This window comes from Candidatus Devosia phytovorans (assembly GCA_029202405.1).
GTDB lineage: Bacteria > Pseudomonadota > Alphaproteobacteria > Rhizobiales > Devosiaceae > Devosia > Devosia phytovorans.
Window position 1 is genome coordinate 1,643,733 of sequence record CP119312.1, and the last position, 57,671, is coordinate 1,701,403.

General features: G+C 63.0%; 51 protein-coding genes, 1 pseudogene and 1 riboswitch (2 of these 53 cut by a window edge). Of the genes and pseudogenes, 25 read left to right on the top strand and 27 right to left on the bottom strand.

Features of this window, described 5'->3' with window-relative positions; genetic code table 11:
* A protein-coding gene (locus P0Y65_08195; protein WEK06213.1) for an adenine deaminase C-terminal domain-containing protein crosses the window boundary here: on the top strand, positions 1 to 1,280 show its 3' portion. The gene continues 520 nt to the left of window position 1, outside the view; 1,280 of the gene's 1,800 nt are visible here — the last part of the coding sequence; its start codon lies off the left edge, out of view; it ends in the stop codon at positions 1,278 to 1,280.
* Positions 1,273 to 2,172: a nucleoside hydrolase gene (locus P0Y65_08200; protein WEK06214.1), complete on the top strand. Its 900-nt coding sequence runs from the start codon at positions 1,273 to 1,275 to the stop codon at positions 2,170 to 2,172. The genes P0Y65_08195 and P0Y65_08200 overlap by 8 nt, the downstream gene beginning before the upstream one ends.
* Here P0Y65_08200 and P0Y65_08205 read toward each other — a convergent pair.
* Complete coding sequence (locus tag P0Y65_08205) at positions 2,156 to 3,331, bottom strand: M20 family metallopeptidase (protein WEK06215.1); 1,176 nt, start codon at positions 3,329 to 3,331, stop codon at positions 2,156 to 2,158. The genes P0Y65_08200 and P0Y65_08205 overlap by 17 nt on opposite strands.
* 75 nt (positions 3,332 to 3,406) lie before the next feature.
* Between P0Y65_08205 and P0Y65_08210 the strand changes: the two genes are divergently transcribed.
* From P0Y65_08210 to mazG, 16 genes are all read left to right on the top strand, one after another.
* A complete protein-coding gene (locus P0Y65_08210) occupies positions 3,407 to 4,096 on the top strand; it encodes a phosphoribosyltransferase (GenBank protein ID WEK06216.1) in 690 nt (229 codons plus the stop codon).
* Between the two features lie 148 nt (positions 4,097 to 4,244).
* Positions 4,245 to 4,352, top strand: a riboswitch (guanidine-I (ykkC/yxkD leader).
* 74 nt (positions 4,353 to 4,426) lie between these two features.
* Entirely contained in the window at positions 4,427 to 5,500 is a 1,074-nt protein-coding gene (locus P0Y65_08215) for a putative urea ABC transporter substrate-binding protein (protein WEK06217.1), read from the top strand.
* A gap of 48 nt (positions 5,501 to 5,548) precedes the next feature.
* A complete protein-coding gene (locus tag P0Y65_08220) occupies positions 5,549 to 6,364 on the top strand; it encodes an ABC transporter permease subunit (GenBank protein ID WEK06218.1) in 816 nt (271 codons plus the stop codon).
* Positions 6,364 to 7,188, top strand: coding sequence for an ABC transporter ATP-binding protein (locus tag P0Y65_08225; protein ID WEK06219.1), 825 nt, complete (start codon positions 6,364 to 6,366; stop codon positions 7,186 to 7,188). The genes P0Y65_08220 and P0Y65_08225 overlap by 1 nt, the downstream gene beginning before the upstream one ends.
* Positions 7,185 to 7,985, top strand: a complete 801-nt coding sequence (locus P0Y65_08230) for a DUF1989 domain-containing protein (protein WEK06220.1) — start codon at positions 7,185 to 7,187, stop codon at positions 7,983 to 7,985. Before P0Y65_08225 ends, P0Y65_08230 begins: the two co-directional genes overlap by 4 nt.
* Positions 7,986 to 7,996: 11 nt before the next feature.
* On the top strand, positions 7,997 to 8,587 hold the full coding sequence (locus P0Y65_08235) for an urea carboxylase-associated family protein (protein WEK06221.1): 591 nt from the start codon (positions 7,997 to 7,999) through the stop codon (positions 8,585 to 8,587).
* A 4-nt stretch (positions 8,588 to 8,591) separates the two neighbouring features.
* A complete protein-coding gene (uca, locus tag P0Y65_08240) occupies positions 8,592 to 12,110 on the top strand; it encodes an urea carboxylase (protein ID WEK06222.1) in 3,519 nt (1,172 codons plus the stop codon).
* A complete protein-coding gene (gene atzF / locus P0Y65_08245; protein WEK06223.1) occupies positions 12,111 to 13,934 on the top strand; it encodes an allophanate hydrolase in 1,824 nt (607 codons plus the stop codon).
* 211 nt (positions 13,935 to 14,145) lie between these two features.
* Positions 14,146 to 15,630 (top strand): ABC transporter substrate-binding protein, encoded by a 1,485-nt coding sequence (locus tag P0Y65_08250; protein WEK06224.1) that lies wholly within the window; start codon positions 14,146 to 14,148, stop codon positions 15,628 to 15,630.
* Between the two features lie 124 nt (positions 15,631 to 15,754).
* Positions 15,755 to 16,702: an ABC transporter permease gene (locus tag P0Y65_08255; protein ID WEK06762.1), complete on the top strand. Its 948-nt coding sequence runs from the start codon at positions 15,755 to 15,757 to the stop codon at positions 16,700 to 16,702.
* On the top strand, positions 16,699 to 17,550 hold the full coding sequence (locus tag P0Y65_08260) for an ABC transporter permease (GenBank protein WEK06225.1): 852 nt from the start codon (positions 16,699 to 16,701) through the stop codon (positions 17,548 to 17,550). The genes P0Y65_08255 and P0Y65_08260 overlap by 4 nt, the downstream gene beginning before the upstream one ends.
* The gene (locus tag P0Y65_08265) at positions 17,547 to 18,356 is read left to right on the top strand and encodes an ABC transporter ATP-binding protein (GenBank protein WEK06226.1); all 810 of its coding nucleotides are present in this window, start codon (positions 17,547 to 17,549) and stop codon (positions 18,354 to 18,356) included. The genes P0Y65_08260 and P0Y65_08265 overlap by 4 nt, the downstream gene beginning before the upstream one ends.
* Entirely contained in the window at positions 18,353 to 19,114 is a 762-nt protein-coding gene (locus P0Y65_08270) for an ATP-binding cassette domain-containing protein (protein WEK06227.1), read from the top strand. Before P0Y65_08265 ends, P0Y65_08270 begins: the two co-directional genes overlap by 4 nt.
* A complete protein-coding gene (locus P0Y65_08275; protein WEK06228.1) occupies positions 19,111 to 19,896 on the top strand; it encodes a DUF1684 domain-containing protein in 786 nt (261 codons plus the stop codon). The genes P0Y65_08270 and P0Y65_08275 overlap by 4 nt, the downstream gene beginning before the upstream one ends.
* 250 nt (positions 19,897 to 20,146) lie before the next feature.
* On the top strand, positions 20,147 to 20,377 hold the full coding sequence (locus P0Y65_08280) for a hypothetical protein (GenBank protein ID WEK06229.1): 231 nt from the start codon (positions 20,147 to 20,149) through the stop codon (positions 20,375 to 20,377).
* 83 nt (positions 20,378 to 20,460) lie between these two features.
* Positions 20,461 to 21,270, top strand: coding sequence for a nucleoside triphosphate pyrophosphohydrolase (mazG, locus tag P0Y65_08285; GenBank protein WEK06230.1), 810 nt, complete (start codon positions 20,461 to 20,463; stop codon positions 21,268 to 21,270).
* On the opposite strand, the gene hflX is transcribed toward mazG, so the two are convergent.
* From hflX to P0Y65_08305, 4 genes are all read right to left on the bottom strand, one after another.
* Positions 21,267 to 22,622 carry a GTPase HflX gene (hflX, locus tag P0Y65_08290; GenBank protein WEK06231.1) on the bottom strand — a complete coding sequence of 452 codons (1,356 nt, stop codon included), beginning with the start codon at positions 22,620 to 22,622 and terminating at the stop codon, positions 21,267 to 21,269. The genes mazG and hflX overlap by 4 nt on opposite strands.
* Positions 22,623 to 22,687: 65 nt before the next feature.
* Positions 22,688 to 22,936 carry an RNA chaperone Hfq gene (gene hfq, locus P0Y65_08295; GenBank protein ID WEK06232.1) on the bottom strand — a complete coding sequence of 83 codons (249 nt, stop codon included), beginning with the start codon at positions 22,934 to 22,936 and terminating at the stop codon, positions 22,688 to 22,690.
* Positions 22,937 to 23,139: 203 nt separating this feature from the next.
* Positions 23,140 to 24,522 (bottom strand): sigma-54 dependent transcriptional regulator, encoded by a 1,383-nt coding sequence (locus tag P0Y65_08300; protein WEK06233.1) that lies wholly within the window; start codon positions 24,520 to 24,522, stop codon positions 23,140 to 23,142.
* A complete protein-coding gene (locus P0Y65_08305; protein WEK06234.1) occupies positions 24,522 to 26,861 on the bottom strand; it encodes a PAS domain-containing sensor histidine kinase in 2,340 nt (779 codons plus the stop codon). Before P0Y65_08305 ends, P0Y65_08300 begins: the two co-directional genes overlap by 1 nt.
* Positions 26,862 to 27,283: 422 nt before the next feature.
* Between P0Y65_08305 and P0Y65_08310 the strand changes: the two genes are divergently transcribed.
* Complete coding sequence (locus P0Y65_08310) at positions 27,284 to 28,066, top strand: DMT family transporter (protein WEK06763.1); 783 nt, start codon at positions 27,284 to 27,286, stop codon at positions 28,064 to 28,066.
* Between the two features lie 17 nt (positions 28,067 to 28,083).
* Here the strand turns inward: P0Y65_08310 and ntrC are convergent, their stop codons facing one another.
* Genes ntrC through dusB form a run of 3 tightly spaced genes read right to left on the bottom strand, consistent with a single transcriptional unit; the run spans position 28,084 to position 31,648 of the window.
* Positions 28,084 to 29,529, bottom strand: coding sequence for a nitrogen regulation protein NR(I) (gene ntrC, locus P0Y65_08315; protein WEK06235.1), 1,446 nt, complete (start codon positions 29,527 to 29,529; stop codon positions 28,084 to 28,086).
* Entirely contained in the window at positions 29,526 to 30,671 is a 1,146-nt protein-coding gene (locus P0Y65_08320) for an ATP-binding protein (protein ID WEK06236.1), read from the bottom strand. Before P0Y65_08320 ends, ntrC begins: the two co-directional genes overlap by 4 nt.
* Positions 30,668 to 31,648, bottom strand: coding sequence for a tRNA dihydrouridine synthase DusB (gene dusB, locus P0Y65_08325; protein ID WEK06237.1), 981 nt, complete (start codon positions 31,646 to 31,648; stop codon positions 30,668 to 30,670). Before dusB ends, P0Y65_08320 begins: the two co-directional genes overlap by 4 nt.
* A 166-nt stretch (positions 31,649 to 31,814) precedes the next feature.
* Here dusB and P0Y65_08330 point away from each other — a divergent pair, with 166 nt between their 5' ends.
* Together P0Y65_08330 and P0Y65_08335 are read left to right on the top strand one after the other, a co-directional pair.
* Positions 31,815 to 33,038: a bifunctional 2-C-methyl-D-erythritol 4-phosphate cytidylyltransferase/2-C-methyl-D-erythritol 2,4-cyclodiphosphate synthase gene (locus P0Y65_08330; protein ID WEK06764.1), complete on the top strand. Its 1,224-nt coding sequence runs from the start codon at positions 31,815 to 31,817 to the stop codon at positions 33,036 to 33,038.
* Positions 33,038 to 33,544 (top strand): CinA family protein, encoded by a 507-nt coding sequence (locus tag P0Y65_08335; protein WEK06238.1) that lies wholly within the window; start codon positions 33,038 to 33,040, stop codon positions 33,542 to 33,544. Before P0Y65_08330 ends, P0Y65_08335 begins: the two co-directional genes overlap by 1 nt.
* Before the next feature lie 2 nt (positions 33,545 to 33,546).
* On the opposite strand, the gene P0Y65_08340 is transcribed toward P0Y65_08335, so the two are convergent.
* The 15 genes from P0Y65_08340 to P0Y65_08410 all read right to left on the bottom strand — a co-directional run bounded on the left by P0Y65_08340 (position 33,547) and on the right by P0Y65_08410 (position 48,945).
* Positions 33,547 to 33,990, bottom strand: coding sequence for a type II toxin-antitoxin system RatA family toxin (locus tag P0Y65_08340; protein WEK06239.1), 444 nt, complete (start codon positions 33,988 to 33,990; stop codon positions 33,547 to 33,549).
* Positions 33,990 to 34,973: a lipoyl synthase gene (gene lipA / locus P0Y65_08345; protein ID WEK06765.1), complete on the bottom strand. Its 984-nt coding sequence runs from the start codon at positions 34,971 to 34,973 to the stop codon at positions 33,990 to 33,992. The genes P0Y65_08340 and lipA overlap by 1 nt, the downstream gene beginning before the upstream one ends.
* A gap of 42 nt (positions 34,974 to 35,015) precedes the next feature.
* On the bottom strand, positions 35,016 to 36,071 hold the full coding sequence (locus P0Y65_08350) for a Gfo/Idh/MocA family oxidoreductase (GenBank protein WEK06240.1): 1,056 nt from the start codon (positions 36,069 to 36,071) through the stop codon (positions 35,016 to 35,018).
* Between the two features lie 246 nt (positions 36,072 to 36,317).
* Entirely contained in the window at positions 36,318 to 37,757 is a 1,440-nt protein-coding gene (gene lpdA / locus P0Y65_08355; protein ID WEK06241.1) for a dihydrolipoyl dehydrogenase, read from the bottom strand.
* Positions 37,758 to 37,787: 30 nt separating this feature from the next.
* Positions 37,788 to 38,435: a GDSL-type esterase/lipase family protein gene (locus P0Y65_08360; GenBank protein ID WEK06242.1), complete on the bottom strand. Its 648-nt coding sequence runs from the start codon at positions 38,433 to 38,435 to the stop codon at positions 37,788 to 37,790.
* A 9-nt stretch (positions 38,436 to 38,444) separates the two neighbouring features.
* Complete coding sequence (locus P0Y65_08365; protein ID WEK06243.1) at positions 38,445 to 39,818, bottom strand: pyruvate dehydrogenase complex dihydrolipoamide acetyltransferase; 1,374 nt, start codon at positions 39,816 to 39,818, stop codon at positions 38,445 to 38,447.
* A gap of 11 nt (positions 39,819 to 39,829) precedes the next feature.
* Complete coding sequence (locus P0Y65_08370) at positions 39,830 to 41,218, bottom strand: pyruvate dehydrogenase complex E1 component subunit beta (protein ID WEK06244.1); 1,389 nt, start codon at positions 41,216 to 41,218, stop codon at positions 39,830 to 39,832.
* Between the two features lies 1 nt (position 41,219).
* Positions 41,220 to 41,603 carry a hypothetical protein gene (locus P0Y65_08375; GenBank protein WEK06245.1) on the bottom strand — a complete coding sequence of 128 codons (384 nt, stop codon included), beginning with the start codon at positions 41,601 to 41,603 and terminating at the stop codon, positions 41,220 to 41,222.
* Between the two features lie 8 nt (positions 41,604 to 41,611).
* On the bottom strand, positions 41,612 to 42,631 hold the full coding sequence (pdhA, locus tag P0Y65_08380; GenBank protein WEK06246.1) for a pyruvate dehydrogenase (acetyl-transferring) E1 component subunit alpha: 1,020 nt from the start codon (positions 42,629 to 42,631) through the stop codon (positions 41,612 to 41,614).
* A 115-nt stretch (positions 42,632 to 42,746) separates the two neighbouring features.
* Positions 42,747 to 43,145: a septum formation initiator family protein gene (locus tag P0Y65_08385; GenBank protein ID WEK06247.1), complete on the bottom strand. Its 399-nt coding sequence runs from the start codon at positions 43,143 to 43,145 to the stop codon at positions 42,747 to 42,749.
* Between the two features lie 59 nt (positions 43,146 to 43,204).
* Complete coding sequence (locus tag P0Y65_08390) at positions 43,205 to 44,176, bottom strand: ribose-phosphate pyrophosphokinase (GenBank protein WEK06248.1); 972 nt, start codon at positions 44,174 to 44,176, stop codon at positions 43,205 to 43,207.
* Between the two features lie 86 nt (positions 44,177 to 44,262).
* Entirely contained in the window at positions 44,263 to 44,412 is a 150-nt protein-coding gene (locus tag P0Y65_08395) for a hypothetical protein (GenBank protein WEK06249.1), read from the bottom strand.
* A 215-nt stretch (positions 44,413 to 44,627) separates the two neighbouring features.
* Positions 44,628 to 44,918, bottom strand: a complete 291-nt coding sequence (locus tag P0Y65_08400; protein ID WEK06250.1) for a Dabb family protein — start codon at positions 44,916 to 44,918, stop codon at positions 44,628 to 44,630.
* Positions 44,915 to 47,200: an NADP-dependent malic enzyme gene (locus tag P0Y65_08405; protein WEK06251.1), complete on the bottom strand. Its 2,286-nt coding sequence runs from the start codon at positions 47,198 to 47,200 to the stop codon at positions 44,915 to 44,917. The genes P0Y65_08400 and P0Y65_08405 overlap by 4 nt, the downstream gene beginning before the upstream one ends.
* A 143-nt stretch (positions 47,201 to 47,343) precedes the next feature.
* Entirely contained in the window at positions 47,344 to 48,945 is a 1,602-nt protein-coding gene (locus P0Y65_08410) for an EAL domain-containing protein (protein ID WEK06252.1), read from the bottom strand.
* Positions 48,946 to 49,177: 232 nt separating this feature from the next.
* Between P0Y65_08410 and P0Y65_08415 the strand changes: the two are divergent.
* Positions 49,178 to 49,405 (top strand): annotated as a pseudogene (locus P0Y65_08415) (helix-turn-helix transcriptional regulator).
* Positions 49,406 to 49,477: 72 nt separating this feature from the next.
* On the opposite strand, the gene aspS reads toward P0Y65_08415, so the two are convergent.
* Entirely contained in the window at positions 49,478 to 51,265 is a 1,788-nt protein-coding gene (aspS, locus tag P0Y65_08420) for an aspartate--tRNA ligase (protein WEK06253.1), read from the bottom strand.
* A 199-nt stretch (positions 51,266 to 51,464) separates the two neighbouring features.
* On the opposite strand from aspS, the gene rnd reads away from it, so the two are divergent.
* The 3 genes from rnd (at position 51,465) to P0Y65_08435 (ending at position 53,348) form a co-directional block, all read left to right on the top strand.
* Positions 51,465 to 52,634, top strand: a complete 1,170-nt coding sequence (rnd, locus tag P0Y65_08425) for a ribonuclease D (protein WEK06254.1) — start codon at positions 51,465 to 51,467, stop codon at positions 52,632 to 52,634.
* Positions 52,635 to 52,704: 70 nt separating this feature from the next.
* Positions 52,705 to 52,986, top strand: a complete 282-nt coding sequence (locus P0Y65_08430; GenBank protein WEK06255.1) for a nucleotidyltransferase domain-containing protein — start codon at positions 52,705 to 52,707, stop codon at positions 52,984 to 52,986.
* The gene (locus tag P0Y65_08435) at positions 52,986 to 53,348 is read left to right on the top strand and encodes a DUF86 domain-containing protein (protein ID WEK06256.1); all 363 of its coding nucleotides are present in this window, start codon (positions 52,986 to 52,988) and stop codon (positions 53,346 to 53,348) included. Before P0Y65_08430 ends, P0Y65_08435 begins: the two co-directional genes overlap by 1 nt.
* On the opposite strand, the gene P0Y65_08440 is transcribed toward P0Y65_08435, so the two are convergent.
* The 3 genes in view from P0Y65_08440 to P0Y65_08450 are tightly spaced (each overlapping or abutting the next) and all read right to left on the bottom strand, a layout consistent with a single transcriptional unit that may run on beyond the window.
* Positions 53,320 to 54,855: a Ppx/GppA phosphatase family protein gene (locus P0Y65_08440; GenBank protein WEK06257.1), complete on the bottom strand. Its 1,536-nt coding sequence runs from the start codon at positions 54,853 to 54,855 to the stop codon at positions 53,320 to 53,322. The two genes, P0Y65_08435 and P0Y65_08440, sit on opposite strands and share 29 nt — an antisense overlap.
* On the bottom strand, positions 54,852 to 57,020 hold the full coding sequence (locus P0Y65_08445; GenBank protein WEK06258.1) for an RNA degradosome polyphosphate kinase: 2,169 nt from the start codon (positions 57,018 to 57,020) through the stop codon (positions 54,852 to 54,854). The genes P0Y65_08440 and P0Y65_08445 overlap by 4 nt, the downstream gene beginning before the upstream one ends.
* Positions 57,013 to 57,671, bottom strand: the 3' portion of a protein-coding gene (locus P0Y65_08450) for a hypothetical protein (GenBank protein ID WEK06259.1). 79 nt of this gene lie beyond the right edge of the window; the window shows 659 of its 738 coding nt (coding positions 80–738); its start codon lies beyond the right edge, outside the window; the stop codon is at positions 57,013 to 57,015. The genes P0Y65_08445 and P0Y65_08450 overlap by 8 nt, the downstream gene beginning before the upstream one ends.

The window sequence follows — 57,671 nt, forward strand, 5'->3', positions numbered from 1 at the left end:
TCGGCGCTCTGTTCGACAAATGGCCGGAGGCCGTGGCGCTGGGCGAGAAGATGGACTTCGTGCCCGTCTCCATGGGCGATCCGCGCAGCCATGCCATCATCGCCGAGGCGCTGAAGCGTAACCGGCCGGTCTCGGGCCATATCTATGGCCGCGAATTTGTCGCGCCCTATGCGGCGGCCGGCGTCACCGACACGCATGAAGCCATTGACCGCGACATTGCCGACGATTTCATCGATGCCGGCATCTGGGTCTTCCTGCGCGGCGGCAATCCGGCGACGCCGTGGAACTCCATAGTCGAAGCCATCAAGCCGATCACCGAGCTGGGCGCCAGTCACAAGCGCTTCTGCGTCTGCACCGACGACCGCGACGCCGATGATCTCCTGAGCTTTGGCCTCGACTGGGTGGTGCGCGAAGCCATCCGCTGCGGCATGAAGCCGGAACAGGCTTGGGCCATGGGCTCGCTGCATGGCGCGACGCGCTTCGGCATGGGTGACGAAATCGGTGGTCTGGGTGGCGGTCGCCGGGCTGACCTCGTGCTGCTCGATGACAGCCTCAAGCCCGTCAGCACCTGGTATGGCGGCGAGCTGGTGGTGGAGGATCGCAAGATCACGCCGGTGCTCGAGGCCACGCTCAACCAGCGCTACCGCTATCCCGAGGCCGCCTATAACACGGTGCACCTGCCAAAATCGGTCAAGCTTGCGCCGGAGCTGCCAACCGGGCCCGTCACCGCCAATGCCATCGGCATTGAAATGCCGGGGATCGTGCTGCCGCATCGTAAGGTTGCGGTGGAACCAGCCAATGACTGGGCGAGCCTTCTCGACAAACACAGCCTGAGCTTTGTCACCGTCATCGAACGCCACGGCAAATCCGACGGCGGCGTGGCGCATGGCCTGCTGCAGGACTTCGGCATCAAGAACGGCGCTGTGGGCTCCAGCGTCGGCCATGACAGCCACAATATCATCCTCGCCGGCAGCAATGAGGCCGACATGGCTTTGGCGCTCAAGACCATCGAAGAGGCCAAGGGTGGCGTCGTCGTGGTGCAGGATGGTGAAGTGAAGGCTTTCGTCGGCCTGCCGATCGCGGGCCTGCTCTCCGACAAGCGCGTGCATGAGGTGGCGGCCGAAAACCAGGCGCTCAAGGCCGCCTGGAGCGCGGTCGGCTGCACCATCCCCTATATGGGCTTTAACCTCATCCCGCTGTCGGTCATTCCGGAAATCCGCATTACCGACAAGGGACTTGTGAAGGTCCCCGAAATGGTGCTGGCTCCACTCTATGAGTAGAAAAGTCATCATCGACACCGACCCCGGGCTCGACGACGCCGTCGCCATTCTCTTCGCACTGGCGTCCGGCAAGTTCGAGGTGCTGGGGCTGACGACCGTTGCCGGCAATATCGGGCTGGCAAAGACCACCACCAATGCCGGCGGCCTCCTGTCGGTGATGCAGCGGTCGGATATTCCCGTCATCTCGGGCGCCGATGTGCCGCTGCTGCGCGACGGGATCGATGCCATCGTCGTGCATGGCGACGACGGGCTGCGTGGGGTCACCCTGCCCAAGCCGGGCCGCTCTGCCAGAACTGGCGCCGTGGACTGGCTGGCCGAGACACTGCTGGCACATCCGAGCGGCACGGTGGATGTGTTGGCGCTGGGGCCGTTGACCAATATTGCGCGCCTCGTGGACGAGCATCCTGCAGCGGCCGGCCGCATTGGCCAGCTGATCGTCATGGGTGGCGCCGTGGACGAGCCGGGCAATGTCGGCCCCAATTCGGAATTCAATTTTGCCTGCGACCCCGAGGCGGCGGCCGTGGTGCTGCATGCCGATATCCGCACCACGATCATTCCGCTCGACGTGACACGCCGCGTGCGGGCCGGCCGTGATTATGTCGAGGCGCTGCGTGGCACGCCGGCTGGCACGGTTTCCGCCGATGTGCTCACCGCCTATCTGATCGACGGCAAGGAAAGCCGGCCGCTGCACGATCCCTGCGTCATGTTACTGGCGCTGGAACCAGACCTGTTCGGGGTGGAACTGCTGCGCCTCGCCGTGGACCTGGGCGATGACGCCGATGCCGGCGCTCTCAAGCGCAGCGCCAGCGGCAGCCCGGTCAATGTCGCGATGACGGTGGATGTCGAGAGGGCTCTGGCGCTCCTGGCGGAAGGACTCAGGCGCCCGGCCTGAGCTGCTGTTCGACCAGCGTGGTCCAAAAGCGCGCGCCGGTCAGGATGGCCTCGTCGTTGAAGTCATAGCGCGAATTGTGGTGCAGCGCGCCATCCACGGCCGGTCCATTGCCGAGCCAGACATAGCAGCCCGGTACGCGGCCACCGAATTCGGCAAAGTCATCGCCTGCCGTCGAAGGCGGAAAATCGGTCACCACCGGCTTACCGGTCACGGCACTTGCCGCCGCCAGCGCGGCCGCGGTTGCCGTAGCGTCATTGACCACGGGCGGGATGCGGCGCTTGAAATCAAAGCTGGCCGAAATGCCGAACATGCTGGCCACGCCCTGAGCCAGCTTGCCGATCTCAGCTTCGAGCTGGTCGCGGACCGCACCCGTATAGGCGCGCGCCGTGCCCCCGATGCGCACATCGTCGGGGATGACATTGAGCGCGCGGAAATCGCCACCGGTAATGGCGCAGGCACTGACCACAGCGGGCTGCAGCGGGTCGACGATCCGGGCCACAATGGTATGGATGGCGGTGAGGAAATGCGCCGCCGCCGTCATGGCATCGCGCCCGAGATGCGGCTTGGCGCCATGGGTGCCGACGCCGTGGAAGGTCACTTCCCAGCTATCCGACGAGGCGAGTTGCGGCCCGGCCACCACGGCCATTTCGTCGGTCGCCAGCCCCGGCATATTGTGCAGGCCATAGACGGCGTGGACCGGGAAGCGCTCGAAGAAGCCATCCTCGATCATCGCTTTGGCGCCGCCGCGGCCCTCTTCGGCCGGCTGGAAGATGAAATGCACCGTCCCGGAAAAGTTTCTTGTCCGGGCCAGATGACGCGCCGCGGCCAGCAGCATCACCGTATGCCCGTCATGGCCGCAGGCATGCATGGTATTTGGGGTTCTGGACCTGTAGGCGACCTCGCCCAGTTCCGGCATGGCCAGCGCGTCCATGTCTGCCCGCAGCGCGATGGCCCCCGTGCCATTGCCGACCCGCAGTGTCCCGACAACGCCGGTCTTGCCCAGCCCGAGATGCACCGCGATCCCGGCCTGCTCCAGCTGCTCGGCGACGATGGCGCTGGTGCGCCGTTCCTCGAAGCCGAGTTCAGGATGGGCGTGAAGGTCGCGGCGCAGGGCGATCATCGCCTCGATGTCATAGGGATCGTTGTCGCCGTGGGTCATGGATGGATAAGCTCTTGAAAAGTCACTCCGGCCATAGCATCCAGCATTTGCCCACGGCCAGCAAGGAAACCGGTTTTGCCCCTTCTCCCCCACCAATTCTGGCAGACGCTCGATCCCGCCGGCACGCATGATGCGCCTCGCGAAGGCTGGTCCGACAGCTATCCCGCCACCCTGCCCAATGGCCGGCAATTGCTGCTGCCGATCCGTGTGCTGCCCGGCGACGGCCAGAGCGCGGTCGCCTCGCTGATCATCAACCAGGCCAGCTTTGCCGTGGAGGATGCGCTGTCCCAGGGGTTGGCGGACCTGCTGGCGCCGCTGGAGCCCGAGGTCATCATCGGCGTGCCAACGCTTGGCCTGCCGCTGGCCAATAATGTCGCGCGCCGGCTCGGCCATGACCGGATGGTAGCGCTCGGGACCTCGCGCAAATTCTGGTATCGCGACGAGCTCTCGGCGCCGATGTCCTCCATCACCAGCCCGAACCAGCAGAAGACCATCTTCCTCGACCCGCGCTCCCTGCCGCTGCTCGAGGGCCGACGCGTCGCCGTGATCGACGATGTCATCAGCTCGGGCACCTCCATGCTGGCGGTTATGACGCTGCTCACCGCCGCCGGGATCACGCCGGTGGCCATCGGCGCTGCCATGCTGCAGGGCACGCGCTGGCAGGACGGCCTTGGCGCATGGCGCGACCGGATCGTAGCGCCGCTGGCCTCGCCGCGGCTGAGCAAGACGCCCTCCGGACACTGGCTGCCCGAAGCCTCGGAGTAGTCGACAAGTCTTCGCTGTCGTGGGCTGCAGCATTGCCCAAATTTAGATCATGCCCGCCCAGATTTTGTTCAGCCACGCCATCGCGGAACTGCCAAGCTATTGACCAGACTGGCTTTTATAGTTGGCACAGCGCTTGCTAGGTAGAAGGCGAGTAAGGAGCTAGGGTTCCGGCGTTGCAAGACGCGACTGGTCCGAGAGCTACCACCGTACGGGAGACATCCGTTCGGACGCACGGCGGGACAAAAGCCCGGGAGACCTCGATAGCCAAGGGATTGGCACGATGGTTTTGCGTCCAATCCCTTTTTGTGACTGACGCAAAGGGGAATTGAGATGACGTTTCTGACCAAATTCGCAACGGTAGCCACACTCGCGGTCGCGATTGCCGCCGGCACATCATCGCTTGCCCTGGCGCAGGCCAAGACCGATTTCAAGGTCGCCTGGTCGATCTATGTCGGCTGGATGCCCTGGGGCTATGCCGCCGATACCGGCATCGTGCAGAAATGGGCCGACCAATACGGCATCACCATCGAGGTCACCCAGTTCAACGACTATGTGGAGTCGATGAACCAATATACTGCGGGCGCCTATGATGCGGTGACGCTGACCAATATGGATGGGCTGTCCATTCCCGCAGCGGGCGGCGTCGACACGACTGCCGTGATCATCGGCGACTTTTCGGCCGGCAATGATGCAGTCATCCTCAAGGGTGTCGCCGATCTGGCGGCCATTGCCGGCCAGCCGGTGAACCTCGTGGAATTTTCCGTGTCGCACTATCTGCTGGCCCGGGCGCTCGAAAGCGTCGGGATGACCGAGCGCGACGTCAATGTGGTCAATACCTCCGATCCCGACATGGTCGGGGCCTTTCAGACAGCCGATGTCACGGCCATGGTCACCTGGAACCCGATGGTCTCGGAAATCCTCGCCCTGCCCGATGCCACGAAGGTCTTCGACAGTGCGCAGATTCCCGGCGAGATCATCGACATGATGGTTGCCAATAGCGAGGTGCTGGAAGCCAATCCCGACTTCGGCAAGGCGCTGGCCGGCATCTGGTATGACACCATGGCCATCATGACCGCCGATACGCCCGAGGGCGCCGCGGCGCGTCAAGCCATGGGCGTGGCCTCGGGTACCGACCAGGCGGGTTTCGAGGCCCAGCTCGCCGCGACGAAACTCTTCCCGACGCCGGCCGAAGCGGTTGCCTTCACCACCTCGCCTGATCTCTCCACCACCATGGACAAGGTGCGCACCTTCCTGTTCGACAAGGGCCTGCTCGGTTCCGGTGCACCTTCGGCCGATATCATCGGCGTGGAACTTCCCGATGGCACGGTGCTGGGCGACGCGGCCAATGTGAAGCTGCGCTTCACCGCCGAATACATGCAGCTCGCCGCCGACGGCGCTCTCTAGGTCAGACAGGCCGGCGGTTCGCCGCCAGCCGCCATGGCGGAGCTTTCCATGCGCTGGATCAATACCAAACCCTCGCCCGGCGTCGCGACGCTGCTGATGCTGGCGCCCTTCGTCCTGCTGGTCGTCGCCTATGGCCTGGGCTCGGCGGCGCGGCTGGCCGAGAACCCGAGCGACAAGCTGCTGCCGGCGCTGCAGACGCTGGTCGACGCGATCAATCGCATGGCCTTCACGCCCGATCCGCGCACCGGGGACTATCTGCTGTGGACCGATACCGCCGCCAGCGCCACACGGCTGTTCTCGGCGCTCGGCATCTCGACACTGATCGCGCTGGTCTTTGGCATGGTGGTGGGCATGCTGCCCTATGTGCGGGCGCTGCTGGCGCCCTTCATCGCCACCGTTTCCATGGTGCCGCCGCTGGCGCTGTTGCCCATTCTCTTCATCGTGCTGGGCCTGGGCGAAACCGCCAAGATCACGCTGATCGTCATCGGCGTGGCTCCCGCGATGATCCGTGACCTGGCGCTGAAAGTCATGGAACTGCCCCGGGAGCAGATCACCAAGGCCGAAACGCTGGGCGGCTCCTCCTGGCAGATCGGCTTGCGGGTCGTGCTGCCGCAGGTCCTGCCGCGGCTTTTGACCTGCCTGCGGCTGCAGCTTGGGCCAGCCTGGCTGTTCCTCATCGCCGCCGAAGCCATCTCGGCCGACAGCGGGCTGGGCTATCGCATCTTCCTCGTGCGCCGTTATCTCTCGATGGATGTGATCTTTCCCTATGTTGCGTGGATCACGCTGCTCGCCGTTGTGACCAATTTCGCGCTCGATCGCCTGCGCATTGCCGTCTTCCCTTGGTCGAACCTGGAGGCGCGCTGATGAGCACAATCGTCTTCGACAATGTCTGGAAGGAATATGGCGACCAGATCGTCCTCGAGAAAATCTCGCTGACCATCGCTTCGCGCGCCTTCGTCGCCCTGGTCGGTCCGTCGGGCTGCGGCAAGACCACGTTCCTCAAGATGCTGCTGGGCGAAGAAGCGCCGACACAGGGCAGCATCACTATGGATGGCGTGCCCTTGCCCGCCGAACCGGGACCGGATCGCGGCGTGGTGTTCCAGCGCTATTCGGTGTTTCCGCATCTGACGGTACTGGGCAATGTCATGCTCGGCCGCGAGTTCAGGAGCCCGGTCGCAGCGCGACTGTTTGGGGCAGCGCGACGCGATGCGCGGGACGAGGCCATGGCGCTGATCGCCGATGTGGGTCTGGCCGGATCGGAGCAGAAATATCCGGCGCAGCTGTCGGGCGGCATGCAGCAGCGGCTTGCCCTGGCCCAGGCGCTGATCATGAAGCCGCGCGTGCTGCTGCTCGACGAGCCTTTCGGAGCGCTCGATCCAGGCATACGCGCTGAAATTCATGTGCTGATGAAGCGCCTCTGGCACGAGACGCAACTGACCGTCGTCATGGTCACCCATGACATGCGCGAGGCCTTTACCCTGGGTACCCGCGTCATCGCCTTCGAGCGGCCGCGCGACCGGCCGGAAGAGCGCGAGCGCTATGGCGCGCTGCTCAGCCGCGACATCGACATCTGGCCGCCGCGCATTGCCGGCGAGCCCTCCATCTACCAGCCCGACCGGGACGACCCGGTCATTCCCCTGGGCCTAACCCGGGACGACCCGGCACCTGCACAGGGAGACGCTCCATGAGCCGAACTGCCGAACAGATCGCCGCCGACCGCGCCCGCTACGAGGAACACCAGCGCAAGGGTCTGCAGAACGCGCCCAAGGCGCTACCGGGTGCCAGCGTCCTGCCCGCTGCGTCTACTGCCGATCCAATCCATGTCGAGACCATTCCGGCTGGCTGGTACTGGTCGACCACGCTCAAGGCGGGCGAGACGATCCGCATTGCGCAGGATGCCGGCCCCTCCGCCGTGTCGCTGATCGCCTGGAGCCTTGCCGACACGTCCGAACGGCTCAACCTGCCGGACACGGTCAAGGTGCAGTGGACTACGGCCGTGGAAAAGGGTCGCGTGCTGTTCAGCGACATGGGCCGGGTGATGTTCTCCGTCACCGAAGCTGCGTCAACGGCGCATGACGCGCTGGTCGGCGGGTCGACGGCGGCATCCAACGCTGCCCGTTATCTCGGCGAATACCGCAACACTCGCGACAATTTTGTCATCGTGGCCAGCAAGCTGGGGCTGGACCGGCGCGACATTCCCTCGGCCATCACCTTCTTTGCGCCCGTGCGCGTCGACGGCGATGGGGCGCTGGGCTGGCGCGAAGAGCTGCGGGTCGAGGGCGACTATGTGGAACTGCGCGCCGAGATGGACCTGACTTTGGCGCTGTCCAACTGCCCGCACCCGCTCGATCCGGCGCCGGTCTATGGCGCCAATCCGGTCACGGTCACGCGCTTCCGCCTGCCTGTGGCGACGGACGACCTCTGTCGCACTGCCACGGCGGAGGCCGTGCGGGGGTTCGAAAACAACGTGATGCAGCAGCCTTGAGGAGAGCGACCATGGATTATCTCGTTCCCGCCGAAAAGCCCTGGTCCGGCCTGGTTCGCAAGGGCCAGACCATCCGTATCGTGGACAGCGAGGGCCAGCAGGCCGTCGATACGCTGTTCTACAAGGCCGATGACTTTTCCGAACGCTACAGCGGCCAGGACACCTTGCGCGTCAATGGCAATGCCTATGTCGGGCTTGGCACGAAGATCGTCAGCAATGAGGGCAATGTCATGCTGACCGTCACGGCCGACAGCTGCGGCCGGCACGATACCTCGGCCGGCGCCTGCTCCTGCGAAAGCAATACCGTCCGCTTTGGCCACGACACGAAATATCTCCACGCCTGCCGCGAAAACTTCGTGCTGGAGGTCAGCAAGCACGGCATGTCCAAGCGGGATGTCGTGCCCAATATCAACTTCTTCATGAATGTGCCGATCGAGCCATCAGGGCAGATGACCATCGTCGATGGCCTTTCGAAGCCGGGCGATTATGTCGAGATGGTCGCGGAGATGGATGTGCTCTGCGTCATTTCGAACTGCCCGCAGGTCAACAATCCCTGCAATGGCTTCAACCCGACGCCGATCCGCGTCGTGATTTCGGACTAAGCCCATGTTCAGCAAGGTCCTTATTGCCAATCGCGGCGAAATCGCCGTGCGCATCATCAAGACATTGCGGCGCATGGGCATTGCCTCCGTCGCCGTTTATTCCGATGCCGATCGCTTCACCAAAGCGGTGTCCATGGCCGACGAAGCGGGGCGGCTCGGCCCGGCACCGGCCAGCGACAGCTATCTCGACGTCGAGGCGGTCATTGCCGCCTGCAAGGCGACCGGCGCCGAGGCGGTTCATCCCGGCTATGGGTTCCTGTCGGAAAATATTGGCTTCGCCCGGCGGCTGGCCGAGGCTGGTATCGTCTTCATCGGGCCGACGCCGGATAACATCGAGGCTTTCGGGCTCAAGCACACAGCGCGCGAACTGGCCAGCTCCAGCGGCGTGCCGCTATTGCCGGGTACGGGCCTGCTGGAAACGGTCGAAGACGCTCTGACGGCGGCGACGACCATCGGCTATCCCGTCATGCTCAAGAGCACGGCCGGTGGCGGCGGTATCGGCATGCAGCTTTGTGCCGATGCCGCGGCGCTGGGCGCGGCCTTCGACAGCGTGCAGCGCACGGCGACGGCAAGCTTTGGCGATGCGCGGGTCTATATCGAGCGCTTCGTCGCCGATGCGCGGCATGTCGAGGTGCAGATCTTTGGCGACGGAAAAGGCAAGGTCATCGCCTTGGGTGAACGCGACTGCTCGCTGCAGCGCCGTAACCAGAAGGTGATCGAGGAAACACCGGCGCCGGGCCTCTCCGACGCAGTCCGGACCCGGTTGCACAAGGCGGCTGTGGATCTCGGTTCTGCCGTCCGCTACACCTCGGCCGGCACGGTGGAATTCATCTACGACCCTGTTCGCGAGGACTTTTACTTCCTCGAGGTCAATACGCGCCTGCAGGTGGAGCACCCGGTTACCGAGGAAGTGTTCGGCATCGATCTTGTCGAATGGATGATCCGCCAGGCAGCCGGCGAAAACCCGATCGCCAAGGCGGGCCCGCTGGCGCCACAAGCGGCTGCCATCGAGGTTCGCCTCTATGCCGAAATTCCGCATGCCAATTTCCGCCCAAGTGCTGGCCTGCTGACGGAGGTGAAATTCCCCGGCCATGTCCGTGTCGATGGCTGGATCGAGACGGGAACGGAAGTTACCTCCTGGTATGATCCGATGCTGGCCAAGATCATCGTCACTGGCGCTGACCGGCAGACGGCCATCGCCAATTTGCGGGCGGCGCTCAAGGCCACTTCGGTTACCGGCATCGAGACCAATCTCGACTATCTCCGCGCCATCGCTGCCTCGGACCTTTTGGCCAGCGGCAAGGTTGCGACCACGGCGCTGCGCGATTTTGCCTTCATCCCCGATGTGGTGGAAGTCATCACGCCCGGCGCGCAGTCGAGCCTTCAGGAACTGCCCGGGCGGCTCGGCCTCTGGCATGTCGGCGTGCCACCCAGCGGTCCGATGGACGACTATAGCTTCCGCCACGCCAATCGGCTGGTCGGCAATGCCGATGTCACGGCGGCGCTGGAGCTGACCGTTACCGGCCCGACGCTGCGCTTCCATGCGCCAGTGACGATCGCCCTGTCGGGCGCCCATATGCCGATGACGCTCGATGGCGTCGTTGTACCGCACAACACTGCCGTCAATGTCGAAGCCGGTCAGACCCTCAGCATCGGCTCGATCGAGGGGGCGGGACAGCGGAGCTATCTCGCCGTCGCCGGCGGTTTTGCTGCGCCCTTGGTTCTGGGCTCGCGGGCGACGTTTGGGCTCGGACAATTCGGCGGACATGCCACCGGGACGCTCAAAACCGGGGACGTGCTGCATCTGGCCCGCACAGAACAAGAAGTCGTCCAGCATGCTGGCGAGCCCGCGCCACTGACCCGGCATTGGGATGTCGGCGTGCTCTATGGCCCGCATGGCGCGCCTGATTTTTTTCGAGTCTCCGATATAAATGCCCTGTTCAGCACGGACTATGAGGTCCATTTCAACAGTGCCCGCACTGGGGTCCGGCTGATCGGCCCTGCGCCACAATGGGCGCGCAGTGATGGTGGCGAGGCGGGGCTCCACCCGTCCAACCTGCATGACAATGCCTATGCCATTGGTGCCATTGATTTTACCGGCGACATGCCGATCATCCTCGGCCCCGATGGACCCAGCCTGGGCGGCTTCGTTTGCCCCGCCGTTATCGCCCGCGACGAGCTGTGGAAGATGGGCCAGTTCAAACCCGGCGACACCATCCGCTTCCACCCGGTGGCGCGGCCCGACGATCCCATTGTCAGCCCGGCAATAGAATCCGGATCAGCGATCGTCGGCCGGCGCGATGATGGACCTGTGGAGGTGGTCTATCGGCGCCAGGGAGATGACAATCTGCTGGTCGAATACGGCCCGATGTCGCTCGATATAGCCTTGAGGCTACGCGTTTATCTGCTGGAACAGGCTCTGCACAATGCTGACCTCAGCGCAATCATCGATCTGACACCCGGCATCCGTTCGCTGCAGATCCACTATGACAGCAGCCTGCTGTCGCGATCCAAACTGCTGGGGCTGCTGGAGGAAATCGAGGCGGGCCTGCCGGCAGCCGAGGATGTGGTGGTGCCCAGTCGGATCGTGCACCTGCCGCTGTCGTGGAATGACCCGGATATCCAGCTGGCGATGCGGAAATATCAGGAGCTGGTGCGACCCAATGCGCCCTGGTGTCCGGACAATATCGAATTCATCCGGCGCATCAACGGGTTGGACAGTATCGAGGCGGTCAAGCGCACGATCTTTGACGCCAGCTACCTCGTGCTCGGGCTCGGCGACGTCTATCTCGGGGCGCCCGTCGCGACGCCGATGGATCCGCGCCATCGTCTTGTCACCACCAAATATAATCCCGCCCGCACCTGGACACCGGAGAATGCCGTCGGGATCGGTGGCGCCTATATGTGCGTCTATGGCATGGAGGGTCCGGGCGGCTATCAGCTGTTCGGCCGCACCATTCAGGTCTGGAACACCTGGCGGCAGACACGCGCGTTCACGTCCGGAAAACCGTGGCTGCTCAACTGTTTCGACCAGATCCGCTTCTTCCCGGTTACCCATGAAGAGCTGACCGAAGCCCGTGCCGCCTTTCCGCATGGCGGCTATCCGCTGCGTATCGAGGAGACCACATTCTCCTATGCCGACTATGCCCGCGACCTCGCAGCCAATGCGGACAGCATCCTCCGCTTCAAGACCCAGCAACAGACGGCATTTGACGCCGAGCGCGAGCGCTGGAAGGCCGAGGGTCTCGACAGTTTCGTCGCCGACGAGACGAGCAGTGCCATTGAGGGTGACATCCCGGCCGGCTGCTTTGGCGTATCGAGCGGCATTCCGGGCAATATCTGGAAGATCCTTGTCGAGGACGGCGTTTCGGTCGCGGCGGGCGACGCCGTTGCCATCATCGAGTCGATGAAAATGGAAATCACCGTCACCGCCCATGCGGCCGGCACGGTGCGCGAAGTGCGCGCCATGCCTGGAAAAAACGTCAGAACCGGCGATGTGCTCGTCGTGCTGGAGGAAATCTGAATGCTGCCCACAATCCTCGATCTGTCGACGCTCAAAGCCCTCTATGCCAATGGCAGCGTCACGCCACGCGATGTCATGCAGGCCGTCATCGAGCGTCGCAATACATGGCCCGACAAGGCGGTGTTCATCACGCCAACCAGCGACGCCGATCTTATGGCTGCGGCCGATGCCCTGCTGGCATCGCATCCCGAGCCCAACAGCCTGCCGCTCTGGGGCATTCCCTTTGCGGTCAAGGACAATATCGACGTTGCAGGCCTGCCGACCACGGCCGCCTGCCCCGCCTTTGCCTATGATCCGGCGGCGGATGCCAGTGTCGTCGCCCGGCTGCGCGCAGCCGGGGCGCTGGTCATCGGCAAGACCAATCTCGACCAGTTCGCCACGGGCCTCAACGGCACCCGCTCGCCCTATGGCGCGCCGCGCTCGGTGTTCGATGCCGACTATGTCTCGGGCGGCTCCAGTTCGGGCTCGGCAGTCGCCGTGGCGGCAGGGTTTGCCACTTTCGCACTAGGCACAGATACCGCCGGTTCGGGCCGCGTGCCGGCCATGTTCAACAATCTGGTCGGGATCAAGCCGACACCGGGCCTCCTGCCGAACACCGGCGTGGTTCCGGCCTGCCGCAGTGTCGATTGCGTCACCATTTTGGCCGGCACGGTCGGCGATGGCGTGGCCATCCGCAAGATTGCCGAGGGCTTTGACGCGGCCGATCCCTTCTCGCGCCGGGCCGAGTGGGCCAGTCTTCCCGCGTCGGATCTGCGCGTCGGCGTGCTGGAGGGGGCCGAGCGGGAATTCTTCGGCAATGTCGAGGTGGAACGGCTCTACGACACGGCCATCGAGACCATGCGTTCGCTCGGCGTTACCATTGTGCCCTTCGACTATGCGCCGTTCCGCGAGGCTGCCGCGCTGCTCTATGAAGGGCCGTGGGTGGCCGAGAGGCTTGCCGCTGTGGAAGCGTTCTTCGCCAGCAATGGCGATGACTTTGATCCGACGGTGCGGGCCATCATTGGCGGCGCCGAGGGCAAGACCGCCGTGGAGGCCTTCAAGGGCCGCTATCGGCTGGAGGAATTGCGGCGGATGACCGAGGCCGAATGGGCCAAGGCGGATGCGCTGCTGCTGCCCACCTCTCCCACCACCTATACCGTTGCGGCCATGCAGGCCGATCCCATCCGCCTCAATTCGCATTTCGGCCGCTATACCAATTTCGTCAATCTGCTCGACTGCGCCGCCATCGCCGTGCCGGTGGGCTTTGACAGCAAGGATCACCTGCCGGCCGGCGTGACCCTGGTCGCGCCAGCCTTTACCGACGACGCCCTGGCGCCGCTCGCCGATGCCCTCCATCGCAAGCTGGCGCGCGGCATGGGGCGTGACAAGGACGTCCCGCTACCCGAGGCCAGCGTGGTGAAGCCCGCGGCCAGCGATATGGTGCCGATTGTCGTGGTCGGCGCACATCTGAGCGGCATGCCGCTCAACAAGGAGCTCACAGGTCCCGGTGGCCGGCTGCTGCGGACCTGCCGCACCGCCGGTGACTATCGGCTGTTCGCCCTGCCCAATACGACACCGCCCAAGCCGGGCCTGATCCGCGAACCCGGCTTTGCCGGTTCGGGCCTTGCCGTTGACGTGTGGGAACTGCCCCCGGCGGCCTTCGGTCAATTCGTGGCCCGCATTCCGGCGCCGCTCGGCATCGGCAAGGTGAGCCTTGAGGATGGCTCGGTGGTTTCGGGCTTCCTGTGCGAGGCTCATGCCCTGTTGGGCGCCGAGGACATTACCCATCACGGCGGCTGGCGAAACTATATCGCTGCCCGCAATGCGGCGGTGCAGCATGCGTAGCTGGCTTAGCCGATTTACCGCGCTGATAGCCGACGGTCTGATCGCCCGAACGCGAGCGATCGGGCGTTTTCGACGCTGATTTCGTTTTTAGTGCCGGGCTGAAACATAATGCTGCAAGCTCGTTCGAAATTGGAAACCAATCGCGAGGCGATGAGTGGCGCTGAGTTGGCTGGCGGGATTAGTGTGCCGCCACTCAATTTCTGGAGCGACTATGCACAAGCCCCTTATCCTTGCCGCCATCCTGCTGACCGGCGTGAGCCACGCCTCGGTGACCCAGGCGCAGGAAACAAATCCCGATGCCACGATCCGCATCGGGTCGCTCTACGAGCCGCAGAATCTCGACAATACTGCCGGCGCCGGCCAGGGCATCAACGAGGCCTTCAACGGCAATGTGTATGAAGCCCTGTTCCAGCTGGCCGATGATGGTTCGGTGAACCCGGCCCTCGTCGACAGCTATGAAGCCAGCGAAGATGGCTTGACCTATACGTTCAAGCTCAAGTCCGGCGTCACCTTCCACTCCGGCGATCCGCTGACGGCAGCCGATGTGAAATATTCCATCGAGCGCGTCACTGCCGAAGAATCCAAGAGCTCGCGCAAGAAGAGCCTTTCGACCATTACCGGCATCGAAACGCCTGATGATGCGACCGTGGTCATTACCCTGTCGGCCCGTTCGATCTCCCTGCCCTACAACCTGTCCTATGTCTGGATCGTCAACGACGCTGCCACTGACATCACCGCCGCCGAAGACGGCACCGGCCCCTATGCGCTGGAAGAATGGCGCCGCGGTTCGGCCCTGGCCCTCTCGCGCTTCGATGGCTATTGGGGCGATGCGCCGAGCAATGGCGAGGTGATCTACACCTATTTCACCGACGCGACGGCGCTCAACAATGCGCTGCTGACCAATGCCGTGGATATCATCACCTCGGTGCAGAGCCCGGACTCGCTGGCCCAGTTCTCCGGCAATTCCAGCTTCACCGTCACCGAGGGCGCTTCCACCACCAAGGAACTGTTGGCCTATAACGACCGCGTCGCCCCCTTCGACAATGTGCAGGTGCGCAAGGCGCTGGCCCGCGCCACCGACAAGGCGCGTCTCCTCAACTCCATCTGGGGTGACTATGGCACGCTGATCGGCTCCTTCGTGCCGCCGACCGACCCATGGTATGTCGACCTGACCGGCGTCGATGCCTATGACGTCGAAGGCGCCAAGGCGCTGCTGGCAGAGGCCGGCTATCCCGATGGCTTCGAGTTCACGCTCGACACGCCCGATTATGATCCGCATCCGATCGTCGCGCAGTTCCTGCAGACCGAATATGCCAAGATCGGCGTGACGGTGAACATCAACGTCATCACAGCCAATGAATGGTACACCAAGGTCTACCAGAGCCACGATTTCCAGGCGACGCTGCAGGAACATGTCAACCATCGCGACATCGTCTTCTACGGCAACCCGGACTTCTATTGGGGCTACAACAACCCTGAAGTCGTGCAACTGGTCGCCGATGCGGAAGCTGCCGGTTCGGAAGACGAACAGACCGACAAGCTGCGTCAGGCCAATGAGATCATTGCCGAAGACGCTGCCAGCAACTGGCTCTACCTCTACCCGCAGATCGTGGTTTCGGCCGCCAATGTCACCGGCTACCCGGTCAATGGGCTGAATTCGCAGTTCTACGCCTACGACATCGAAAAGGCCGAGTAAGCCTTCTGGCTTGATCGTTTGAACAATGTGTCCACCGGCCTTCGGGCCGGTGGCTTTGCTTTTGCTGGGTCGTTATTCTAAATCCGTCCGGCAACAAGGAATCCCCGCCATTCTCGCCTATACAATCCGCCGCACGCTGATCCTGATTGCCTCGCTGTTCGCTGCAGCCGTGGTGCTCTTCGTGCTGCTGCGCCTGCTGCCGGGCGATCCGGCCAATGCGCTGCTGGGCGTCGGCGCCACCGAGCAGCAGATCGCTGCGGCGCGCGCGCAGGTTGGGTCTGACCAGCCGCTGATCACTCAATTTGCCGGCTTCATCGGCAATCTGGCGCGGCTTGATCTGGGCACCAGCTTCGTCAGCCGTGCTTCGGTGATCGAGGAAATCGGCAATCGCATGTCGGTGACCCTGCCGCTGACCGCCTTTGGCTTCATTCTCGCGCTGCTGCTGGCGATTCCGCTCGGCGTCATCGCGGCGGTACGCTCGGACAAATGGTATGGCGCGGCGATTTCGGTCGTCTCGCAGCTGGGCATCGCCATTCCGGTCTTCTGGGTCGGCATACTCCTCGTGACGCTCTTTTCCATCAACCTGCGCTGGCTGCCCTCGGGCGGTTTTCCGCTGCGAGGCTGGAGCAATTTCGGCGAGGCGCTGGTCGGCATGCTGCTGCCGGCACTGACCATTGGCCTGGTCATGGGCGCATCGCTCTTGCGCTACGTCCGCGCCGCGACGCTCGACGTCGTCAACAGCGACTTCATCCGTACCGCCCGGGCGTTGGGCGCCAGCTTTCCCGAGGCCTTCATCCGGCACGGATTGCGCAATGGCGCGGTGCCGGTGATTTCCATTCTCGGCATTGAGCTGGCGAGCACCTTTCTCGGCGCCGTGGTCATTGAGCGGGTGTTCAGCCTGCCGGGGCTCGGCTCCATGCTGCTGCTGGCCATCCAGCAGCGCGATTATCCCAATGTGCAGGGCGTGCTCTTCATTTCGACGCTGCTGGTGCTGTTGATCGGCTTTGCCGCCGACCTGGTGCAGCGCCTGATCGATCCGCGCTTGCGCGGCCGCGTGGGGGTGCGCGCATGAGTACCATTTCCGCAGCAGCGCCGCCGCGCCGCAAGTCGAAAAAGTCACTCACCCTGTGGGCGGGCGCCATTCTCGTCGGGCTGCATGTCCTCGTCGGCCTGCTCTCGCTGGTCTGGCTGCCCTATGATCCCAATGCGTTCACCGGCGGGCGCCTCGAAGGCGCGAGTCTGCTGCATTGGGTCGGCACCGACCGGCTTGGCCGTGATCTCTTTACCCAGCTGATGATCGGCAGCCGCATTGCGCTCATCGTCGGCATCGGCGCTGTCGCCATTGGTGCGGTGATCGGCGTGAGCTTGGGCATGCTGGCCGCCTTTGCCAGCAAATGGCTCGACGATGCCCTGGCCGCCACGCTCGATATTCTGATTGCCTTCCCGACGCTGCTGATCGCCATGCTGGTTGTTGCCATGAGCGATACCGCCAGCCTGTGGTCGGCAGTGGTAGCACTGGGCATTGCACTTTCGGCCATCGTCGCGCGCCTCACCCGCATTCTCGCCAAGCGCGTCCTGGTGATGGATTATATCACCGCCGCCCGCACCTCGGGCTCGTCCTGGCCCAAGATCGTCGCCATCCACATCCTGCCCAATATCTGGCCGACGCTGTCGGTCAATTTCGCGCTGCAGTTCGGCCTTGCGGTCATCGCCGAAGCCTCGCTCTCCTATCTCGGGCTCGGTGCGCCGCCGCCCAATGCCTCCTGGGGCCGCATGCTGCAGGAGGCGCAGGGCACGGTCTACACCGCCCCACTGGGTGCCATCGCCCCCGGCATCGCGCTGGTCTCCCTGGCCATTGGCGTCAACCTGCTGGCCGACGGGCTGCGCGAGCGGATCGATCCAACGAGGTCGGCCCGATGAGCGCCCTTATCGATGTTAAAGGCCTGACCGTCCATGCTGGCGATACAATACTGGTCTCGGACCTGTCCTTCAGTCTGTCCAAAGGCGAACGCCTTGGCCTGATTGGAGAATCCGGCTCGGGCAAGTCGCTGACTGCACTGGCCAGCACCGGCCTGCTGCCCACCGGTCTCAGCGCCGAAGGGTCTGTCACGCTGGCAGGCCAGGCCGTCATTGGCGCCAGCGACAGCGATCTCAACCGCCTGCGCGGTACCGCCGTGGCCATCGTCTTTCAGGAGCCGCTTACCGCCCTCGACCCGCTGATGCGCGTCGGCAAGCAGGTGGCGGAGCCGCTGGCGCGTCGGGCAAGACGCGACGGAGAGCCCTTGACTGGCGCCGCGCTGGACAAGGCCGTGCTTGCGCTGCTCGACGATGTCGCGCTGCCCGATCCGGCTCGGCTGTCCCGCGCCTATCCGCATGAACTATCCGGCGGGCAGCGCCAGCGTATCGCCATTGCCATGGCTCTCGCCTGCAAGCCGGACCTGCTCATTGCCGACGAACCGACCACGGCGCTGGACGTGACCACGCAGGCCGAAATCCTTGGCCTGCTGGATCGCCTCGTGCGCGAGCGCGATATGGCTTTGCTCTTTATCAGCCACGACCTGCCCGTTGTCGCCAATACGGTGCAGCGGGTGGTGGTGCTGCGTCAGGGCGTGGCGGTAGAGGCTGGACCCGTGGCGGACGTTTTCGCCAACCCGAAGCACGACTACACCAGAAGCCTGCTCGCTGCCGCGTTGCGGCTGGACACTGCGTTGGAGGGCACGTCATGAACCTGATCCGCGTCGACAATGTCAGCTTTGGCTATACATCCGGGCGCCGCATCCTCAATGGTGTTTCGCTCGACATCGCCCCCGGCGACACGATCGGCCTCGTCGGGGAATCCGGTTCCGGCAAGACGACGCTGCTGCGCCTGCTGCTGGGCCTCGCCAGGCCGGGCAGCGGCAGCATCCACTTTGATGGCAAGACGCTCGATCCCACCAACCGTGCCTTCATGCGCGACTTCCGCAAACAGGCGCAAGTGGTCTTCCAGGACCCCTATTCCTCGCTCGACCCGCGCCAGAACATCGGCGCCATCATTGCCGAGCCGCTGCGGTCGCTGAAGGTCGCGGGCGATCATCCCAGGATGATCGGCGATGCACTCGAAGCCGTTGGCCTGCCCCGTGACGTCGTCACCCGCTATCCGCATCAATTCTCCGGCGGCCAGCGCCAGCGCATTGCCATTGCCCGCGCCATCGTCGCCGGACCGCGCCTGCTGCTCGCCGACGAGGCGGTGAGCGCGCTCGATCTGACGACCCGCATCCGCATCGTCGACCTGCTGGCGCGGCTCAGCGAAAGCATGAGCCTGCTGTTCGTCTCCCATGACATCGGCGTCGTCGCCGCGCTGTGCAAACGCATCGTCATTCTCGAACAGGGTCGCATTGTGGAACAGGGCGAGACCCGTTCCGTGCTGGCCAATCCGCAGCATCCCTATACGCAGCGCCTGCTGGCCAGCGTGCCGCGCCTCTCGATCAAGGAAGAAACGCCATGAGCTATGAAACCGATTATGCCGACTGGCAGACCCGACGCCTCGCCGCGCTCAAGGCGCCCGATGGCTGGCTCAATATCGTCGCGCGCGACTGGCTGTCGGAAGGCACGGTGAAGGTCGGCAAGGCTGCGGACAATGATATCCTGCTCCCGACCGGTCCCGACCATGTCGGTACGATCACCCAGGATGCGACGGGCGGCGTGACCTATGCCCCGGCCGATGGTGGCACCCCGATCAAGCTCGAACTCTCCAAATACAAGCCGCCGCGCTTTACTGCCGAGAACCTGCTGCTCGAAGTCACGACGCTCAACGGCGAAAACGCCCTGCGTGTCCGCGACACGGCGTCGAAAGCCGCCGAGGATTTTGCCCCCATCGTTTCCTTCCCGCTCGATCCGAGCTGGCGCGTGGAGGCTGAATGGATCGCGCTGGAGGCTCCCAAAAGCCTCTCGATCACAACGTCAAAAGCCATTCCCACCGAAGTGGAGGCGACCCACAAGGCGGTCTTTACGCGCGATGGCGTGACCTATGAGCTGCTCGCCACCCATGGCACCAAAGAAAGCCCGCAGTTCGTCATCCGCGACCTGACGGCGAAGTCCGAAACCTATGGTGCCTGTCGTTTCGTTTTTGGCGAGGATGTCACCGACAGGTCCATCGTGCTCGACTTCAACAAGGCCATCAACCCGCCCTGCGCCTATACCGAGTTCGCCGTCTGCCCGCTGCCGCCGGCCGAGAATGTGCTGCCGATCCGCATCGAGGCCGGCGAGAAGAAGCCTGCCGGCTACTGAATTCTGTCCGTTCGGACCGCGCTAGGGCCTGCACTCCGTTGCAGGCCCTTTTGTTTCACGCCTGCCGGTAAAGCCGACCAGATTGGTAGACATAAATTCTCCGGCGGCGGCAAAGTTAAAAACGCTTTACCCTTCCAGCCTCTCCCCCACTCCCGCAGGTCCAACTAGGTTCATTTGATCGCTGCCTGGCAGTGACGAGACATGTCGCAGGAGTCTGACGCCGCAACCGGCTGAAACAGGAGACGCAGCTATGGTCACGTTCTTTGGGATCTTCTCACCAGAAGTCGTCAAGCATGCTGAGGCGAAAGAGGCGCCACGCAAAAGGGCATTTTTCGGTGGTTTGACCGAGCCCGACGACGCTCTGCCCCTGACCCGCGCCGAACAGGACGCCTGCTATCTCAATGGCAAGGCCTGGGAACCCGACCCGGTCGAGGAAGCTGCCCTCCGCCCCTTCTCGTCGGTCGCGCGCTACTACTTCTGAAGGCCGCGTGAGCCGAGCATAGTCTTGCAGTGACAAGCTGATAAGCTGGGGCCACAGCGATTCATTGTGCTCCCGAGGTCCCCATGCAGCCGTCCCGCGATATTGCCCGCCTGATCGAAATCATGGCGGCGCTGCGCAATCCCGATGGTGGCTGCCCCTGGGACCTTGAACAGGACTTTTCGACCATCCGCCACTACACGATCGAGGAGGCCTATGAGGTGGCCGATGCGATCGAGCGCGAGGATTTTTCCGATTTGCGCGAGGAGCTTGGCGATCTCTTGCTGCAGCCAATCTATCACGCGCAGATGGCCAGCGAGGCCGGGCACTTCGATATTGGCGATGTCGTGCAATCGATCACCGAAAAGCTGATCCGCCGGCATCCGCATGTGTTCGGCGATGTAGTGGCCGGCACCTCCGACGCCTCCGAGAAGCAATGGGAAGCCATCAAGGCCCAGGAACGCGCCGCCAAGGCCGCGCGCAAGGGCGACGAGACGCCATCCCTGCTCGATGACGTGCCCAATGTGCTGCCGGCGCTAGCCCGTGCCGGCAAGCTCACCAAGCGCGCCGCCAAGGTCGGGTTCGACTGGCCAGACTTTGCCTCGGTCAAGGCAAAGGTCGACGAGGAGCTCAATGAGGTCGTCGAGGCTCAGGCCTCTGGCGATGTGGCTGCAGTTCAGGAAGAGATCGGCGACCTGCTGTTTGCCGTGGCCAACCTTGCCCGCCACGCCGGTGTCGATGCCGAGGCGGCGCTGCGCGATGCCAATTACAAGTTCACCCGGCGGTTCCACCATGTCGAGGCGCGTTGCCGCGAGGATGGCATCGAGCCCAAGGCGGCCGGACTGGACCGGCTGGATGGCTACTGGAACGAGATCCGCGCCGCCGACAAGGCCTAAGCCTCTACAAGCTCGATCCGGCCATTGAAGCGTTCGAGGAAGGCGGTCTTGTGCCGCGGATCGACGCGGATGGTGAAACCGGAGCCCTGTTCGGTCGGCTCGTCGCGACCAACGATTTCGGCATGGCTATGCAGCCAGCCGATGTCGGCACCAGCAGAATGGGGCACGTGGACGTGGTAAGTCCGGCTCTTTTCGGCCAGGGCCGACTCGATGGCCAGTTTGAGCGCATCAAGCCCCTGCCCGGTCTTGGCCGAGGCATGAACGACGGCCGCGACCTTGCTGGCCGGAACGATGCCGACGAGGTCGGCCTCATTGACCAGATCCACCTTGTTCCAGACCTCGATGATCGGCGTGGTCTCCGGCAGGACGCCAAGTTCGCCGAGCACCTTCAAGACGTCGTGGGCCTGGGCCGGGTGATCTTCGTTAGCAATGTCGCGGGCGTGCAGGATCACATCGGCGTCGATGGTTTCCTCGAGCGTAGCGCGAAAGGCAGCGACCAGGTCGGTCGGCAGATCGGCGACAAAACCGACGGTGTCGGTGAGGATGACCTCGCGGCCATGTGGCAGGTCCAGCTTGCGCACGGTGGTGTCAAGCGTAGCAAACAGCAGGTCCTGGGCGAAGACCCCAGCCCCGGTCAGCGTGTTGAACAGGCTTGATTTGCCGGCGTTTGTATAGCCGACCAGGGCGATGATCGGCGTGCCGGAGCGTTGCTGGCGCTGCTGGGTGCGGACCTTCTTGACTTTATCGAGGCGATCTTCGAGCAGGACGATACGGTCCATGATCTGGCGACGATCGCTTTCGATCTGGGTTTCGCCGGGGCCGCCCATGAAGCCGCTGCCGCCGGAGCCGCGCTGGCGCTCAAGGTGGGTCCAGGAGCGGACAAGCCGGCCCTTCTGATAGTTGAGGTGGGCCAGTTCCACCTGCAGCGCGCCTTCGCGCGTGGCAGCGCGCTCGCCGAAAATCTCCAGAATCAGGGCGGTGCGGTCGAGCACCTTGGCGCCGGTCTCGGTTTCGAGATTGCGCTGCTGAATAGCGGTCAGCGACGCATCGACCAGCAACAAGTCGATTTCATCCTGCTTGACCCGGCCCGCCAGCATTTCGGTGTGGCCGCCACCGATGAAGGTGGCCGGCTTGACCTCGCGAACCTTGACGATTTCGGCGAAGACGACGTCAAGCCGGATCGCCTCGGCGAGGCCTTCGAATTCGGCCTGCCGCGCTTCGATGGAATGCTGGGACAGCTGGCCGCGCACATCGGGCACAACGACGCCGGCGCGTGTCGGCTTGGCACGGCGATCGATAAACGCCTTCGGGCCACCCTTGTGGATGGCCTCTTCATCATCAAAGTCTGTCATTGCAACTCGCTAAGCCGCCCCGAAGCGAGGCGACCCTGGGTTTCGTCGGTCCGCGCCACGGCGCGTCAGTCGTCGGTGTTCTGCTCGGGATCAAACAGCTGGATCGGCGCGCCCGGCATGATGGTCGAGATGGCGTGCTTGTACACGAGCTGGGATTGCGCATCGCGGCGCAGCAGCAGGCAGAAATTGTCGAACCAGGTGATCACACCCTGCAGCTTGACGCCGTTCACGAGAAATATCGTGACGGGCACCTTCTGCTTGCGGACGTGGTTGAGAAAGGAATCCTGGAGATTAGGTTGCTTTTCGCTGGGCATTCGGGCCTCTTTTCCGCGACATTGTCTGTCGCTGTTTTCAGTGAAAATTGCTGCCAATCGGGACCGTTACCGTGTCTGGTCCAGTCCAACATGACTGCAATTCACAGCTTCACTATGGCACAGAACATTTTTGCTGCCTACCGCAGCCATTGCATGGCGGGGCGGACAAATTGACAGGTCATGCCCGAGTGGTCGACGGGCAGTTACAATCCAAGTGATTTGATCTTGCGGTGCAACGCGCTGCGCTCCATGCCGACGAATTCCGCGGTCTTGGATATATTGCCGCCGAAGCGCTCGATCTGGGCCAGCAGATACTGGCGTTCGAAGACTTCGCGGGCGTCGCGCAGGGGCAGACTCATCAGATGTGCCGAGGCATCAGTGTCGCCAACGGTGGGCAGCACCTCGCCAATGTCGGACGGCAGCATGGCGGCGGTGATGACGCCGTCTTCGGGCTGCTGGTCCTTCATCAGGATGAGCAGGCGTTCGATGGAGTTACGCAACTGGCGGGCATTGCCCGGCCATTCCTGGGCCTGCAGCACCGCAATGGCGTCGTCGCCGACCGTCAGGCGCTGCAGATTGTGCATGCGAGCAACCTGTTCGATGAACACACCCACCAGTGGCGGTACGTCTTCTCGGCGTTCCTTGAGCGGGGTCAGCGGCAGCGGCACAATGGAGAGGCGATGGAAGAGGTCGGAGCGGAATTCACCGGCCTCGATCTGCGCCGCAACATTCTGCGAGCTGGAGGAAATGATGCGGACGTCGATCGGCACGGCCTGGGTGCCGCCGACGCGGTTGAAGCGGTTTTCCACGAGGGTGCGGAGCAGCGCGGCCTGGGTCTGGGCCGGTAGCGTCGTGACCTCCGAAAGATAGAGCGTGCCGCCATGGGCCTTTTCGAGGGCGCCGACTTCCACCTTGAGGATGCCGGTCTTTTCGCGCGTCTCGCGGCCGAACAGGACCACGGGCACTTCCTCGGGGGCGTAGAGCGAGGCGTTGATCTCCACAAAGGGCGATTCGGCGCGCGGGCTGCGTTGATGGACCAGGCGGGCCACCTGCCCCTTGCCAGCGCCCGAGGGGCCGGAAATGAAGATGCGCGAATTGGTGGGTGCGGATTTCTCGATGATGCCGCGCACCTGCTGCAGCGATGGCGAAGGACCAACCAGTTCGGCACTCTTGGATGCAGAGCGTTCCTTGAGTTCGGCCACTTCATTGCGCAGGCGCGTCGCTTCCATGGCGCGCTGGGTGATGTGGAGCAGCCGGTCAATCTTGAAGGGCTTTTCGATATAGTCATAGGCGCCGCGACGAATGGCCGAGACGGCCGTCTCGACATTGCCGTGGCCGGAGATCATCACCACCGGCATGTCCGGATGCTGGCTCTGGAACACGTCGAGCAGCTGAAGCCCATCGAGGCGCGAGCCCTGCATCCAGATATCGAGGAACACCAGGCTCGGTCGACGGCGCGCGATCTCGTTGAGGCCGCTGTCGGCGTCATGGGCCTGCCGCGCCTCAAAGCCCTCGTCTTCGAGAATGCCCGCGATCAGGTCGCGGATATCGTCTTCGTCGTCGATGATGAGAATGTCGAGTGCCATTACTTATGAACCGCGGCGCGAACCGGTGGTTCCTCCTGTTGGGCAGATGTCGGCTCCGCGGTAGCGGCGCCTACGGCCTCTGAAGTCTTGGTGGGCGATTGCAAAGGCAGTGTGAAGGTCACGCAGGCGCCGATGCGACCGTAAGGATCGGGTTCGGCATCGACGAGTTCGACGATGCCCCCATGCTGTTCGATGATTTTGGCGACGATGGCGAGGCCGAGGCCCGTGCCCTTTTCGCGGGTGGTCATATAGGGTTCCAGCAGGCGCTGGCGGTTGTCCTTGGGCCAGCCCTTGCCATTGTCGGAGATGGACACGCGGGCGTGGGTGCCCTCCAGCTGCGCCTCGACGATGATGGTTGGCTCGAAGCTTTCCGAGGACGTATCGACCTCTTCGAAGGCCTCCACGGCGTTCTTGATGAGGTTGGTCAGCGACTGGGCGATCAGGCGATTGTCGAACCAGGCATAGATTGCGTCTTCCGGCAACAGGGTGCGGATGGTGATTTCCGGCAGGCGGACGCTTTCGAGGAAAACGGCCTGGCGCACGGTGTCGCTGAGATCGGTCACCTCGGGCGCTGCCTCGGGCATGCGGGCAAAGGCAGAAAATTCATCGACCATGCGGCCGATATCGCCGACCTGGCGGACAATAGTGTTGATGCATTTGTCGAAGACCTCGCGATCGTCCTCCAGCTTGGAGCCATAACGGCGGCGCAGGCGCTCGGCAGAGAGCTGGATGGGGGTCAGCGGGTTCTTGATCTCATGGGCGATGCGGCGCGCCACGTCGGCCCAAGCGCTGGTGCGCTGGGCGGATTCGAGGTCGGTGATGTCGTCGAAGGTCAGCACATAGCCCTTGGATTCGGCGATGGTGCCTTCGCGGGTGAGCTGGACCTGATAGGTGCGGCGGTCGGTTTCATTGCCGAGCTGGATCTGGTCGCGCACCTGGCCGCGGCGCGCCGAGCGGGCGCGTTCGAGGATCGGTTCGAGCTGGGGCATGACCTTTTCCATGGGCTCGCCCATCAGGTCGATTTCCTGCCGATCCAGCATGTCGCAGGCGCGGGCATTGACCAGGTTGATGGCACCGAAGGCGTCGAGACCGATAATGCCCGCGGACACGCCCTCCACCACGGCTTCAGTGAACTGGCGACGCTTCTCATTCATTTCACTGGCGGTGACGAGTGCTTCACGCTGGTTCTTAAGTTGCGACGTCATGCGATTGAAACCGTTCGACAAATCGCGAAGATCGCCCCTGCCTTCCTGAACCGGCACCTGAACATCGAGATCGCCATTGCTGACGCGATTGGAAGCGACCATGAGGTTTCTGATCGGGTCGACGAAGCGGTTTGCCAGGGCAATGCCGACCCATAGCGCGGCGAGCAGCAGCACCACGGCCAGACCGACATAGAGGATGGTGAAGGTGATCTGGAACACCAGCCGGTTGGACGCATATTGGCGATATTCGGTGATGTTCTCGTCGGTAAGCTGCATGTATTCGAGAACTTCGGCCTCGACCGGGCGGGCGACGAAAAGGAAGGTATCCTCGTAGCCGCGCAGCTTGATGACCTGGCCGACTAGGTTGATGCGACCGGGGGCGATGGCCTCAGGAATGCCTTCCACCAGGTTCTGCGTCATGCCCTCGGGCAGTTGCGGATAGGCGCCCTGCACGGCAATCTGGGCTCGCATCAGGGTTTCGCCTGCGCCGTTGACCAAAGAGGTGAAGGGCAGCGAGCGGGTGACCGCCAGGGCCGTGAGGATGCGCTGGAAGCGCTCCTGATCTTCGTTGAAGACGCTATGGGCCTGCTCGAGCTCGGAGGCCACCCAGATGACGTCGTCGCGAATGACCTGCGCGTGCTCGATCAGATAGGAGCGTGCGACAAGACGCGAGCTTTCCACCATGGCGCGGGTGCGCTCGGAGAACCATTGGTCGAGGCCCTGGTTGAGCGCAATTGTGGCGACGATGGCGACCAGGGCGGCCGGCAGTGCTGCTACCAGGGCGAACATGGTGACCATGCGGATCTGCAAGCCCGCGCCCGGCTGACGCTGCATGCGCGCCTGAATCAGCAGGGCCGCCTCGGTGAGCACCAAGGCGATCACCAGCAGCACCAATATGCCGGTGACGATCCAGATCACCGTCCACATGGTGGTGGAGGGTTCGATATTGGTGGTGCGGGTGAGGATCAGGAAGGAGATCGACGACATCAACACCGAGGCAAAAACCACGATGAAGCCGAGGATGCGGAGCGGCCGGTTGGCCTGAGCCGAGGCGAGGAACCACGAGGCAGGGCTGGCCGCGCCGGGTCCGGCGCTCTGGTCGCGCCCTGCTTCTGTTGCCGTATTTTCGCTCATAGATGCCGAAAGGCACTCCGTCTCCGCCACGAAGGGCAGAGTCTGACCCAATTTGGCTGACCCTTCAAGACAAATGTTGCCAAAATGTGACACTGATTGCCGCCGCCTTCGGCGGGAAAACACGCCAGTGGCGTGTTTTCAGGCGATCAGGCCCGGAGAGCTACGCTCGCAGGGCGCGAAGACTCGGCAATTTCGATCCTTGCCTCGCACCTCAAACCTCTGTCGCGCCTTGCTGCAAGCCATCTGGACAAGTCCGGCACGCGCAGGCACATCACTGCGCCAACTCCATCAGAGTCTCCACCCGTGACCGCCCCAGTCCCCGCCCGCATCGAAACCGCCAGCCTTGCCGGGATGGCCATGGGGATCGGCGCCTATTCGCTGTTCAATCTGCATGACGCGATGGTCAAGGGCACATCACCGCCCTGCCCGCAGCGCAGATCCTGTTTGTGCGCGGCATCGTGGTCATCATCATGTGTCTCTTCATCGGGCGCATCGGGATTGTCCTTGAACTGTGGCGCTCAAAGAACCGCACGCTGATCCTGGGACGTGGCCTGATGACCTTGGCGGCATGGGTTATGTATTACACTGCCGGTCGCGAGTTGCAGCTGGCAGAGATGACCACGCTCTACTACGTCGCGCCGGTCATAACGACGGTGCTGGCCGTCATGTTTCTCAAGGAAACGCTGACGCTGGCGCGCGTTGGTGGAACGGCAATCGGCTTCTTCGGCGTCGTGATCGCTGCCAATCCGACGGGATTTTCCATCGGCTGGCCGGTGCTGATGGTGCTGGGCGCCGCGCTGTTCTGGGCCGTGGCGATGATCCTGATGCGGACGATCTCGAAGAGCGACCGGACAGTGGTGCAGGTCTTTGCGCAAAACCTCATTCATGTCGTGCTGATGGGTGCGGTCGCGCTGCCGTTCTGGCAGACCATGACGATTGAGCAAGTCGCGATCTGCGTCGGAGCCGGGCTGATCGGGGGCACGGCGCAATTCGTGCTCGTGGAGGCGGCGCGGGCCGTCCCGGCGAGCGTGCTGGGCACAGTCGAATATGCAGCTCTGATCTGGAGCTTCGTTTTCGGCTATCTGTTCTTCGGCGAGATGCCGGTGCTGACGGTCTATATCGGCGCGTTCTTCGTTGTCGCGGCAGGCCTGATGCTGGCCCTCAGCGAGCGGCGCAAGAGCCGGGTTGTCATCGACGCGCCGTGACACCGGCTTGGCCGGCGCTAGTTGCGCCGGCTGTGCTTGACGATCTCGATGCTGTGGGTGCGGATCTTCTTGCGCAGGGTATTGCGGTTGAGACCCAGCAGGTCCGCGGCCTTGATCTGGTTGCCGCCGCAGGCATTCAGCGCCATGGCGATCAGAGGCGCCTCCACCCGGTCGATGACGCGCTGATAGAGGCCCGCTGGCGGCAGGTTGGGCTCATATTCGCGCAGTACCTGCCCGACATGGGTTTCAACCGCCACAGAGACGTCAACGGGGCCGCCACCGGCCGTCGATGACGGGCGCTCGGCGATGTTGAGCTCGTTCTGGACGATCTCGGCCGAAATGCTTTCGTCGGCATAAAGGGCCGAGAGGCGACGCACGAGGTTTTCCAGCTCGCGCACATTGCCCGGCCAGGAATAGTTCTGCATCAGTCGGATGGCATCGGCCGAAATGGTCTTGATTGGCTCGCCTTCGCGCTGCGCTGCCTTGAGGAAATGGGCAGCCAGATCGCCGACGTCGTCGACGCGCTCGCGCAGGGGCGGCAGGCGGATCGGCACGACGTTGAGGCGGTAGTAAAGATCCTCGCGGAACAGGCCCTGACGGATCATCTGGCTGAGATCACGATGCGTTGCCGCAACGATGCGGACATTGGTCTTGATGGAGGTTCGACCGCCGACCATGGTGTATTCGCCTTCCTGCAGCACGCGCAGCAGGCGGGTCTGGGCATCCATCGGCATGTCGCCGATCTCGTCGAGGAAGAGCGTACCGCCTTCGGCCTGCTCGAAGCGACCCGAGGAGCGGGTGTTAGCGCCGGTGAAGGCCCCCTTCTCATGGCCAAAGAGCTCGGCCTCGATCAGATCGCGCGGGATAGCGGCCATGTTGATGGCGACGAAAGGCCCGTTGCGGCGCTTGCCGAAGTCGTGCAGGGCGCGGGCTACGAGCTCCTTGCCGGTACCGCTCTCGCCGGTGATCATCACCGTGAGGTCGGTCTGCATCAGACGCGCCAGGGCGCGGTAGATGTCCTGCATTGCCGTCGAACGACCCACCAGCGGCATGGTTTCGCCGGGCTCTTCGGCCTTGCGATCGCCGATCGTGGGTTTCTTGGCATCGGCCAGGGCGCGGGCCACGACGGACAGGACTTCGGTGATGTCGAAGGGCTTGGGCAGATATTCGTAGGCCCCGACTTCCGAGGCCCGGATGGCGGTCATGAACGTATTCTGGGCACTCATGACGATCATCGGCAGCTCGGGACGGAGCTTCTTGATCTTGGGCATAACCTCGAAGGCATTGCCATCGGGCATGGCCACGTCGGTGATCAGGATATCGCCTTCACCACGGCTGACCCAGTTCCACATAGTGGAGATATTGCCGGTGGGACGGACCTCGTAGCCGGCACGGGTCAAAGCCTGATTGAGCACCATGCGGATGGCTGCGTCATCATCGGCGAGCAGGACGACATGGCTCATTGCGCCACTTCCTCTTCAATTGGTGCCTGGAATGCCCCACTCGCGACGGGGAGAAGGATTCTGAAACGGGTGCGGCCGGGACGGCTGTCGCAGTCGATGACGCCGCCATGATCACCGACGATCTTGGCCACCAGCGCCAGACCGAGGCCCGAGCCATTGGTCTTGGTAGTCACGAAGGGATCAAAGAGGAATGGCAGCAGGTCATGCGGCACGCCGGGTCCATTGTCCTCGATGACGATTTCGAGCGGCAGCGAGATGCGTTCGGAGACGCCGGTCACAGAAATGCGGATGCCGGGGCGGAAGGCCGTGGTCAGCCGAATTTCCGGTTTCTGCGTCCGTTCAAGGGCTTCCGAGGCGTTTTTCACCAGGTTCAGGAAGACCTGGATCAGTTGATCGCGGTTACCGAAAACCGGGGGAAGCGACGGATCGTATTCTTCCGAAAAAGCAATGCCACGGGCGACCCCGTTGCGGGCCAGCAGCTTCACCCGGTCGAGCACGACGTGAATATTGATCGGCTCGCGCTCCATCGGCCGTTCGTCGCCGAAGACTTCAACGCGATCGATCAGATGGACGATGCGGTCAGTCTCCTCGCGGATCAGCCGGGCCAGCGGGATTTCATCGCTGCTGACGGTCTGTTCAAGGAGCTGGGCGGCCCCGCGTATGCCCGAGAGCGGGTTCTTGATCTCATGGGCCAGCATGGAAGCAAGGCCCGTCACCGAGCGGGCAGCGCCGCGCGACACCATCTGGCGATCGATCTTGTCGGCCATGGTGCGCTCCTGGATCAGCAGGGCAACGCGGCCGTCATTGTCGGACAGCGGGCTGGCGAAGACGTCGGCAATGCGTTCGTCGCCGAAGCGGGAGGAGCCGACGCGAACGCGGTATTCGGTCATCGGCGCACGGCGGGCGGCGACGGTTTCGACCAGTCCGATGATAGGCGAACCGAAGGCGATCAGGTCATCGAGGCGCTGGCGGGTCAGCACGCTGAGCGAAGCGCCGAAGAAGGCTTCGGCAGCATAATTGACGAAGGTGATCTGTCGATCTTCGCTGCAAACGATAATAGGCTGCGGCAGGGCCTGCAGCACTGCGGTGGACGGCACGGTTTCGATCATGGACGAGGGTGACGCAGCCTCAATCGCATTCATGCGGCCGCCCTTTGTTCGTTGGAGAAGATTTCACGGATCTGCACAAGGACCTGACTGGGCTCTTCGCAGTTGAGGAATTGCGTGCGCCGCGGCTTGTCGAGGTGGATGCCGGCGGCCTCGGTGTACCAGTCGAGATGCTTGCGGGCGGCGCGAAGGCCGACGGCGACACCATACTCGACGAGCATGTCTTCATAGTGTTCCGAGACGAGCGCGACGAGGTCATCGCCCTGCGGCGCCTCGGGAATTTCGGCATTGGCCAGCCCTGCACCTATCTGGGCCACGGTCCATGGCCTGCCCTGCGCGCCGCGACCGAGCATGACGGCGGCGGCACCGGACTGTTGCAGAGCCTCGCGGGCTGTTGCCAGATCGATGATGTCACCATTGACGACCACAGGCACATCCACGGCCTCGACGACGGCGCGAACGAGTTCCCAGCGGGCATTGCCCTTGTAGAATTGCTGACGAGTGCGGCCATGCACGGTGATCATTCTGGCGCCGGCGGCAACGGCACGGCGGGCGATCTCGGGGGCATTAAGGCTGTCGTCATCCCAGCCCAGACGCATTTTTACGGTTACTGGCAATGGGGTAGCACTGACGACGGCGTCGACGAGGCTGATCGCCTGGTCAGGCACGCGCATCAGGGCGGAGCCGGAAAAGCCATTGGTGACGCGCTTGGCGGGGCAGCCGAAGTTGATGTCGATGATGTCGGCGCCGGCGTCCAGCGCCATCCTGGCGCCACGATCCATCCACTCAGCCTCGCAACCGGCCAGTTGCACCATATGCGGCAGGCGACCGGGCTTGCCCAGCTTGCGGGCCATGTCCTGATTGCCGACGGCGAGGGCGTTGCTGGCGATCATTTCGGAGACGACCATGCCGGCACCGAAGCGCTCGGCCAGCTTGCGCATGGGGCGATCGGTGATTCCGGCCATCGGTGCCAGGAAAGCATTGTTGCCAACCTGATGGCTCCCGATGCTCAACTTAAAGGCACTGTCCGACACTAACTGCCCCAGAAATGGTCATTTCGAGAATAATGCCCGCACAATAGTCATATTGGAGTGCGGCGCAACACCTTAAATGACTAAGACTGTGGTGCGGCAGCCCTGCACTTGCCGCATGACATGGCGGAGGCTAGACCACGGCGAGATGACGGTATCAAGTCCAGGTAATACGGTTTCCATGCGTCAAAAGTCCATCGCCGTGATTGTTGTAGCAGCGGGAAAAGGGGAGCGCGCCGGCCGGGATGGGGTGGCCGATCCCAAGCAGTATCGCGCTGTTGGTGGGGTGCCGGTTCTGACGCGGACCATTCGGGCGTTCCTGGAATTGCCACAGGTCAGCTACGTCTTGCCGGTCATTCATGCCGAGCATGCAGAGCGGTTTGCGGGGCTGGAATTGAGTGATGACAGGCTGTTAGCGCCCATCATCGGGGCGGCGACACGGCAGGCTTCGGTGCTGGAAGGGCTCAAGGCGCTGGCGCCGAAGCGGCCGGATCTGGTGCTGATCCAGGATGCCGCGCGGCCGTTTGCGACGCCGCAACTTATCAGTGATGTCATTGCCGCGCTTGAACAATTCGACGGCGCCCTGCCCGCGTTGCCGGTGACCGACACGATCAAGCGGGCGCTGGATGGACGACAGGTGGCGACGACCGAGGATCGCAGCCAATTGTTCGCGGCGCAGACGCCGCAGGGCTTTCGCTTCGGCCAGATCTTCTCGGCGCATATGCGGGCCTCGACAGTGAGGAGAATTTTCACCGATGACTCCGAGATCGCAGAATGGGCTGGCCTCCGTGTCGGCATGGTCATGGGTGACCGGGACAATATCAAGATCACCCATCCCGAGGACTTTTCCCGCGCCGAGCGCATCTTAGCTGGAGACATTGCCATGGAAACCCGCGTCGGAACGGGCTTTGACGTGCATCCATTCGAGCCTGGCGATGGGGTCTGGCTCTGCGGTGTCAAAATCCCGCATGAAAAGAAATTACAGGGACACTCGGATGCCGACGTCGCATTGCACGCCCTGACTGACGCCATTCTGGGTGCAATCGGCGAAGGCGACATCGGAATCCACTTCCCGCCATCGGATATGCAGTGGCGCGGCGCGGCCTCGGTGGTCTTCCTCAAGCATGCTGGACGACTTCTTGCCGAACGCGGGGGAAGAGTCGTCAATCTTGACGTGACAATCGTCGCCGAAGCGCCGAGGATCGCAAGTCATGTTCCGGCGATGCGGGAGGTCATCGGAACAGCCTTGGGAATCGCAACATCGAGAATTGCGATCAAGGCAACGACGAGCGAACAGCTCGGCTTTGTTGGCCGGGAGGAAGGCATCGTGGCCATGGCCAGTGCCAGCGTGGAAGTGCCAAGGGAGGATTGATGGCAACAACGGCAAAGTCTGAGCCCGGAGCGGGCAAGCAGATCATCGACATATTGACCGAGCGGCAACAGACCATCGTGACGGCCGAGAGCTGCACCGGTGGCATGATCGCCTCGACCCTGACCGACATCCCCGGCGCCTCGGCAGCGCTCTATGGCGGCTTCGTCACCTATTCCAACGAAGCCAAGTCGCGCATGATCCATGTGCAGGCACGACTGATCCGCGATTATGGCGCGGTGAGCAACCAGGTGGCGCGGGCGATGGCCGATGGCGCCCGCAATACGGCTCATGCCGACTATGCCGTGGCGGTCACCGGGATTGCCGGTCCGGATGGCGGCAGCGAGAAGAAGCCGGTGGGCCTGGTCTATGTGGCAGTGTCGTCAGAACTGGCGACGGTGGTCATCGAGCATCGTTTCGGTGACCTGGGTCGCGAAGAAATCCGCAAGGCAAGCACGGCAGCGGCGCTGGACCTGGTGCTGCAGGTGCTGAGCGGGGTTGAAGAGTAGGCCTACTCCCCGAACCGCCGGTCGGCTTCTTCGGCGAAGGCGCGCATGATCTCTTCCTGCTTGGCCGCGAAAGCCGGTTCGGCGACGGCGGCGATGAAGGGGTTGGAGATCTTGAAGTCGATCTCGAAGCGGACGCGGGTGCCCTGCCCTTCGGCTTCGAAACTCCAGACAGAGTCGAGATAGGCGAAGGGACCGTCGACGGCCTTGGCGCGGATGGTGCGGGCCTCGGGATCAAGCGTGACGCGGCTGGTATAAGCCTGGGTGATCGGGCCGAAGAATAGCGTCATCTTCGCCAGGCGCACGTCGGCATCGCCGGCGGCGGGGTCCTTGCGGACGTCCATCGCCTTGCAGTTGGGGATGAATCGCGGATAATCGGCGAGATCGGCGACGATCTCGAACATGCGATCGGGCAGATGCGGCACGTGCCGCTCGAAGAAACGCTTCATCAGTGACCCATCTTGGCCATGCGGGCGGCCTTGAGGCGAGCGAAGTCTTCGCCGGCATGGTGCGACGAGCGGGTCAGCGGGCTGGAGGAGACCAGACCAAAACCCTTGGCCGTGGCGACCGTGGCATAGGATTTGAACTCATCCGGCGTCACGAAACGCTGCAGCGGATAGTGCTTCTTGGTCGGCTGGAGATACTGGCCGATGGTGAGGAAATCGACGTCGGCGGAACGCAGGTCGTCCATCAGCTGGAGCACTTCGTTGCGCTCTTCGCCGAGGCCAACCATGATGCCCGACTTGGTGAACATGGTGGGGTCCAGCTCCTTGACCTTCTGGAGCAGGCGGATGGAGTGAAAGTAGCGGGCGCCGGGACGAACTTTCAAATATTTCGACGGCACGGTTTCGAGATTGTGGTTGAAGACGTCGGGCCTGGCGGCCACGACGATCTCGAGAGCGCCTTCCTTGCGCAGGAAGTCCGGCGTCAGGATTTCAATGGTGGTTTTTGGCGTCGCGGCGCGAATAGCCAGGATCACGTCGGCAAAGTGCTGTGCGCCGCCATCGGCCAGATCGTCGCGGTCAACGGAGGTGATGACGACATGCTCGAGGCCAAGCTTGGCCACGGCCTTGGCAACGTTTTCAGGCTCATTGGGATCGAGCGGTCCCGGGAGACCGGTGCGCACATTGCAGAAGGCGCAGGCGCGGGTGCAGATCTCGCCCATGATCATCATGGTGGCGTGTTTCTTGGACCAGCATTCGCCGATATTGGGGCAGCCGGCTTCCTCGCAGACGGTGACGAGATTGTTCTCGCGCACGATCTGCTGGGTTTCCTTGTAGATGGGCGAACCCGGCGCCTTGACGCGGATCCAGTCCGGCTTGCGCAGCACCACGCTATCGGGCCGATTGGCCTTTTCGGGGTGGCGCGGCTTCAGCGCGGAATTATCAATGAGCGTAACCAATTTTGGTCCTGACTGGGCAGTGTGCCCGATATATCGCCCCAGAGAGCAGCCGGTTCAACCCAGCCTTTCCGATTAGCTACTTGTCGCCTGCTGCATGATTTCGGCAATCTCGACCCAATCACCGCCGCGCGAGGCGGAGAGGATTGTTGCCTGGACCAGCGCCAGGGAATGAAGATTGTCTTCACCCGAGCTGAAGCGGGCGGGCACGGAGCCGGTCTCGATCACTTTGGCGATGGCGCCGAGCGTGCCGGTGCGGTCGGTCAGTTCCACCGGCTGCAGATCGAAGGGCACAGGCTCCTTGTCGCGCTCGCGCAAGGCAAGCTTGTCGGGGCCCGCCTTGCCCATGAAATGATCGCGCGAGGACCAGATGATCTCGCCTTCCGAACAATCCATGGTCCATTCGCCAGCCCAGGGGGTGACCGGGCCCGAGCTCATCCAGCTGCCGCGATAGGAAACAATGGTGCCCTTCTCGAATTCGAGGGTCGCGACACCGATCGGGTGATGGCCAAAGGGGCTGGCTGCCGGGTTCCAGGTGCGGCAGGAAACGCGCTTCGGCTCGTCGCCCAGCACCATGCGCATCAGATCGAAATGGTGGATCGACATGTCGGCCAGCAGCGGATCGGGCATGTCCCAATAGCGATAGCCCTGGCTTGGTGCGTGGCGGCGGAATTCGATGGAGACGAGGTTCACCGGGCCGAATTTCTGCGCGCCGATCAGTTCGGCAGCGGCAATCGGGGCGGGCTGGAAGCGGTAGTTCTGGCTGACCATCAGCACGCGGCCATTGGCGCGGGCGAGTTCCACCAGTTCCTTGGCCTGAGCAATGGTCGAGGCGAAGGGTTTTTCGACGAGCACATTGAAGCCCAGCTCGAGGCAGCGCTTGACCACGGGATAATGCGCCTCGGTGCGCAGCGTGCAGATGGCGAGGTCCGCCTCGACGCCCTTGGCAGCCTCGTCGAGGCTCAGGAAGCAGCGCTTGTCCTCGACACCCAGCTCATCCTGCACGCGCTTTATGGCGTCGGGATTGCTATCCACATAGCCCACCATGTGGATGTTGGGAACTTTGGGGATAACTTCCTTCGTCCAGCTGAATCCCCAGTGTCCCAGGCCGACTTGGATCGCCTTGACCATGTGGATAACTCCTTTGGTTGTGCCCCCGGTGGTACAACATTGGATGCTTCGGGTTCGTTTCGAGCCCTCCGCATACTCGGTGTCACCCCGGCCTTGAGCCGGGGCCTATCTTGAGATCGCTCTGCAGCCGCAAGGTGGTTGTGGCTTGCAGAGCGACTTGGCGGCCGGTCACACATCTCGGGATGGGCCCCGGCTCAAGGCCGGGGTGACATCGAGAATGGGGTGAGGCCGCAGCAAATCCTGCCCTTAGATATTCAGCGCGCGGCCATAGGCATCGAGCACCGATTCCTTCATCGACTCGCTGAGGGTCGGATGCGGGAAGATGGTGTGGATCAGCTCTTCCTCGGTGGTTTCGAGGTTCATGGCGATGACAAAACCCTGGATCAGCTCGGTGACTTCGGCGCCAACCATATGGGCACCGAGGAGTTCGCCGGTCTTGGCGTCGAAAATGGTCTTCACCAGGCCATCGGGCTCGCCAAGAGCAATGGCCTTGCCGTTGCCGACGAAGGGGAAGCGACCGACCTTGATCTCGCGACCGGCTTCCTTGGCCTTGGCTTCGGTCAAGCCGACGCTGGCAACCTGCGGCTCGCAATAGGTGCAGCCGGGGACCTTGGTCTTGTCGAGGCCGTGGACCTTCATGCCCGCGATCTTTTCGACGGTGATGACGGCTTCATGCTCGGCCTTGTGGGCCAGCATCGGCGGGCCGGCGACGTCGCCGATGGCCCAGATGCCTTCCACGCTGGTCTTACCATAGCCATCGATGACGATGGCGCCGCGCTCGGTCTTGACGCCGACCGTCTCGAGGCCAAGGCCTTCGATATTGCACTGCACGCCAATGGCCGAGATCAGCTTTTCGCCAGCGATCTGCTGCTTGTCGCCATTCTTGAGCTCGACATGAGCGATGACGCCGTCCGCGGTCTTTTCGACCTTGGCGACCTTGGCATCGGTCAGGATCTTGATGCCGCGCTTTTCCAGCCGCTTGCGGGCGAGACCGGCGATCTCGGCATCCTCAACGGGCATGATCTGCGGCAGCAGCTCGATGATGGTCACTTCGGCGCCCATGGAGCGGTAGAAGGAGGCGAACTCGACACCGATGGCGCCCGAACCCATCACGACCAGCGACTTGGGCATCGCGGTGGGCTTCATGGCTTCGAAATAGGTCCAGATCTTGTCGCCATCGGGCTCGATGCCCGGCAGGACGCGCGGACGGGCGCCGGTGGCGATGATGATGTTCTTGGCCTTGTACGTGCCCTCGCCCAGCGCATTCTTGGGCGGCGGAACCTGCGGCTGCTGGATGGTTTTCTTGGTGGGCGCGACCTTGACCTCGCCCTTGCCGGTGATGACGGCTTCGCCCCAGATCGTGTCGATCTTGTTCTTCTTCATGAGGAACTGGACGCCATTGTTCATCTGGGCGGCAATGGCGCGCGAGCGCTTGACCACGCCGTCGATATCGACGCTGAACTTTTCGGCGACGAGGCCATAGTCCTTGGCGTGGGTCATGTGGCCGTAGATTTCGGCCGAGCGGAGCAGCGCCTTGGTCGGGATGCAGCCCCAGTTGGAGCAGATGCCGGCCATGTGCTCGCGCTCGATGATGCCCACCTTCATGCCAAGCTGCGCGCCGCGGATGGCGGCAACATAGCCGCCCGGGCCGGCGCCGATGACGAGAAGATCGTATTGGTCAGCCATCTGGGCCTCCAGTAAGTCGAAACGGGTGGGTCAGAGACCCAGAATGGATTTGACGACGGGGATCAGCCCCGTGCCGATAGCGCGTGTATTGGCGGGGTCGAGATGGACCCCGTCGGTCGGATCGGCATGGGCCACGTCGGCGGCGTCATAGAAATGGGCGCCGTATTCTGCGGCGCGGGTGCGGTAGTAGCCGGCCATCAGCTTTGACTGGGCGATCGCCGGCTCGCCGCCGAAATGGATGCCCATTTCGGCATGGTTCGTTGCCACCAGATGCGGTGGGCTGACGATCAGCATCTTGGGCGCGGTCTCGCCGGGATTGACGAACTGGCCCAGCACGGTCTGCATCAGCTTGCGAATGCCATAGGAGGCGGTGATGGCGCGGCCGTGGATGGCGGGCTTCAGATCATTGGAGCCCAGCATGATGATGACGAGATCAAGCGGCTTATGGGTATCGAGCAGCACTGGCAGGATGCGGGCGCCATTGCGATCCGAGGAGGCCGAGCCATCGTCGAAGGCCGTGGTGCGACCACCTAGACCCTCGGCAAAGACGCGGGCGCGGCCATCCAGCCCCTGTTCGAGAACAGACGGCCAGCGGTTCTCATAGGCGTGCCGCAGCCCATCGGGCTGCGGATTGGCGCCGTAGGTCAGGCTGTCGCCATAGGCGAGGATGGTTTTCATGGAGGCTCCCTAGGCCAGCATCATCACCGGGTTTTCGATCAGGCTCTTGAAGACGCCGAGCACTTCGGCACCCAGGGCGCCATCGACGGCGCGATGGTCGACCGAAAGGGTGACGGTCATGAACTGGGCGGTCTTGACCTGGCCCTTGTCGGCATAGACGCGCTCTTCGCCGGCGCCGACCGCAAGGATGGTGCCATGCGGCGGGTTGATGACGGCGGCGAATTCGCGAATGCCGAACATCCCGAGGTTCGAGACCGAGGAGGAACCGCCCTGATATTCATGGGGCGCGAGCTTCTTGGACTTGGCGCGACCTGCGAGATCCTTGACCTCGTCGGAGATCTGGCGAAGCGTCTTGGTGTCGGCTGCCTTGACGACGGGGGTGAAGAGACCGCCGGGCACGGAGACGGCAACCGCCACATCCGAGCGCTTGTGATAGAGGATGGAGTCGCCGGCCCAGGTGGCATTGGCCATGGGGACGCGCTGCAGGGCGACGGCCCAGGCCTTCATGACGAAGTCATTGACCGAGAGCTTGTATTCCGGCTTGCCGTCCTTGGACTTGGGGGCGAGCGCGTTGATCTGCTCGCGGGCGGCCATCAAGCTGTCGATCTTGCAATCGAGCGTCAGGTAGAAATGGGGAACGGTCTGCTTGCTCTCGGTGAGGCGGGCGGCCACGACCTTGCGCATGCCATCGTTGGGGACGAGCTCGTAGGCGCCTTCCTCGTAAAGGCCGATGACCTGGTTCCGGCTCATGCCGGTCGGGGCGGCGCCAGCAGCGGCCGGGGCGGAAGCCGCAGCCTTGAGCGGGGTCCTGCCGGACTTGGCGGCTTCGACGTCGGATTTGACGACGCGGCCCTTGGGGCCAGTGCCGGAGATGGCCGAAACATCGATGCCGGCTTCCTTGGCGAGGCGACGGGCGAGCGGCGAGGCGAAGACCTTGCCACCTTCGGTCTTGGCCGGAGCGGGCTTGGCGGCAGCAGGAGCGCTGGAGCCGGTGTTGGCATTGGTGTCGGCCTTGGCGGTCGGCGCGGTCTGCGTTGCGGCATCGGCGCGCGTGACAGTGCCCGCATCGGCTGTCTCGGCCTTCGGTGCTTCCGCCTTGGGCGCTTCGGCCTTGGGGGCGGCAACGGCGCTGGCGTCTTCGCCTTCCTGCAGCAGGACAGCGATGACGGCGTTGACCTTCACATTGTCGGTGCCTTCGGCGACGAGGATCTTGCCGATCTTGCCTTCGTCGACGGCTTCGACTTCCATCGTCGCCTTGTCGGTTTCGATTTCGGCGATGACGTCACCGGAGGAGACCGAGTCGCCTTCCTTGACGTGCCATTTGGCGAGCTTGCCCTCTTCCATCGTCGGAGAGAGCGCCGGCATGGTGATATCGATTGGCATCCCGGTTCTCCTTACGAGCGGTAGGTCACGGCGTTGACGGCCGCGATCACTTCATCGACGTTGGGCAAGGCCAGCTTTTCGAGGTTGGCGGCATAGGGCATGGGCACGTCCTTGCCGGTGACGCGCATGACGGGCGCGTCGAGATAGTCGAAGGCCTGTTCCATGACGCGGGCCGAGATGTCGGCGCCGATGCCGCCCTGGGGCCAGCCTTCTTCCACGGTGACGAGGCGACCGGTCTTTTTCACCGACTCGATGACCGTGTCGATATCGAGCGGGCGCAGGGTGCGCAGGTCGATCAGTTCGACGTCGACGCCGGCCGCGACCAGCTTTTCGGTGGCCTGGGTGGCGTAGCGCATGCCCATGGAGAAGGAGACGATGGTGACATCGCTACCCTTGCGGGCGATGCGGGCCTTGCCGATCGGCAGCAGGAAATCATCGACCTTGGGGACGAGACCCGTCGAGCCATAGAGGATTTCGTTTTCGAGGAAGACGACGGGGTTCGGCGAGCGGATGGCGGACTTCAGCAGGCCCTTGGCGTCGGCGGCGCTATAGGGCGCAATGACGGTGAGGCCGGGAACGTGGGCATACCAGGCCGAATAGTCCTGGGAGTGCTGGGCGCCGACGCGGGCGGCCGGGCCGTTGGGGCCGCGGAAGACCATGGGCGCGGTGACCTGGCCACCGGACATGTAGAGCTGCTTGGCGGCGGAGTTGATGATCTGGTCGATTGCCTGCATGGCAAAATTCCAGGTCATGAATTCGACGATCGGCTTGAGGCCGGCAAAGGCGGCGCCAACGGCAAGACCGGCAAAGCCGTGCTCGGTGATCGGGGTGTCGATGATGCGCTGGGGGCCGAATTCCTGCAGCAGGTTCTGGGTGATCTTGTAGGCGCCCTGGTATTCGGCGACTTCCTCGCCCATGACGAAGACGTCCTTGTCGCGGCGCAGCTCTTCGGCCATGGCCTCGTTGAGCGCCTGGCGGACGGTCATTTCGACCATTTCGACGCCTTCGGGCAGGTCCGGATCGCTGTCGGCCTGGAATTTCGGCGCAGCGGGGACGGCAGCCTGCGACGGCGCGGCTTCGGCGGCCTTTTCGGCAGCAACGACCGGCGCTTCGGAGGGCTCGGGGGCAGTCTTGGCGACCGGGGTGGCTTCCGCTGTTTCGCCTTCAGCCAACACCAGCGCGATCGGGGTGTTCACGAGAACGCCCTCGGTGCCTTCGGCGATGAGCAATTCCTTGACCACGCCCTCGTCGACCGACTCGACTTCCATGGTCGCCTTGTCGGTTTCGATCTCGGCCAGCACGTCGCCGGACTTGACGGTATCGCCGACCTTGACCAGCCACTTGGACAGCTTGCCCTCTTCCATGGTGGGCGACAGCGCAGGCATCAGGATTTGGGGCATATCAGCTCTCCAGGATATTTTGGGCGCCGGGCATCAGAGCCACGCGGCGAAGGTCGAAATGGAATGCGGGAACGGCGCGGCCGTGGTCGATCATCGCCGTCTCGGCCGGGGTGGCCGGCCGGTTGACGCTCCAGCTGCTGAGCGCCAGGCCAAGCAGCAGGAAGACGACGAAAGCGATGACGGCGCGCTTGTAGATATTGAGCGGCTGGGCGGCGGCCGGGCCGGCCTTTTGCGCCAGCTGGCGGAATTTCCACCAGCCCAGCGGCATGAAGCCGGCCAGATTTTCGCTGGCCGGTGCCACGCGGATAATGGCGACGGCCTGAAGGACCGCCACGACCAGCGTGAGCACCATGAACAGCAGAATGACCCCGAGCAGGACGCTCATCTATGGCCTCAGGCGCTGATGGTGATGTCGGTCCAGAGCTCGGACGCAGCCGGCTCGGGATCGTTGGTGGCGAAATCAGCGGCCTCGGTGACGACGGCGCGGATGTCGCTCTCGATCTTCTTGAGCTCTTCCTCGGTGAGGACGCCGCCTTCGAGCAGACGCGCCTTGACCTGTTCGATCGGGTCGCGCTCCTGGCGATACTTGGTCACTTCGTCCTTGGAGCGATATTTCGCCGGGTCGGACATGGAGTGGCCACGATAGCGGTAGGTCAGCATTTCGAGGATGAACGGGCCCTTGCCGGAACGGGCATGCTCGATGGCGCGCTTGGCGGCATCATAGACCATGCGGACGTCCATGCCGTCGACCTGCTCGCCCGGAATGTCGAAGGACGCGCCGCGCATGGAGAAGTCGGTGGTGGCCGCGGCACGCTCGATCGAAGTGCCCATGGCGTATTTGTTGTTCTCGATGACGAAAACGACCGGCAGGTTCCACAGCTTGGCCATGTTGAAGGTCTCGTAGACCTGGCCCTGGTTTGCAGCGCCGTCGCCGAAATAGGCGAGCGAAACGGAATTGTCGCCCTTGTATTTGGCAGCGAAGGCAAGGCCTGCGCCAAGCGAGACCTGGGCACCGACGATGCCATTGCCGCCATAGAACTTGTGCTCGTTGGAGAACATGTGCATCGAGCCGCCCTTGCCCTTCGACAAGCCGCCCTGGCGGCCGGTCAGCTCGGCCATGACGCCCTTGGGGTCGAGGCCCATGACAAGCATGTGGCCGTGGTCGCGATAGCCGGTGATCTGGGCATCCTTGCCCTTCTCGCTGGCCATGGTGATGCCGGTGACCACGGCTTCCTGGCCAATATAGAGATGGCAGAAGCCGCCGATGAGGCCCATGCCGTACATCTGGCCGGCCTTTTCCTCGAAGCGCCGGATGAGCAGCATTTCGCGATAGGCCTCGAGCTCCTGCTCCTTGGTCAGTTCAGGGATATTGGATTGCGTCTTGGCTTTGGTCGCCACAGCTTTACGCGCCATTGTGAACGCTCCGCGAGGAATGGAATTGCTGGTTGGCCGGGATCTGGCCACATATGCGTAACATACTTCAAGCCATCGGCAGAAAGCAATGCCCGTGCGCTCGAACGGAACAGCGCTAGAGGATTGAATCTGCACGCAAAAGATCAGTTAACTGATCTGCGGCTAATTCCTCAAATTTACCAGAAAGCGGTTTACCTGTCGCCGGATCGACCATGACGATGACGTCGTCGGCATTGGCCATGTTCAACAGGGCGCGGGCGCGCTCGGTGACGATATCAGGATCGAGCCGGCGTGTATCCATCAGCGTCGCACGGTGACGATAAACATCGATCTCTGCCTGCAGTGCGGCCGAACGCGCCTTGAGCTGATCGATGTCGAGCAGGATCTGGGTCCGATTCTCGATGCCGAACTGCCCATCGATGGCCGAGAAACCGAGATAGCCCTGAAATCCAAGCAATGCCACGGTCATGGCCAGTGGGCGCCAGATGGCAGGACGTTTGAGGCGGGTGGACATGGGCAAACCGTGGCTGAACGCCGATACCATGCCTGACAATGACTTAACGCCGGGTTTCGCTACTCGGCCGCAACAAGCTCTGTGCGTGGGCCATCGTGGAAAAGTGCGCTCACCGACTCACCGCTGTTGATGCGTCGCATGGCTTCGGCCAGGGCAGGCGCAACGGAAAGGACGCGCAGCTTTTCGACCATCCGCTCCTGCGCGATCGGCAGCGTATCGGTGCAGACGATTTCGGTCAGGTCGGGCTCGGCGGCGAGGCGTTGCAGGGCATCACCAGCGAAGATTCCATGGGTACAAGCGATGCGGATGGTTCGGGCGCCGCTGGCGCGCAGATGGCGCAGCAGTTCGATCATTGAACCGCCGCTGGCAATCTCATCGTCGAGAATAATGACGTCCCTGCCCGCGACCTCGCCGATAATGGCGCTGATCCGCACTTCGGTGTCGCTGATCCGTTCCTTGGCACCGGCTGCGACCGGCGTGCCCAGGCGTCTGGCGAAGGCGGCAGCTGTCTTGGCATTACCGAGATCTGGCGAGACGACGACGGCATTGGAGAGGTCGTTGCGCTGGAAATACTGGGCGAGCTCGCTCAGCGCATGCAGATGATCGACCGGCACGCTGAAAAAGCCATGCACCTGCGGGGAATGCAGCGTCATGGTCAGGACGCGATCAGCGCCGGCGGTCTTGAGCAGATCGGCGACCAGTCGCCCACCGATGGAAATGCGGGGCGCATCTTTCTTGTCGGAGCGCGCATAGGAATAATGGGGGATAACGGCGGTGATGCGCGATGCCGAAGCGCCGCGGGCGGCGTCGAGCATCAGCAGCAATTCGACCAGATGATCCTGGACCGGCGCGCTCAATGTCTGGATCAGGAAAACATCCTGCTCGCGGCAATTGGCCTGAAGCTGGACCTCGATACAATCATTGGAAAAGCGCTTGAGCCGTGTTGGCTGGAGCGGCACACCGAGCTGGGTGCAAATGTCCTGTGCCAATTGCGGATGCGCACTGCCACCGAACACAGCAATCTGGTTCATGGACGCATCCTCGGTACTCCGGTGGGCGATGGCGGCCATCTAGCACGCGGCCAGAAGGCGGACAAGCGACATCGGAAGGTGGAGGATCAGCCGAACAGTTTGAGGAGAATGGTGGCAATCGCCAGCAGGGGGAGCCAGGACAAGACGGCGAGCATGATGATGACCCAGCCACGCCTGTTTCGCAGCCAATTGGTGCCGCGCGTGGGATAGCCCAGGGACTCGAAAAGCTGAAACACGCGCTCCACTACACTCGTCCGATTCTGCTGCGCCGCGCAGTAGTGGAACGAGTAAATACGAGCGGAAGCGTGGCCGACATCGGCAGATCTGACGACGCTATTTTTTGCGCCCTGAGGCTACGTTAGCCAAGCCATTGATCTGGCATCGCTATCAGACAAAGGGCCCCGCAACAGAAATTGCGAGGCCCTGTGAATAGCTGTCTTGTTCGCTTCGATCAGAGCGCGGTGTAGTCGATTTCGAGGAATTTCTCGACTTCGGGCACCCAGCGATCCCGCACGAAAGCCACGTGATCGGGATGGTCATTATAGCCCGTGTAGGCGGCCTGGTCGGCAAATTCCATCGAGAAGCCGAAGGCATAGTCGTTCTTGGGGCTGACCTGGCGGAGCTGTTCGAATTTTTCGACGCTGGGAATGGCGGCCAGCACCTGGGCATCGCGGAGGAAGGCGCCCTCCTCCGCCGAACCGGCAACATGCTTGAGCGTGAAGACGACGGTGTGGCGGATCATGCTTCGCTTCCGATCGATTCGGTGGCGGCGATGGCGGCCATGTTGACGATGCCGCGGCTGGTGGTCGAGGGCGCCAGGATATGGGCCGGCGACTTCGGACCCATCAGGATGGGACCGACAGCCAAAGCGTTGTTCATTTCCTTGAGCAGCGTCATCGACAGGTTGGCCGCGTCCAGATTTGGGAAGATCAGCAGGTTGGCTTCGCCACCCAGCACGCTGTCAGGAATGTAGCGTTCGCGCAGATCCTGGTTGAGCGCCAGATCACCCTGCATTTCGCCTTCAACGATCAGGCTCGGGGCGATGGCCTTGAGCCTGGTATAGGCTTCACGCATCTTGAGGGCGCTGTCGCCGTCGCGCGAGCCAAAGTTGGAATAGCTCAGCAGCGCGACCTTGGCTTCGATGTTGAAGCGCTTGAGGTGGTCGCGGGCCTGCAGGGCAATGCCGACGATCTCATCGGCCGTCGGGTCCGGATTGACATAGGTGTCGGCCAGGAAGAAGGCGCCACGCGGCATGATCAGCATGGACAGGGCCGAGACGTCGGAAACGCCGTCCTGCAGGCCGATGACCGAGCGGATGTCGCGGACATGCTTGATGTAGCGACCCTGCAGGCCGCAGATCAGGCCATCGGCGTCGCCGCGCTTGACGGCCAGGGCACCGATGACGGTGGTATTGGTGCGAACGACCTGACGGGCGGTGTCGGGGGTGACGCCATCGCGCCCGACCAGCGAGTGGAAGAGGCTCACATAGTCGCGGTAGCGCGGATCGTCTTCGGGATTGATGACCTCGAAGTCCACACCGGGGCGCAGGTTGAGGCCGAAGCGCTCGATGCGCTGCTCGATGACCGCCGGGCGGCCGATCAGGATGGCTTTGGCGATGCGCTCTTCGAGCAGGACCTGGGTGGCACGCAGCACGCGTTCGTCTTCGCCATCGGCAAAGGCGATGCGCTTGTTCTGACCCTGGGCGCGATCGATGATCGGCTTCATCACCAGACCCGAACGGAAAACGAAGCGGTTGAGGCTGTCCTGGTAGGCGTTCCAGTCGGTGATCGGCTTCTTGGCGACGCCCGATTCCATGGCGGCACGAGCCACGGCCGGGGCGATGCGCAGGATCAGGCGCTGATCGAAGGGATTGGGGATGATATGGTCGGGGCCAAAGACCGCCGGCGCGCCGGACGGGGAAACTTCCAGACCCGGCTCGTGCGCCAGCTTGGCGATGGCGCGCACCGCGGCCAGCTTCATCTCTTCATTGATGGTGGTGGCGCTGACGTCGAGCGCACCACGGAAGATGAAGGGGAAGCAGAGGACGTTGTTGACCTGATTGGGATAGTCCGAACGGCCGGTGCAGATCATGGCGTCGGGGCGCGTGGCCTTGGCCAGTTCAGGGGTGATCTCGGGATTGGGATTGGCCAGCGCCAGGATCAGCGGCTTGGGCGCCATCTTGAGCAGCATTTCGGGCTTGAGCGCGCCGGCTGCTGAAAGGCCCAGGAAGACGTCGGCGCCGTCGATGACTTCGGCAAGCGTCGTGGCCTCGGAGGTGCGGCGATACTGGCCGCGCCACTTGTCGTTGATGTCATTGCGCTTGTGCGTGACGAGGCCATCCTTGTCGGCGACCCAGATGTTTTCGTGCTTTGCACCCAGGGCAACGAGGACGTTGAGGCAGGCGATCGCCGCGGCCCCTGCCCCGGAGGCGCAGATCTTGACCTCGTCGATCTTCTTGCCCTTGAGCTCGAGACCATTGAGGACGGCGGCGCCGACGATGATGGCCGTGCCATGCTGGTCGTCGTGGAAGACCGGGATCGGCATGCGCTCGCGCAGGGTTTCCTCGATCTCGAAGCAGTCGGGAGCGCGGATGTCCTCGAGATTGATGCCGCCAAAGGTCGGCCAGAGCGGCGCGACGGCGTCGATGAACTTCGTGGGGTCGATTTCATCGATCTCGAGATCGAAGACGTCGATGCCGGCAAATTTCTTGAAGAGGACGGCCTTGCCTTCCATCACCGGCTTGGACGCCAGTGCACCGATATTGCCCAGGCCCAGAACGGCCGTGCCGTTGGAGATGACGGCAACCAGGTTCTGGCGGGAGGTGTAACGAGAGACGGCTTCCGGGAACTCGGCGATTTCCTCGCAGGGCGCAGCGACGCCCGGGGAATAGGCCAGGGCCAGATCGCGCTGATTGCCAAGCGGCTTGGTCGGCACGATTTCGAGCTTGCCCGGCTTGGGGAATTCGTGGAAATGCAGCGCCGCTTCCCGCAGGGCCTTGCGCTGTTCATTGACGTCGGTCGTCACACAATCCTCCTTGTCCGCCCTCAACCGGCGGCAAGACTAACAGAGGTTGCGTTGGTGCCACCAAACCACGGCAATGGAAAGGGTTTAAGTCGGCATGGGGGCAACTAAACTGGAGAATGGGTCACACTGCGCGGGCGATAGCCTCAGGCTGCGCTGGCGACGATATTCTGAATGCGGCTGCGGGGCTCATGGGTTGCGTGCAAGGCGGTTGCCAGTTCGCGGAAGGCGCCAACCTTGAGGGCCGGCGCAAAGATGAAGCCCTGGGCCTGAACGACGCCGCGGGCGCGCAGGTAAATCGCCTGCTCTTCGGTCTCGACACCCTCGGCGACGATTTCGCAATCCATGTCCTTGGCCATGACGATGAGACCATCGAGCACGGGAACCTGGGTGGTGCCGGGCTTGACCATGTCGACGAAGACGCGGTCGATCTTGATGATGTCGACGCCCAGGGTGCCGATATAGGCCAGGTTCGAGTGGCCGGTGCCGGCGTCGTCGAGCGCCAGCTTGCAGCCCAGGGCATGCAGGCCCGCAATGACGCTATTGGCCACGGCCGAGTTGCCGAGCGGATGGCGTTCGGTGATTTCGAAGACGAGCTGGCGCATGCCGATCTTGGAATTGCCGAAGATGGCCTGGACGTCTTCCACGATGCTGTCGTCGCGGAAGTGGCCTTCGAACAGATTGATGGAGATCTTGATCTCCGGCATCATGACGCAGAGGTCGCCCAGGTCCTGCCTCACCTGCTGCATCAGTGACAGGGTCATGGGAATGGCGAGGCCCGTCACCTCGGCATAGTCGATGAAGGCGCCGGGCGGAACGACCACGCCCTTCTTCTTTTCCCAGCGGCAGAGGACTTCGCAGCCCATCAGCTGGCCCGTGCGCAGGTTGATGACCGGCTGGTAGTAGGGCTTGATTTCACCGCGGGCGATGGCGCGTTCGAGATCGAAGGCGGGGACGCGCGAGCGGCGGACATAGTTCAACGACAGCAGCAGGAAGGCGCCGCTCATGATGCAGGCAATGACGGTAAAGCTGACGTCTAGATCGGCATAGGCGGCGCGCGCCATGGCGAAGGGAACGGCCGACTCGACCTTGATGGGCAATTCGCCGGCAAAGCCCTGGGCATAGATATAGTCGCCCTTGTCGTCCTGACGGTCGAGGAGCGCGGTGTCGCCGATGGTGAGGACGGTCGTGCCATTGGTGAGCTGGACGCGCATGGCGGCAGCGCGCGGCATGGTCTGGGCCAGGGCATTGGGCGTCTGGCCAATCAGCGGGATGAAGGCGGAGACGCGACGGGTCTGGCCGAAGGCCTGGGTGATCTTGAGCGCCGGCACGGCCATATCGCCGAGCTGCACAACGGTGATGGTTTCGGTCTGGCCCGGAATGGGCAGGCTGGCGGAGAGCGGCGAATAGGTCACGGTGCGGCCGATGGCGTCGCAATATTGCACGCCGTCGGCATTTTCCACGAGCACCTGTCGCAGGTTGAGGCTGCCCTCAATCTCGGCCTGGACATTGGCCACGAAGGTCGGCGTGCAAAGGGAGGGACTGTCGGCGATGACGCGTCGCAGGGCCGCGATCGCGTCATTGGTGCCGGTCTGGATCTGGGCGCTGACCGCGCCAACAAACTGGCTGCGCGTGGTTTCTTCGCGGGCCCGCACATAGGTGTCGAGCAGATAGTCCACAGCGACGATGGGCACGAAAGCGAGGATCGCGCCTATCAACGTCAGAACGTGGGAATATTTCGACTTCACAACGCGAATCCGGGACAGTCTTCCGACGTCCTACCGGTACGCTTGAGCATTTAACGGATCATTAACGCTGATTAAGCGATTGGAAATGGCCGATTTTCTGCTTGCAGCCAAATTGTGCCGCACCCTGTCAAAAATACCTAGGTACTATCGACGATAGTAAAGCTGCGTGTTTGGGCTAAGCTTTTCCATGGAACGCGGGCGCATGGAAACGAAGACTGTGTTGGACCCACAACTGACTCCTCGTGAAGAAGAGGTCTTGAGCCTCATCTTGCAGGGCAATACCAATAAAGGCATTGGCAGCCTGCTCGGCATTTCTCCGCGCACCGTGGAAGTGCATCGCCTGCATATCATGGACAAGATCCATGCCACCAATGTGGTGGATCTGTGCATCCGTTGCCGCGACTGGAAACCCCGCCAGCGCAGCGAGCAGCCGGACAGCAACCTGAGCATGGCGGGCTAAGGCCCTGACCTCCCAAATATAAAAGGCGGCCCCGTTACCGGGGCCGCCTTTGTTGTGTCTTGGCGCCAGTGACTACTGGACGTTGAGGCGGAGGCTGAGCTCGCGCAGCTGTTTGGGGGCAGCCGGGCTCGGCGCGCCCATCAGCAGGTCTTCGGCCTGCTGGTTCATCGGGAAGGCCGTGATCTCGCGCAGGTTTTGCACGCCGCAGATCAGCATGACGATACGATCGACGCCGAAGGCTGCGCCGCCGTGTGGCGGAGCGCCATACTGGAAGGCGCGATAGAGGCCACCAAACTGTTCCTCGACCTCGTCGCGGGTCTTGCCGGTCAATTCGAAGGCCTTGACCATGGTGTCGGGCAATTGGTTACGGATCGAGCCGGAGGCGATTTCATAGCCATTGCAGACCGCATCATACTGATAGGCCTTGATGGTCAGCGGGTCCTGGCTGTTGAGCGCGTCGATCCCGCCCTGCGGCATGGAGAAGGGGTTGTGCGCGAAGTCGAGGCGCTTTTCCTCTTCGCTCCATTCGTAGAAGGGGAAGTCGACGATCCAGCACAGGGCGAACTGTTCGGTATCGACCAGGTTCAGGTCGGTACCGACCTTGGTGCGGGCTTCGCCGGCGAATTTGTAGAATTTTTCAGGACGACCGGCGACAAAGAAGACGGCGTCGCCATCATCAAGGCCAAGCTGGGCCTTGAGGGCGGCGGTGCGCTCTTCGCCGATGTTCTTGGCGATCGGGCCCGAGCCCTGCCCTTCCTTGAAGAAGATGTAGCCAAGTCCCGGCTGGCCTTCGCCCTGCGCCCAGGCGTTCATGCGGTCACAGAAGGCGCGGCCGATCGGTTCGGCCCCGGCCTTGTTCTTGGCTGGGATAGCCCAGACCTCGACCTTGGAATCGGCTTCGATCTGGTTGGCGAAGACCTTGAAGCCGGAACCGGCGAAATGCTCGGTGACGCCCTGGATCTCGATCGGGTTGCGCAGGTCGGGCTTGTCGGAACCATATTTGCGGATCGCCGTGTCATAGGGAATGCGCGGCCAATCCTTGGTGACGCGCTTGCCGTCGGCGAACTGCTCGAAAATGTCGGTGATGATTGGGGTCATCGTGTTCCAGACGTCTTCCTGGGTGACGAAGCTCATTTCCAGGTCGAGCTGGTAAAATTCACCCGGCAGGCGATCGGCGCGCGGATCTTCGTCGCGGAAGCAGGGCGCGATCTGGAAGTAGCGGTCAAAACCGGCGACCATCAGCAACTGCTTGTACTGCTGGGGCGCCTGCGGCAGGGCAAAGAACTTGCCGGGATGGATGCGCGACGGCACGAGGAAGTCGCGCGCGCCTTCGGGCGACGACGCAGTCAGGATCGGCGTCGAATATTCGGCAAAGCCCTGCTCGGTCATGCCGGCGCGCATGGCGGCAATCACCTTGGTGCGCTTGACCAGGTTTGCATGCAGCTTCTCGCGGCGCAGGTCGAGGAAGCGGTAGCGCAAACGGACGTCCTCGGGATATTCCTGATCGCCGAACACGGGCAGCGGCAGTTCCTTGGCCGCCGAGAGCACTTCGATCTCGCGGATGAAGATTTCGATCGTGCCAGTGGGCAGATTGGGGTTTACGGCCGAGGCGTCACGGAGCTTCACCTCGCCGTCGATGCGAAGCACCCATTCCGAGCGCACCTTTTCGGCCTGCGCAAAGGCAGGAGAATCGGGGTCGATGACGGCCTGGGTCACGCCATAGTGGTCGCGCAGATCGATGAACAGCAGGCCGCCATGGTCGCGGATGCGATGCACCCAGCCGCTGAGACGGACGGTCTGGCCGGCGTCCTGAGCAGTAAGGGCTCCGCAGGTGTGCGAGCGGTAGCGATGTGAGGTCATGGTCGGAACTCTGAAAAAGGCCTGAATCTTGGGCGGGAAAAGCGCATGAGAGGTCCCGCTTGTCAAGGTGAGCGGGTTACGGGAGCGCATTGCGATTGGCGCGCCGCAAGCTGAGAAATCGGCTGACCAAATTCCGGTATGGAGTGAAAGGGCTGCACCTGCTAGGAAGAATATTGACGATTTTGAGACGGACGCCGGTATGGACCTGATTATTTCCACGGATGTGCTCGCGGCATTCTGCGAGCGCGCTGCCAATTTTGACTTTGTAACTGTCGATACCGAATTCCTGCGCGAGACCACCTACTGGCCCAAGCTGTGCCTGATCCAGGCGGCCACTGACGACGAAGCCGTGCTCATCGATCCGCTGGCGCCGGGCCTCGACATGTCCAGTTTCTTCGACCTGCTGGCGAACCCGAACATCACCAAGGTGTTCCATGCAGCCCGACAGGACATCGAAATCTTCGTCAAGCTGACGGGCAAGGTGCCGGTCAATATTTTCGATACCCAGATCGCGGCCAGCGTCTGCGGTTTTGGCGACAGCGTCTCCTATGACAATCTCGTCCGCTCCATCACCAATGTCGAACTCGACAAGTCATCCCGCTTCACCGACTGGTCGGCGCGGCCGCTGACCGAAAAGCAGCGTCTCTATGCGCTGGCCGACGTGACGCATCTGCGCGACATCTATCGCGAATTGCGCAAGCAGGTGGACGCAACCAAGCGCTGGGACTGGGTCGAGGACGAGCTGGGCGTGCTGCGCAGCATCGACACCTATGTGATTCAGCCCGAGCACGCCTGGGAACGGCTCAAGATGAAGATCAATCGTCCGCGCGACCTGGCGGCGCTCAAAAAGCTTGCCGCCTGGCGCGAGAAGCGGGCGCAGGATGGCGACCAGCCGCGCAGCCGCGTGCTCAAGGACGATGTGCTGTTCGAACTGGCGCAGCAGCGCCCGCTCACGCCAGACGCCTTCGAAAAGCTCCGCGCCGTGCCGCGCGGTTTCGGCCGGTCTTCGGCTGCAGCCGAGATCATGGCGCTGCTCAAGGATGTGGAAGCACTGGGCAAGGCGGAACTGCCGACCATGCCGGAGCGCTATCGCGGCCCCTCGCCCAAGGGCGCCGTGGGTGACCTGATCCGCGTGCTGCTGAAATCGGTCGCCGAGCAGCATGGCGTTGCCGCCCGCATTCTAGCGACCTCGGACGAGATCGATGCGCTGGTGCTCGATGACGATGCCGACGTCCCGGCCCTCAAGGGCTGGCGCCGCAAGCTGTTTGGCGAAAAGGCACTCGATATCAAGCATGGTCGAATCGGCCTGGTGGCGACGCGCCAGGGCGTCATCGAGATCGCTGTGAAGGATACGGTTCCGGCTGAGTAGTTTAGCCTGAATTGGCAATGTTGCGCCGCGATGATATTATTGCCGGATGCGAGACATTGGCCGCGAACTGTTGCTGAAAGAACTGGCCGCGCTCCGGCCGATACTGGAGCGCGACGGCGTCGTTCATTTGCAGCTCTTCGGCTCCCGCGCTCGCGGTGACAATCGCACCGACAGCGATGTCGATGTTCTGATCGATGTCGATCGCAGCCGGAAGTTCTCTCTTATCGACATGGCAGGCGTTTATAACCGGATCCTTGACGCTACAGGACTGGAATCCAGCGTCGTGGTTCGAGATGATGCTCCGGAGGAATTCGTGGACCGCGTTCTCGAAGAAGCGGTCGAGGTGTTCTGATGGTCGTGACGACCCGTGACCGACTGTTGCATATCAAAACAGCGATCAACGACGTCCACGATGCTGTGTGCGGTCTAACCATGGATGTCGTTGAAGAGAGTCGCGTACCGCGGTTGGCTTTTGAGCGCGCTATCGAGATCATAAGCGAAGCATCAAAAAGCATCCCAGATGACCTCAAGAAGGCCTACGGCCAAGACATTCCCTGGCACGACATCGCGTCGATCGGCAATCTCCTGCGCCATGCCTATCATCGCACCAGCCTCAAGGCTCTGTGGGCGATCTATACTAACGACCTCGATCCGCTCGAAGCCGCCATTGACGCCATGATGGCCGCTATTCCACCTTCACATCCGACGACTTGAACCCCGCCACATTGGCGAAATGGTCCAGCCGGCCGCGCAGGTGTTCGCCGCTGAGGAAGGCCATGTCATTGGGCAGGACCAGCGAAAGCGCATCGCCATGGATGTCGAAGCGGATGCGCGGCAGGATGCCGGGCATGGCGGCGGTCATCGGATAGGCAACGCGGAAGAGCGCGCCGATCAGGCGGGCCCGCGCGGTAAGTTCGGCCGAGCCCAATGGCGCCAGCGGGGCGGCCGTCTTGCTCTTGAGGCCGTCATAGCGGATGGCGATGACCTGAGCCAGAAACGCCCGACCGGGGTGGTCGACGCCGCTGAGCGAGCTATAGGCGACGGCATCGACGCTCTGCGGGCCGCGATAGTCAGGATGCGAACGCCAACCGATGTCGGAGAGCAGGCAGACAACGTTGCGCAGGCGTTCCTCATCGGCCGTCTCTGCGGCGCCGGAGGCAGCCAGGAACTTGCCGGTGAATTCGATCAGGTCGTTGGCATGGGAGGGCGAGCGTGAGCGCAGAACGGAGAGTTCCTCGGCGCCCTGGATCAGCGGGTCGATTGCCTGTTCGCGCTTGTCGAGCAGGCCATAGAGATAGCCTTCACGGACGCCGAGCGCCGAGAAGACCACGTCGGCGAAATTGCCGGCCTTGAGGACTTCGGCAAGCACGGCCGCGCCGAAGGGCACGAGTTCGCGGCGCGATGAACTGACATTTTCGGAGCCTTCATAGCCCTTGAGAGAGCTGGCGCCGATGATGGCGTTGCAGAAGGCGATCATGTCGTCGGCCGGGACGACGTAGTTCTGCACCATGTGCAGCGGGTAGCCCTTGACGATCTGGTGCAGCTTGGCCAGCGAGCGCCAGGTGCCGCCGATGGCAACGAAGGACTGGCCCTTGTCGATCCTGTCCAGCCCGGCCTTGACCATCTGGTCGCGAACGATGCCGGCAGCCTTGGTGGGCGAGCCATTGCTGTCGTCCTGAAGGCGGATGACGCCGAGTTCGAAGGAGGCGCCATCGGTATCAGCGCCGTTACGGATGCTCGACAATTCAAGGCTGCCGCCGCCCAGATCGCCGACGACACCGGCAAAGCCGGGAATGCCGGCCACGGCACCGAGTGCGGCAAAATGGGCTTCCTGTTCGCCGCTGAGCACATTGACCTTGGTCTCCATCAGCGCCTCGACGGCATCGACGAATTCCTGGCGGTTGGCGGCGTCGCGGACGGCAGAGGTCGCCAGAACATGCACCTTGCCGACACGCATCATGCGCGCGACAAGGGCGAAGCGTTTGATGGCGTCGAGCGCCTGGGCCATGTTGGCTTCGGCGAGGCGGCCGGTCTGGCCGACGCCGCGGCCCAGGGCACAGGCGGACTTTTCGTTATAGAGCGGCGTCAGGGCACGCGCATGGCGCTCATAGACCACCAGGCGGACCGAGTTTGATCCGATATCCAGCACGGCAACGGGTTTGGCGCCCTTGATGCGGCCTTGCGCGGTTGGATCCGCATCGACGCCCCAGAACTGATTCAAGCGAGACCCTCATCATCGACCCCACCAGCGCTGCCGCGACCGGACAGCGAGGGGTTGGTCATGAAATAGTCATGCGCGTTGAAGGGTTCCTCCCCATCGGCGACACGCATGCGGTGCGAGCTGCCATCGGGCAGCACTTCCCAGCTCTGCTGGTTGTCGCGCAGATAGGCAACCAGAATCCGGTCGAGGATCTGCTTATGCACGGTCCTGTTGAGAATTGGCACCATGACTTCAACGCGGCCATCGAGATTGCGGCCCATCAGGTCGGCGGAGGAAATATAGACCGTGGCGCGTGGGTTGGGCATGGCCTCACCATTGCCGAAACAATAGATGCGGCTGTGTTCAAGGAAGCGGCCAACCACCGATTTGACGCGGATATTATCCGAGAAACCGGGAATGCCGGGCCGCAGGCAGCAGATGCCGCGGACGATGAGATCAACCTTCACGCCCGCCTGGCTGGCGTCGTAGAGCGCGTCGATGGTGGCGGGATCGACCAGCGAGTTCATCTTGAGCAGGATGCTGGCCGGCTGGCCATTGCGGGCAAATTCCATCTCGCGGGCAATGCTGTCGAGCAGGGTCTCGCGCAGGTTGACCGGCGAGACTGCAATGGTTTCGAGCTCGGTCGGGCGGGCATAGCCGGTGATGAAATTGAACACGCGGGCGACGTCGCGGGTGATCGCCGGGTCGATGGTGAAATAGCTGAGGTCGGTGTAAATCTTGGCGGTGATCGGGTGATAATTGCCCGTGCCGATGTGGCAGTAGCTGACCAGCTTGCCCTTTTCGCGGCGCACCACCTGGCTGAGCTTGGCGTGTGTCTTGAGCTCGATGAAACCGAAGACCACCTGGGCCCCTGCCCGCTCGAGGTCGCGCGCCCAGCGGATATTGGCCTCTTCGTCGAAACGGGCTTTGAGCTCGACCAGACAGGTCACTGACTTGCCCGCCTCGGCGGCAAGCACCAGCGCCTTGATGATCGGGCTGTCGGCAGAGGTGCGATAGAGCGTCTGCTTGATGGCGACGACGTCCGGATCACGGGCCGCCTGCATGAGGAATTGCGCGACGACGTCAAAGCTTTCGAACGGGTGATGGACCAGAATGTCCTTGGCGCGGATGGCGGCAAAGCTGTCGCCGCTATAGTCACGGATGCGCTCTGGGAAGCGGGCGTGATAGGGCGTGAACTTGAGGTCGGGGCGGTCGACGTCGCAGACTTTTCGGGCATCGGCCAGGCCGAGGAAGCCCTGCACCTCGAAGACGTCGCCTTCCTTGACGCCGAGCTGTTCGCCAATCTGGCGCTTGAGGGCACGGGTCATGGAGCCTTCGATTTCGAGGCGGATCACCTGGCCGCGGCGACGCTGGCGCAGGGCGGTCTCGAATTCCACCACCAGATCGGCCGCCTCGTCGTCGATTTCGATTTCGCTGTCGCGAATGACACGGAAGGCGCCCGAGCCGACGACTTCATGGCCGGGGAACATCTTGTGGAAGAAGAGTTTGACCAGCGTATCGATGGTCACGACCTCACTGCGGCCTTCGGAGACGAGGCCGCTGGGCAGGTTGATGAAGCGGTCAAGATTGCCGGGAATGCGCACCAGGGCGGTGAGCGGAATATCGGTATCGGGGCGCTTGAGCTCGAAGGCCAGCGCGAGGCCGAGATTGGGGATGAACGGAAACGGATGCGCCGGATCGACAGCGATGGGCGTCAGGACCGGGAAGATCTCCTCGCGGAACAGCTTCTGCAGATAGTCGATCTGGTCGGCCGTGAGGTCGTCGGCCTCGTGGATGACCACATTCTGCTCGAACAGCTCTTCACGCAGGCTCTGCCAGTGGTCCTGCTGCTCAAGCTGGAGGTGCTGGGCCAGCGTGGCGATCTCTTCGAGCTGCTCGGCCGGGGTCAATCCGTCGGCACTGAGCTTGGAGAGGCCGGCGCGCATCTGACCCTTGAGGCCCGCGACGCGGACCATATAGAATTCGTCGAGATTATTGGCCGAGATGGAAACGAAGCGCAGGCGTTCGAGCAGCGGATGGGCGGCATTGCCGGCTTCCTCGAGCACGCGCATGTTGAACTGCAGCCAGCTGACCTCGCGATTGACGAAGCGCGCCGGGCTCTTGCGCAGCGCCTCGACATCAGGAACCGAAGCTTCGGTATCGGCGAACTCGCTCAGCTCATTCATCGTCGGTGTCCCAGTCCTGTTCGTCAATCGCTTCGCCGCGTGCCACCCGCCTGCGGTCCAGCGCGTCGGCGGCTATGCTGCGGGTGATGGCGGTGCCCTTGGCCAAGGCCAGGCGATCCATCAGATCGGCCAGAATCACCGCTTCCTCGGTCGATCGTTCCATGCGGGCGACCAGGTAGCCAATGGTCTTCGGATCCACCATGATCTGGCGATCTCCGAATAATTTCACGAACATCTGTGACAATTGAATGTCATCGGACAGGTCCAGGGTGAAGGCCGTCGCGCGGCGGATACGCGAGCGCACATCATCGGTGGTCAGCGGCCAATTCGCAACGTCTTCCCGCGCGGTGAGCAGAAGCGGCCGCTGTTCGCGCATAGACTGGTTGAGCAGGTGAAAGAGGCCGGGTTCGTCATAGCCCAGGCGATCGACATCCTCGACGATCAGCGGTGCCGTGCCGCCGTGGGTGGCCAGATCCTCCAGGTCATCGACGCCCGCAAACAGCGCGTGACTGCGGTCGGCAAAGATGCGGGACAGGTGCGACTTGCCCGATTTTGCCGGGCCGGTGAGCAGGGTGATCGGATCGGGCCAGTGGGGGAAAGCCATGATGCGCCCGTAGGCCAATTCATTGCCCTCGCCCACCATGAAGTCAG

Bases quoted from the DNA above. Each gene is read 5' to 3' on its own strand.
- ntrC (WEK06235.1), bottom strand. From the start codon at position 29,529: ATGAGCCATGTCGTCCTGCTCGCCGATGATGACGCAGCCATCCGCATG.
- P0Y65_08235 (WEK06221.1), top strand. From the start codon at position 7,997: ATGGATTATCTCGTTCCCGCCGAAAAGCCCTGGTCCGGCCTGGTTCGC.
- P0Y65_08435 (WEK06256.1), top strand. From the start codon at position 52,986: ATGGTCGTGACGACCCGTGACCGACTGTTGCATATCAAAACAGCGATC.
- aspS (WEK06253.1), bottom strand. From the start codon at position 51,265: ATGACCTCACATCGCTACCGCTCGCACACCTGCGGAGCCCTTACTGCT.
- P0Y65_08400 (WEK06250.1), bottom strand. From the start codon at position 44,918: ATGATCCGCCACACCGTCGTCTTCACGCTCAAGCATGTTGCCGGTTCG.
- P0Y65_08270 (WEK06227.1), top strand. From the start codon at position 18,353: ATGAACCTGATCCGCGTCGACAATGTCAGCTTTGGCTATACATCCGGG.
- P0Y65_08360 (WEK06242.1), bottom strand. From the start codon at position 38,435: ATGAAAACCATCCTCGCCTATGGCGACAGCCTGACCTACGGCGCCAAT.
- P0Y65_08225 (WEK06219.1), top strand. From the start codon at position 6,364: ATGAGCACAATCGTCTTCGACAATGTCTGGAAGGAATATGGCGACCAG.
- P0Y65_08330 (WEK06764.1), top strand. From the start codon at position 31,815: ATGACGGTATCAAGTCCAGGTAATACGGTTTCCATGCGTCAAAAGTCC.
- rnd (WEK06254.1), top strand. From the start codon at position 51,465: ATGGACCTGATTATTTCCACGGATGTGCTCGCGGCATTCTGCGAGCGC.
- P0Y65_08275 (WEK06228.1), top strand. From the start codon at position 19,111: ATGAGCTATGAAACCGATTATGCCGACTGGCAGACCCGACGCCTCGCC.
- P0Y65_08390 (WEK06248.1), bottom strand. From the start codon at position 44,176: ATGAACCAGATTGCTGTGTTCGGTGGCAGTGCGCATCCGCAATTGGCA.
- P0Y65_08375 (WEK06245.1), bottom strand. From the start codon at position 41,603: ATGAGCGTCCTGCTCGGGGTCATTCTGCTGTTCATGGTGCTCACGCTG.
- P0Y65_08260 (WEK06225.1), top strand. From the start codon at position 16,699: ATGAGTACCATTTCCGCAGCAGCGCCGCCGCGCCGCAAGTCGAAAAAG.
- P0Y65_08305 (WEK06234.1), bottom strand. From the start codon at position 26,861: ATGAGCGAAAATACGGCAACAGAAGCAGGGCGCGACCAGAGCGCCGGA.
- P0Y65_08320 (WEK06236.1), bottom strand. From the start codon at position 30,671: ATGAATGCGATTGAGGCTGCGTCACCCTCGTCCATGATCGAAACCGTG.
- hfq (WEK06232.1), bottom strand. From the start codon at position 22,936: ATGCCCAGCGAAAAGCAACCTAATCTCCAGGATTCCTTTCTCAACCAC.
- P0Y65_08335 (WEK06238.1), top strand. From the start codon at position 33,038: ATGGCAACAACGGCAAAGTCTGAGCCCGGAGCGGGCAAGCAGATCATC.
- P0Y65_08280 (WEK06229.1), top strand. From the start codon at position 20,147: ATGGTCACGTTCTTTGGGATCTTCTCACCAGAAGTCGTCAAGCATGCT.
- P0Y65_08365 (WEK06243.1), bottom strand. From the start codon at position 39,818: ATGCCAATCGATATCACCATGCCGGCGCTCTCTCCGACGATGGAAGAG.
- P0Y65_08200 (WEK06214.1), top strand. From the start codon at position 1,273: ATGAGTAGAAAAGTCATCATCGACACCGACCCCGGGCTCGACGACGCC.
- lpdA (WEK06241.1), bottom strand. From the start codon at position 37,757: ATGGCTGACCAATACGATCTTCTCGTCATCGGCGCCGGCCCGGGCGGC.
- P0Y65_08300 (WEK06233.1), bottom strand. From the start codon at position 24,522: ATGGCACTCGACATTCTCATCATCGACGACGAAGACGATATCCGCGAC.
- P0Y65_08445 (WEK06258.1), bottom strand. From the start codon at position 57,020: ATGAATGAGCTGAGCGAGTTCGCCGATACCGAAGCTTCGGTTCCTGAT.
- P0Y65_08385 (WEK06247.1), bottom strand. From the start codon at position 43,145: ATGTCCACCCGCCTCAAACGTCCTGCCATCTGGCGCCCACTGGCCATG.
- P0Y65_08265 (WEK06226.1), top strand. From the start codon at position 17,547: ATGAGCGCCCTTATCGATGTTAAAGGCCTGACCGTCCATGCTGGCGAT.
- P0Y65_08340 (WEK06239.1), bottom strand. From the start codon at position 33,990: ATGAAGCGTTTCTTCGAGCGGCACGTGCCGCATCTGCCCGATCGCATG.
- P0Y65_08350 (WEK06240.1), bottom strand. From the start codon at position 36,071: ATGGTCAAGGCGATCCAAGTCGGCCTGGGACACTGGGGATTCAGCTGG.
- P0Y65_08215 (WEK06217.1), top strand. From the start codon at position 4,427: ATGACGTTTCTGACCAAATTCGCAACGGTAGCCACACTCGCGGTCGCG.
- hflX (WEK06231.1), bottom strand. From the start codon at position 22,622: ATGACAGACTTTGATGATGAAGAGGCCATCCACAAGGGTGGCCCGAAG.
- uca (WEK06222.1), top strand. From the start codon at position 8,592: ATGTTCAGCAAGGTCCTTATTGCCAATCGCGGCGAAATCGCCGTGCGC.
- mazG (WEK06230.1), top strand. From the start codon at position 20,461: ATGCAGCCGTCCCGCGATATTGCCCGCCTGATCGAAATCATGGCGGCG.
- P0Y65_08230 (WEK06220.1), top strand. From the start codon at position 7,185: ATGAGCCGAACTGCCGAACAGATCGCCGCCGACCGCGCCCGCTACGAG.
- P0Y65_08370 (WEK06244.1), bottom strand. From the start codon at position 41,218: ATGCCCCAAATCCTGATGCCTGCGCTGTCGCCCACCATGGAAGAGGGC.
- pdhA (WEK06246.1), bottom strand. From the start codon at position 42,631: ATGGCGCGTAAAGCTGTGGCGACCAAAGCCAAGACGCAATCCAATATC.
- P0Y65_08250 (WEK06224.1), top strand. From the start codon at position 14,146: ATGCACAAGCCCCTTATCCTTGCCGCCATCCTGCTGACCGGCGTGAGC.
- P0Y65_08220 (WEK06218.1), top strand. From the start codon at position 5,549: ATGCGCTGGATCAATACCAAACCCTCGCCCGGCGTCGCGACGCTGCTG.
- atzF (WEK06223.1), top strand. From the start codon at position 12,111: ATGCTGCCCACAATCCTCGATCTGTCGACGCTCAAAGCCCTCTATGCC.
- P0Y65_08205 (WEK06215.1), bottom strand. From the start codon at position 3,331: ATGACCCACGGCGACAACGATCCCTATGACATCGAGGCGATGATCGCC.